The sequence below is a fragment of the Halobacillus sp. KGW1 genome, assembly GCF_001592845.1.
GTDB lineage: Bacteria > Bacillota > Bacilli > Bacillales > Halobacillaceae > Halobacillus.
Map to the genome: position 1 here is coordinate 1 of NZ_LSOC01000005.1, position 55545 is coordinate 55545.

63 protein-coding genes and 12 tRNA genes (1 of these 75 only partly in view) are annotated in these 55545 nt (G+C 47.9%); 19 read left to right on the forward strand and 56 right to left on the reverse strand.

Annotation, left to right across the window (positions count from 1 at the left end; genetic code table 11):
* Nucleotides 1-90: 90 nt before the first annotated feature.
* From AXG56_RS17400 to AXG56_RS17460, 13 genes are all read right to left on the reverse strand, one after another.
* Nucleotides 91-167: transfer RNA gene (locus AXG56_RS17400), tRNA-Ile, on the reverse strand.
* An 18-nt stretch (nt 168-185) separates the two neighbouring features.
* A tRNA-Gly gene (locus AXG56_RS17405) sits at nt 186-259 on the reverse strand.
* A gap of 23 nt (nt 260-282) precedes the next feature.
* Nucleotides 283-359 (reverse strand) — tRNA-Pro (locus tag AXG56_RS17410).
* A gap of 6 nt (nt 360-365) precedes the next feature.
* Nucleotides 366-442, reverse strand: a tRNA-Arg gene (locus AXG56_RS17415).
* A gap of 78 nt (nt 443-520) precedes the next feature.
* Nucleotides 521-605, reverse strand: a tRNA-Leu gene (locus tag AXG56_RS17420).
* A gap of 43 nt (nt 606-648) precedes the next feature.
* Nucleotides 649-730, reverse strand: a tRNA-Leu gene (locus tag AXG56_RS17425).
* Nucleotides 731-736: 6 nt separating this feature from the next.
* Nucleotides 737-812, reverse strand: a tRNA-Lys gene (locus tag AXG56_RS17430).
* A 115-nt stretch (nt 813-927) separates the two neighbouring features.
* Nucleotides 928-1002 (reverse strand) — tRNA-Gln (locus tag AXG56_RS17435).
* A gap of 7 nt (nt 1003-1009) precedes the next feature.
* Nucleotides 1010-1086 (reverse strand) — tRNA-Asp (locus tag AXG56_RS17440).
* A 17-nt stretch (nt 1087-1103) separates the two neighbouring features.
* Nucleotides 1104-1175, reverse strand: a tRNA-Glu gene (locus tag AXG56_RS17445).
* 11 nt (nt 1176-1186) lie between these two features.
* Nucleotides 1187-1277: transfer RNA gene (locus AXG56_RS17450), tRNA-Ser, on the reverse strand.
* A 4-nt stretch (nt 1278-1281) separates the two neighbouring features.
* Nucleotides 1282-1356 (reverse strand) — tRNA-Asn (locus AXG56_RS17455).
* A 177-nt stretch (nt 1357-1533) separates the two neighbouring features.
* Entirely contained in the window at nt 1534-1977 is a 444-nt protein-coding gene (locus AXG56_RS17460) for a SprT family protein (protein WP_082794509.1), read from the reverse strand.
* A 77-nt stretch (nt 1978-2054) separates the two neighbouring features.
* Here AXG56_RS17460 and cmpA point away from each other — a divergent pair, with 77 nt between their 5' ends.
* Entirely contained in the window at nt 2055-2165 is a 111-nt protein-coding gene (cmpA, locus tag AXG56_RS19235) for a cortex morphogenetic protein CmpA (RefSeq protein ID WP_008640235.1), read from the forward strand.
* Nucleotides 2166-2212: 47 nt separating this feature from the next.
* Here cmpA and AXG56_RS17465 read toward each other — a convergent pair whose 3' ends face one another.
* From AXG56_RS17465 to acpS, 15 genes are all read right to left on the reverse strand, one after another.
* The gene (locus AXG56_RS17465; RefSeq protein WP_035387936.1) at nt 2213-4372 is read right to left on the reverse strand and encodes a Tex family protein; all 2160 of its coding nucleotides are present in this window, start codon (nt 4370-4372) and stop codon (nt 2213-2215) included.
* Nucleotides 4373-4512: 140 nt separating this feature from the next.
* A complete protein-coding gene (locus tag AXG56_RS17470; protein ID WP_026576973.1) occupies nt 4513-5088 on the reverse strand; it encodes a SpoIIE family protein phosphatase in 576 nt (191 codons plus the stop codon).
* 20 nt (nt 5089-5108) lie between these two features.
* Nucleotides 5109-5888 carry an RNA polymerase sigma factor SigB gene (gene sigB / locus AXG56_RS17475; RefSeq protein ID WP_026576974.1) on the reverse strand — a complete coding sequence of 260 codons (780 nt, stop codon included), beginning with the start codon at nt 5886-5888 and terminating at the stop codon, nt 5109-5111.
* The gene (gene rsbW, locus AXG56_RS17480; RefSeq protein WP_008632948.1) at nt 5860-6336 is read right to left on the reverse strand and encodes an anti-sigma B factor RsbW; all 477 of its coding nucleotides are present in this window, start codon (nt 6334-6336) and stop codon (nt 5860-5862) included. The genes sigB and rsbW overlap by 29 nt, the downstream gene beginning before the upstream one ends.
* Before the next feature lie 2 nt (nt 6337-6338).
* Entirely contained in the window at nt 6339-6668 is a 330-nt protein-coding gene (locus tag AXG56_RS17485; protein ID WP_008632949.1) for an STAS domain-containing protein, read from the reverse strand.
* Nucleotides 6669-6733: 65 nt separating this feature from the next.
* Nucleotides 6734-7744 carry a PP2C family protein-serine/threonine phosphatase gene (locus AXG56_RS17490; RefSeq protein ID WP_026576975.1) on the reverse strand — a complete coding sequence of 337 codons (1011 nt, stop codon included), beginning with the start codon at nt 7742-7744 and terminating at the stop codon, nt 6734-6736.
* 14 nt (nt 7745-7758) lie between these two features.
* The gene (locus AXG56_RS17495; protein WP_008632951.1) at nt 7759-8160 is read right to left on the reverse strand and encodes an anti-sigma regulatory factor; all 402 of its coding nucleotides are present in this window, start codon (nt 8158-8160) and stop codon (nt 7759-7761) included.
* A gap of 2 nt (nt 8161-8162) precedes the next feature.
* Entirely contained in the window at nt 8163-8519 is a 357-nt protein-coding gene (locus AXG56_RS17500) for an STAS domain-containing protein (protein WP_008632953.1), read from the reverse strand.
* Nucleotides 8520-8524: 5 nt separating this feature from the next.
* A complete protein-coding gene (locus tag AXG56_RS17505; RefSeq protein WP_008632960.1) occupies nt 8525-9394 on the reverse strand; it encodes an RsbT co-antagonist protein RsbRA in 870 nt (289 codons plus the stop codon).
* Between the two features lie 215 nt (nt 9395-9609).
* A complete protein-coding gene (locus AXG56_RS17510) occupies nt 9610-9960 on the reverse strand; it encodes a type II toxin-antitoxin system PemK/MazF family toxin (RefSeq protein WP_008632962.1) in 351 nt (116 codons plus the stop codon).
* Nucleotides 9961-9965: 5 nt separating this feature from the next.
* A complete protein-coding gene (locus AXG56_RS17515) occupies nt 9966-10247 on the reverse strand; it encodes a CopG family ribbon-helix-helix protein (protein ID WP_026576976.1) in 282 nt (93 codons plus the stop codon).
* Nucleotides 10248-10397: 150 nt separating this feature from the next.
* Nucleotides 10398-11546: an alanine racemase gene (gene alr / locus AXG56_RS17520; RefSeq protein ID WP_062515714.1), complete on the reverse strand. Its 1149-nt coding sequence runs from the start codon at nt 11544-11546 to the stop codon at nt 10398-10400.
* Between the two features lie 144 nt (nt 11547-11690).
* Nucleotides 11691-12713, reverse strand: a complete 1023-nt coding sequence (locus AXG56_RS17525; RefSeq protein ID WP_062515715.1) for an outer membrane lipoprotein carrier protein LolA — start codon at nt 12711-12713, stop codon at nt 11691-11693.
* A 45-nt stretch (nt 12714-12758) separates the two neighbouring features.
* The gene (locus AXG56_RS17530) at nt 12759-14243 is read right to left on the reverse strand and encodes an NAD(P)H-hydrate dehydratase (protein ID WP_369815277.1); all 1485 of its coding nucleotides are present in this window, start codon (nt 14241-14243) and stop codon (nt 12759-12761) included.
* Between the two features lie 77 nt (nt 14244-14320).
* Nucleotides 14321-14680: a holo-ACP synthase gene (gene acpS / locus AXG56_RS17535; protein WP_026576978.1), complete on the reverse strand. Its 360-nt coding sequence runs from the start codon at nt 14678-14680 to the stop codon at nt 14321-14323.
* A gap of 128 nt (nt 14681-14808) precedes the next feature.
* Between acpS and AXG56_RS17540 the strand changes: the two genes are divergently transcribed.
* A complete protein-coding gene (locus AXG56_RS17540) occupies nt 14809-15570 on the forward strand; it encodes a rhomboid family intramembrane serine protease (protein ID WP_062515717.1) in 762 nt (253 codons plus the stop codon).
* A 45-nt stretch (nt 15571-15615) separates the two neighbouring features.
* On the opposite strand, the gene AXG56_RS17545 is transcribed toward AXG56_RS17540, so the two are convergent.
* On the reverse strand, nt 15616-17085 hold the full coding sequence (locus tag AXG56_RS17545; protein WP_026576979.1) for a DEAD/DEAH box helicase: 1470 nt from the start codon (nt 17083-17085) through the stop codon (nt 15616-15618).
* Between the two features lie 219 nt (nt 17086-17304).
* On the opposite strand from AXG56_RS17545, the gene AXG56_RS17550 reads away from it, so the two are divergent.
* On the forward strand, nt 17305-18219 hold the full coding sequence (locus tag AXG56_RS17550) for a DMT family transporter (protein WP_026576980.1): 915 nt from the start codon (nt 17305-17307) through the stop codon (nt 18217-18219).
* Nucleotides 18220-18283: 64 nt separating this feature from the next.
* On the forward strand, nt 18284-19141 hold the full coding sequence (locus AXG56_RS17555; protein WP_008632978.1) for a DegV family protein: 858 nt from the start codon (nt 18284-18286) through the stop codon (nt 19139-19141).
* A 141-nt stretch (nt 19142-19282) separates the two neighbouring features.
* Here the strand turns inward: AXG56_RS17555 and AXG56_RS17560 are convergent, their stop codons facing one another.
* From AXG56_RS17560 to AXG56_RS17590, 7 genes are all read right to left on the reverse strand, one after another.
* On the reverse strand, nt 19283-19990 hold the full coding sequence (locus tag AXG56_RS17560) for a carboxylesterase (RefSeq protein ID WP_062515718.1): 708 nt from the start codon (nt 19988-19990) through the stop codon (nt 19283-19285).
* Between the two features lie 63 nt (nt 19991-20053).
* Nucleotides 20054-20443, reverse strand: coding sequence for a YppG family protein (locus AXG56_RS17565; RefSeq protein WP_062515719.1), 390 nt, complete (start codon nt 20441-20443; stop codon nt 20054-20056).
* A 94-nt stretch (nt 20444-20537) separates the two neighbouring features.
* Nucleotides 20538-20822, reverse strand: coding sequence for a glutaredoxin family protein (locus tag AXG56_RS17570; protein ID WP_008632984.1), 285 nt, complete (start codon nt 20820-20822; stop codon nt 20538-20540).
* Between the two features lie 123 nt (nt 20823-20945).
* Nucleotides 20946-22751 carry a ribosomal protection-like ABC-F family protein gene (abc-f, locus tag AXG56_RS17575; RefSeq protein WP_235601526.1) on the reverse strand — a complete coding sequence of 602 codons (1806 nt, stop codon included), beginning with the start codon at nt 22749-22751 and terminating at the stop codon, nt 20946-20948.
* Between the two features lie 273 nt (nt 22752-23024).
* Nucleotides 23025-23489: a MarR family winged helix-turn-helix transcriptional regulator gene (locus AXG56_RS17580; protein ID WP_026576983.1), complete on the reverse strand. Its 465-nt coding sequence runs from the start codon at nt 23487-23489 to the stop codon at nt 23025-23027.
* Between the two features lie 154 nt (nt 23490-23643).
* Complete coding sequence (locus AXG56_RS17585) at nt 23644-24567, reverse strand: YegS/Rv2252/BmrU family lipid kinase (protein ID WP_008632998.1); 924 nt, start codon at nt 24565-24567, stop codon at nt 23644-23646.
* A 32-nt stretch (nt 24568-24599) separates the two neighbouring features.
* Nucleotides 24600-25694, reverse strand: coding sequence for a hypothetical protein (locus AXG56_RS17590; RefSeq protein WP_062515720.1), 1095 nt, complete (start codon nt 25692-25694; stop codon nt 24600-24602).
* A gap of 155 nt (nt 25695-25849) precedes the next feature.
* Here AXG56_RS17590 and AXG56_RS17595 point away from each other — a divergent pair, with 155 nt between their 5' ends.
* The 7 genes from AXG56_RS17595 to AXG56_RS17625 all read left to right on the forward strand — a co-directional run bounded on the left by AXG56_RS17595 (nt 25850) and on the right by AXG56_RS17625 (nt 33883).
* Nucleotides 25850-26308 carry a MarR family winged helix-turn-helix transcriptional regulator gene (locus tag AXG56_RS17595; RefSeq protein ID WP_008633000.1) on the forward strand — a complete coding sequence of 153 codons (459 nt, stop codon included), beginning with the start codon at nt 25850-25852 and terminating at the stop codon, nt 26306-26308.
* Nucleotides 26305-27681, forward strand: a complete 1377-nt coding sequence (locus tag AXG56_RS17600; protein WP_062515721.1) for an MATE family efflux transporter — start codon at nt 26305-26307, stop codon at nt 27679-27681. Before AXG56_RS17595 ends, AXG56_RS17600 begins: the two co-directional genes overlap by 4 nt.
* A gap of 266 nt (nt 27682-27947) precedes the next feature.
* Complete coding sequence (locus tag AXG56_RS17605; protein ID WP_026576986.1) at nt 27948-28619, forward strand: hypothetical protein; 672 nt, start codon at nt 27948-27950, stop codon at nt 28617-28619.
* A 22-nt stretch (nt 28620-28641) separates the two neighbouring features.
* Complete coding sequence (locus AXG56_RS17610; protein WP_026576987.1) at nt 28642-29937, forward strand: efflux RND transporter periplasmic adaptor subunit; 1296 nt, start codon at nt 28642-28644, stop codon at nt 29935-29937.
* A 198-nt stretch (nt 29938-30135) separates the two neighbouring features.
* Nucleotides 30136-31146: an LLM class flavin-dependent oxidoreductase gene (locus tag AXG56_RS17615; protein WP_008633004.1), complete on the forward strand. Its 1011-nt coding sequence runs from the start codon at nt 30136-30138 to the stop codon at nt 31144-31146.
* 109 nt (nt 31147-31255) lie between these two features.
* Entirely contained in the window at nt 31256-32200 is a 945-nt protein-coding gene (locus AXG56_RS17620) for a BMP family protein (RefSeq protein WP_008633005.1), read from the forward strand.
* A gap of 15 nt (nt 32201-32215) precedes the next feature.
* Nucleotides 32216-33883, forward strand: coding sequence for a methyl-accepting chemotaxis protein (locus AXG56_RS17625; protein WP_026576989.1), 1668 nt, complete (start codon nt 32216-32218; stop codon nt 33881-33883).
* Nucleotides 33884-33918: 35 nt separating this feature from the next.
* Here AXG56_RS17625 and AXG56_RS17630 read toward each other — a convergent pair whose 3' ends face one another.
* On the reverse strand, nt 33919-34173 hold the full coding sequence (locus AXG56_RS17630; RefSeq protein WP_008633007.1) for a DUF2164 domain-containing protein: 255 nt from the start codon (nt 34171-34173) through the stop codon (nt 33919-33921).
* A 33-nt stretch (nt 34174-34206) separates the two neighbouring features.
* Nucleotides 34207-34818: a trans-aconitate 2-methyltransferase gene (locus AXG56_RS17635; RefSeq protein WP_235601527.1), complete on the reverse strand. Its 612-nt coding sequence runs from the start codon at nt 34816-34818 to the stop codon at nt 34207-34209.
* Nucleotides 34819-34937: 119 nt separating this feature from the next.
* Here AXG56_RS17635 and AXG56_RS17640 point away from each other — a divergent pair, with 119 nt between their 5' ends.
* The 5 genes from AXG56_RS17640 to AXG56_RS17660 are packed head-to-tail and all read left to right on the forward strand — an operon-like array spanning nt 34938 to nt 39414.
* Nucleotides 34938-36167, forward strand: coding sequence for an ABC transporter substrate-binding protein (locus AXG56_RS17640; RefSeq protein WP_062515723.1), 1230 nt, complete (start codon nt 34938-34940; stop codon nt 36165-36167).
* On the forward strand, nt 36148-37008 hold the full coding sequence (locus AXG56_RS17645; RefSeq protein WP_062515724.1) for an ABC transporter permease: 861 nt from the start codon (nt 36148-36150) through the stop codon (nt 37006-37008). The genes AXG56_RS17640 and AXG56_RS17645 overlap by 20 nt, the downstream gene beginning before the upstream one ends.
* Nucleotides 37005-37805: an ABC transporter permease gene (locus AXG56_RS17650; protein WP_062515725.1), complete on the forward strand. Its 801-nt coding sequence runs from the start codon at nt 37005-37007 to the stop codon at nt 37803-37805. Before AXG56_RS17645 ends, AXG56_RS17650 begins: the two co-directional genes overlap by 4 nt.
* Complete coding sequence (locus AXG56_RS17655) at nt 37802-38770, forward strand: ABC transporter ATP-binding protein (protein WP_062515726.1); 969 nt, start codon at nt 37802-37804, stop codon at nt 38768-38770. The genes AXG56_RS17650 and AXG56_RS17655 overlap by 4 nt, the downstream gene beginning before the upstream one ends.
* On the forward strand, nt 38767-39414 hold the full coding sequence (locus AXG56_RS17660) for a TVP38/TMEM64 family protein (protein ID WP_062515727.1): 648 nt from the start codon (nt 38767-38769) through the stop codon (nt 39412-39414). Before AXG56_RS17655 ends, AXG56_RS17660 begins: the two co-directional genes overlap by 4 nt.
* Before the next feature lie 51 nt (nt 39415-39465).
* On the opposite strand, the gene AXG56_RS17665 is transcribed toward AXG56_RS17660, so the two are convergent.
* From AXG56_RS17665 to AXG56_RS17685, 5 genes are all read right to left on the reverse strand, one after another.
* Nucleotides 39466-40548 (reverse strand): FAD-dependent oxidoreductase, encoded by a 1083-nt coding sequence (locus AXG56_RS17665; RefSeq protein ID WP_008633018.1) that lies wholly within the window; start codon nt 40546-40548, stop codon nt 39466-39468.
* A 55-nt stretch (nt 40549-40603) separates the two neighbouring features.
* Complete coding sequence (locus AXG56_RS17670) at nt 40604-40921, reverse strand: thioredoxin family protein (RefSeq protein ID WP_008633019.1); 318 nt, start codon at nt 40919-40921, stop codon at nt 40604-40606.
* Nucleotides 40922-40995: 74 nt separating this feature from the next.
* Nucleotides 40996-41811, reverse strand: a complete 816-nt coding sequence (locus tag AXG56_RS17675; protein ID WP_062515728.1) for a DUF368 domain-containing protein — start codon at nt 41809-41811, stop codon at nt 40996-40998.
* 140 nt (nt 41812-41951) lie between these two features.
* Complete coding sequence (locus tag AXG56_RS17680; protein WP_008633021.1) at nt 41952-43469, reverse strand: BCCT family transporter; 1518 nt, start codon at nt 43467-43469, stop codon at nt 41952-41954.
* Between the two features lie 198 nt (nt 43470-43667).
* On the reverse strand, nt 43668-44177 hold the full coding sequence (locus tag AXG56_RS17685; RefSeq protein ID WP_062515729.1) for a nucleotidyltransferase domain-containing protein: 510 nt from the start codon (nt 44175-44177) through the stop codon (nt 43668-43670).
* Nucleotides 44178-44449: 272 nt separating this feature from the next.
* Here AXG56_RS17685 and AXG56_RS17690 point away from each other — a divergent pair, with 272 nt between their 5' ends.
* Nucleotides 44450-45958: a BCCT family transporter gene (locus tag AXG56_RS17690; protein ID WP_026576997.1), complete on the forward strand. Its 1509-nt coding sequence runs from the start codon at nt 44450-44452 to the stop codon at nt 45956-45958.
* Between the two features lie 60 nt (nt 45959-46018).
* Here AXG56_RS17690 and AXG56_RS19575 read toward each other — a convergent pair whose 3' ends face one another.
* The 6 genes from AXG56_RS19575 to AXG56_RS17715 all read right to left on the reverse strand — a co-directional run bounded on the left by AXG56_RS19575 (nt 46019) and on the right by AXG56_RS17715 (nt 49241).
* Complete coding sequence (locus tag AXG56_RS19575; RefSeq protein ID WP_161484934.1) at nt 46019-46174, reverse strand: hypothetical protein; 156 nt, start codon at nt 46172-46174, stop codon at nt 46019-46021.
* A gap of 17 nt (nt 46175-46191) precedes the next feature.
* Nucleotides 46192-47214 carry an AimR family lysis-lysogeny pheromone receptor gene (locus tag AXG56_RS17695; RefSeq protein ID WP_062515730.1) on the reverse strand — a complete coding sequence of 341 codons (1023 nt, stop codon included), beginning with the start codon at nt 47212-47214 and terminating at the stop codon, nt 46192-46194.
* Between the two features lie 187 nt (nt 47215-47401).
* On the reverse strand, nt 47402-48013 hold the full coding sequence (locus tag AXG56_RS17700) for a metal-dependent hydrolase (protein ID WP_008633029.1): 612 nt from the start codon (nt 48011-48013) through the stop codon (nt 47402-47404).
* A gap of 60 nt (nt 48014-48073) precedes the next feature.
* Nucleotides 48074-48358 (reverse strand): hypothetical protein, encoded by a 285-nt coding sequence (locus AXG56_RS17705; protein WP_026576999.1) that lies wholly within the window; start codon nt 48356-48358, stop codon nt 48074-48076.
* Between the two features lie 107 nt (nt 48359-48465).
* Nucleotides 48466-48882, reverse strand: coding sequence for an organic hydroperoxide resistance protein (locus AXG56_RS17710; protein ID WP_008633032.1), 417 nt, complete (start codon nt 48880-48882; stop codon nt 48466-48468).
* Nucleotides 48883-48968: 86 nt separating this feature from the next.
* Nucleotides 48969-49241: a YkvA family protein gene (locus AXG56_RS17715; protein WP_008633033.1), complete on the reverse strand. Its 273-nt coding sequence runs from the start codon at nt 49239-49241 to the stop codon at nt 48969-48971.
* 245 nt (nt 49242-49486) lie between these two features.
* Here AXG56_RS17715 and AXG56_RS17720 point away from each other — a divergent pair, with 245 nt between their 5' ends.
* Nucleotides 49487-50038 (forward strand): NADPH-dependent FMN reductase, encoded by a 552-nt coding sequence (locus tag AXG56_RS17720; RefSeq protein ID WP_026577000.1) that lies wholly within the window; start codon nt 49487-49489, stop codon nt 50036-50038.
* 40 nt (nt 50039-50078) lie between these two features.
* Here the strand turns inward: AXG56_RS17720 and AXG56_RS17725 are convergent, their stop codons facing one another.
* A complete protein-coding gene (locus tag AXG56_RS17725) occupies nt 50079-50732 on the reverse strand; it encodes a lytic transglycosylase domain-containing protein (RefSeq protein WP_062515731.1) in 654 nt (217 codons plus the stop codon).
* A gap of 556 nt (nt 50733-51288) precedes the next feature.
* Here AXG56_RS17725 and AXG56_RS17735 point away from each other — a divergent pair.
* Complete coding sequence (locus tag AXG56_RS17735; protein ID WP_008633040.1) at nt 51289-51489, forward strand: hypothetical protein; 201 nt, start codon at nt 51289-51291, stop codon at nt 51487-51489.
* A gap of 203 nt (nt 51490-51692) precedes the next feature.
* On the opposite strand, the gene AXG56_RS17740 is transcribed toward AXG56_RS17735, so the two are convergent.
* The 6 genes from AXG56_RS17740 to AXG56_RS17765 all read right to left on the reverse strand — a co-directional run.
* Nucleotides 51693-52346, reverse strand: a complete 654-nt coding sequence (locus AXG56_RS17740; RefSeq protein ID WP_062515732.1) for a peroxiredoxin-like family protein — start codon at nt 52344-52346, stop codon at nt 51693-51695.
* 248 nt (nt 52347-52594) lie between these two features.
* Nucleotides 52595-53041 carry a YueI family protein gene (locus tag AXG56_RS17745; RefSeq protein ID WP_008633043.1) on the reverse strand — a complete coding sequence of 149 codons (447 nt, stop codon included), beginning with the start codon at nt 53039-53041 and terminating at the stop codon, nt 52595-52597.
* Nucleotides 53042-53086: 45 nt separating this feature from the next.
* Nucleotides 53087-53968 (reverse strand): diacylglycerol kinase family protein, encoded by an 882-nt coding sequence (locus AXG56_RS17750; RefSeq protein WP_008633046.1) that lies wholly within the window; start codon nt 53966-53968, stop codon nt 53087-53089.
* Between the two features lie 67 nt (nt 53969-54035).
* On the reverse strand, nt 54036-54497 hold the full coding sequence (locus AXG56_RS17755) for a GNAT family N-acetyltransferase (protein ID WP_026577002.1): 462 nt from the start codon (nt 54495-54497) through the stop codon (nt 54036-54038).
* A 15-nt stretch (nt 54498-54512) separates the two neighbouring features.
* The gene (locus AXG56_RS17760) at nt 54513-54788 is read right to left on the reverse strand and encodes a GNAT family N-acetyltransferase (RefSeq protein ID WP_062515733.1); all 276 of its coding nucleotides are present in this window, start codon (nt 54786-54788) and stop codon (nt 54513-54515) included.
* Nucleotides 54789-54871: 83 nt separating this feature from the next.
* On the reverse strand, nt 54872-55545 hold the 3' end of the coding sequence (locus AXG56_RS17765; protein ID WP_062515734.1) for a carbon starvation protein A. It continues 769 nt past the right edge of the window; the window shows 674 of its 1443 coding nt (coding positions 770-1443); its start codon lies off the right edge, out of view — the gene reads right to left on this strand; its stop codon occupies nt 54872-54874.

Here is a 55545-nt window from a genome sequence, read left to right on the forward strand (position 1 = left end):
GTGCTTGTTTGAATTCTCTCTATATAATAGAAAGAATGTTTGACGTACTGGTTGGTTCGTTCAGTTTTCAAAGATCGATTATACATTCAATGGTGGGCCTGAGTGGACTTGAACCACCGACCTCACGCTTATCAGGCGTGCGCTCTAACCAGCTGAGCTACAGGCCCCAATGGTAGTAAAATTAATGGAGCGGGTGAAGGGAATCGAACCCTCATCATCAGCTTGGAAGGCTGAGGTTTTACCACTAAACTACACCCGCATATTACATTTTCAAACTTTCGATGGTCGGGAAGACAGGATTCGAACCTGCGACCCCTTGGTCCCAAACCAAGTGCTCTACCAAGCTGAGCTACTTCCCGTTAAAATGGCGCGCCCGAGAGGAGTCGAACCCCTAACCTTCTGATCCGTAGTCAGACGCTCTATCCAATTGAGCTACGGGCGCATGTATTAAAATGAAGCGACAAGGAACATTGTATCACAACTTGTTTTCGAACGCAAGAACTTTTTTTGAAAAAGTTAGTGCGGCCGAGAGGACTTGAACCTCCACGGGATTAACTCCCACTAGGCCCTCAACCTAGCGCGTCTGCCGATTCCGCCACGACCGCAAGTTGTTATTCACAATTCAATGCTGATCATGTAAATGGAAAGTGCGGGTGGAGGGACTTGAACCCCCACGCCGTGAAGCACTAGATCCTAAATCTAGCGTGTCTGCCAATTCCACCACACCCGCATAAAATGGTGAGCCATGAAGGGCTCGAACCTTCGACCCTCTGATTAAAAGTCAGATGCTCTACCAACTGAGCTAATGGCTCGCGTAAAAGGAATCTATTACACTTTGAAAATTATTTTTGCGCTTTCTGTTTTTCAAGCACAAGAACAATCATATAACTTATTCGTTTGTTTGTCAACCCTTTTTTCAAAGAAAAATGGCTGGGCCAGCTGGATTCGAACCAGCGCATGACGGTACCAAAAACCGTTGCCTTACCGCTTGGCTATGGCCCAACGACAATGGCGGTCCGGACGGGACTCGAACCCGCGACCTCCTGCGTGACAGGCAGGCATTCTAACCAACTGAACTACCGGACCTATGTAAAGATTGAAAGTGACCCGTACGGGATTCGAACCCGTGTTACCGCCGTGAAAGGGCGGTGTCTTAACCGCTTGACCAACGGGCCATTAAGATGAATGGCGGAGAAGGAGGGATTTGAACCCTCGCGCCGCTTACGCGACCTACACCCTTAGCAGGGGCGCCTCTTCAGCCACTTGAGTACTTCTCCGTAATGGCTCCAACGGTAGGATTCGAACCTACGACCGATCGGTTAACAGCCGATTGCTCTACCACTGAGCTACGTTGGAATAGTTATTATGTTTCGTTGTCGTCGTTTATCGGCGACGTTATATATATTATAACAATTCCCTTTGCTTGTCAAACCTTTTTCAAAGAAAAAATTGTTGTTTTTCAATGAATGTTGGTTCGTTTTTCTAGGGCTTATTTAATTTAACATGGACATGTTCTGTTCGTCAATGTATTTTTTACTTCTTTTTTAATTTCCCTTTACATTTGCCGCAACGGTACTTTCGGACGTCCATCCGTCTTTGGCGGTAGTATGATTGTCCGCATTGTGTGCAAACATATTGATGAGAGGTTTTTCGCTGGGAAGGCAGCGGTGCGCAGTGTCTTGGTGAGCCTGTTTCCTTCAGCAGTGCTTTAAAGGCTGGATCGCGGTGGGTGTATCCTTTTCCTTCTATATGAAGGTGATAATGACAAAGCTCATGTTTGATGATGCCTTCTAATTCTTTCCCATCCAGTTCCTTTACATACTTCGGATTGATTTCGATAGTTCTTCGGGATGGAATGTACCGCCCCCCTGTAGTACGGAGTCTTGAATTAAAGTAAACCTTGTCTGGATAGGGTTTGTGGAAATACGTCTCGGAAAGCTGCTTCGTCCATTGCTGCAATTCTTGATCGGTCATCATCAGCGGTCACACCTCCTCTGTCTTCTGCATACTTTATCATATCCATGAAAAAATCGAAACGGAAAGGAGCGACTTCCATGCCGTCCTGGTTGAAGAAACAAATGGCAGATGCTTTCTATAATAAGGATAAATATCAAATTAAAGTGCTGAATCAATGTTGGTACTACTACCAGCATCTATATAAATAAAAACAACTACCCGGCGAGCGCTCCCTCCCAGGTAGTTGTTCGTTTTCTTATTTTTGGACCATCGTCAAAGCGATTCTCTGCTTCTTCGCATCCACTTGTTCCACCCACACCGTCACGACATCCCCGACAGACACGACGTTCATCGGATGCTTGACGTAGGAGTTGGATAACTTGGAGATATGGACAAGCCCGTCCTGTTTCACTCCGATGTCTACGAAGGCACCGAAATCGACCACGTTACGGACGGTCCCTTCCAGTTCCATTCCCTGCTGCAAATCTTCCATAGAAAGAACATTCTTCTTAAGGATCGGTTTCTGTAAATCATCTCGCGGATCTCGCCCCGGTTGGACGAGAGACTTCAAAATGTCTTCCAATGTAAGTTTACCGATGCCGGATTCTAGAGAGAGCTCTCCTGTATCCAAACCTTTGACTGCTTCGGACAACTGCTCCGTCCCAATATCCTCTGTTCTGTATCCGATTCCGGCAATCAGCTGCCTTGTGGCCTTATAGCTCTCCGGGTGAATAGACGTTCTATCGAGAGGATCCTCTCCGTCCAGTATGCGGAGGAAGCCGATACTCTGCTCGAACGTCTTCGCTCCCAGCCTCGGAATATCCTTAAGCTCGGAACGCTTCGTGAACTTCCCAAGCTCCTCCCGCTTCTTCACGATGTTATTCGCTACGGTCTTACTCAGTCCGGATACATACTGCAGAAGGGAACCGGAGGCGGTGTTTACGTTTACCCCTACTTGGTTCACCGCCGTCTCTACGACGAAACCAAGGGAATCATTCAATTTCTTCTGACTCACATCATGCTGGTATTGACCGACACCTATCGACTTAGGATCGATTTTGACAAGCTCCGCCAACGGATCTTGGACGCGTCGTGCGATCGATACAGCACTTCTCTCTTCGACTTGAAAATCAGGAAACTCTTCCCTTGCCAGTTTAGAAGCGGAATAAACACTTGCGCCCGCTTCGTTGACGATCATATAAGCAGCATCAAGGTCATGCTTCTGGATCAGATCTGCTATGAACTGCTCCGTCTCCCTGGAAGCCGTCCCGTTTCCTATTGCCATCAACTCGACCCCGTATTGCTTAAGGAACTGAAGAACCTTCTTCTCTGCTCCTGCTGTATCGTTCCTCGGTGCCGTCGGATAGATCACCCCGATATCGAGCACTTTCCCCGTTTCATCCACAACAGCAAGCTTACACCCGGTCCGGAAGGCCGGATCGATGCCCAGCACTACTTTCCCTTTTAACGGAGGTTGCAGCAGGAGGCTGCGCAGGTTGCTTGAGAACACTTCAATGGCCTGCTCCTCCGCCTGTTCCGACAGGGCATTACGGATTTCCCGCTCCACGGAAGGCTGGATCAGGCGTTTGTAACTGTCCTGAATGGCCGCAGCCAACAGCTCCCGCATCTTCCCTACCGTATTCCGGTGTATGACATTCCTCTCCAAGTACTGAAGGATCGCTTCTTCAGGAGGATGGATCGATACTTTCAATACCTCTTCTTTCTCGCCGCGGTTAAGCGCAAGAATTCGGTGGGAGACAATAGACCGTACAGGTTCCTGGTATTCATAGTACATCTCGAAGATACCCTTCTCGTCTTCTTCTGTCTTCTTGCCGGATGATTCGATCGTTCCCTTATCACGTGTCTGCTTGCGGACGCGCTCCCGGTAACCCGGATCTTCAGAAATCCATTCCGCGAGAATATCGTTCACTCCGGCTTCCACATCCTCCAGAGTAACAAGTTCCTTCTCCTCTGAAAGGAAGGCTTCCCCTTCCTTCTCAAAGTCCATGCGCTGCTTCTGCTCCCAAACCATCAAGGCGAGCGGTTCCAGCCCTTTCTCTTTAGCGACCGTGGCTCTCGTTCTTCTTTTCTGTTTATACGGCCTGTACAGATCTTCCACCCTCTGAAGCTGGGACGCCGACTCAATGTCCCGCTTCAATTCATCGGTTAACTTTCCCTGCTCTTCAATCAATCGGATGACTTCTTCTTTTCGCTGCATCAAATTCGTTACATAATTCCACTGATCCTCAACAGCTTTGATCTGTACTTCATCCAACCCGCCTGTCATTTCTTTTCGGTAACGGGCGATGAACGGAACCGTGTTTCCTTCATCTAATAATGCGATTACCTGCTTAATCGTTTTCTCATTCATTTTGGTTTGTTCGGCAACCAGTTTCGTTACTTCCGGCTGCACCATTACATCACTCAAAAAAAGACCTCCTTCAATGGCGTCTTCTTCATTGTATCAAATTACGCCGCTCCACACGCCACCGCCGCCGGAAAATATAGACAGGTACACAAAAACCCCTAGTCCCGCCACCATGGGATTCCAGGGGTTTAATCATATTCCATGACAATCAGTGTCGTATCGTCTTCCCGAAACTGTCCATACAGCTCTTGATAACGATGGGTAATCTGTTCCACACTTCTTGTTCTTGTCAATTCACTCGACAGCCGACGATCGTTGACGCCGTCTGAAAACATCAGGAAGAACATACCTTTCTCTGCTTTCCCGCGGGCTACCCGCAGTGTTCGGGGATATCCTGCCAAATAGCCGGCAAGCGGAATATTCCTGCTTCTCTTTCCATCCGCATCAATCGTAATGACACCGATGTTGCCGATCGAAGAATAAGAGTAGGTTCCTGTATGAAAGTCGATCCGGAGAATTCCAAGAACGACTCCGCGTTTGCCGACGAGTGCTTGATTACACTTTTTCACAAGCGCTTCAATTCCTAGATCAGGATTCCATTGAATAACCTTCATAACAGCATCCGCTGATTCCTTTGCCAACTCGCCGCTTCCTAATCCATCTGCGAGGGCGCAAAGGAAACCATCTTCCGTCTCTATATAGAAATAACTGTCTCCGCAGTGGTAATTGCCTTTTTTCGCTTTTTGAAAAACAGATAAATTCACGCGCTTACTCTCCTTTTCCACTAGAATACCTCTATGGATTCAGATTGCAAGGCTTCCCTCAACTTACGGAGTGCTCTTCTTTGCAGTCGGGAAACATGCATTTGTGATATTCCCAGTCGCTCTCCGGTGTCTTTCTGGCTCATGTTCTCAAAATACGTACACTGCAGTATTTCCTGCTCTCGTTCGCTCAGGATCGGGAGTATCTTCTCAAGCAGCATCTTTTGGTCGATGTTCGAATATCCATCATCCTGATTCCCGATTAAATCGAGAATGGTAACGGTACTCCCGTCGGAATCGGCTTCGATCTTCCTGTCGACGGACAAGGCTTTGTAGCTTTTGCCCATTTCCATCGTTTCCAGAACATCTTCCTCCGAAACTTCCAGATAATCAGCGATTTCCAACACAGAAGGAGAACGCTGCAGCATATTCGTCAATTCTTCGGCCGCTTTCTTAATCTTCGGGCCGAGTTCCTTAATCCGCCTCGGTACATGGACACTCCATGTCTTATCGCGGATAAACCGTTTGATTTCACCGATGATGGTCGGAATCGCAAAGGATTCAAAAGACTTTCCGAATTCCGGGTCGTACCTGCGGATGGCAGCTAGCAGACCCAGCATGCCCACCTGCACCAAATCTTCGTGGATCGTACTGTTCTTGGAATACTTCCGAGCGATGGATTCGACCAGGTCTTTATAAACAAGAACGATCTTCTCCTGTATTACCTCATCACGCGGGTGTTCTTGTAAATGTGCTATCCATTCATATACTTCTTCATTGTGGTGTTGTGATTTGGTCGCCATCTTGACCCACCCCAGTTTCATGGAGGTATTTCGTCATTAAGACGATGACTCCATATTTACTGTTGATTTCAACTTTGTCCATCAATGCATCGATGAGGAACAGGCCGAAACCACCTTCGCGGAGCTCTTCAATATCATCATCCTGCTTGTACGGGCCGATGTCTTCTTTCACCTCGCCCAAATCAAAGCTTCCACCGTGATCTGCCACCATGACTTCCAAGCGGTCCTGATATACTCCAAAGCCGATCGTAATTTCGCCTTCGCCCGTTTCTTTATACGCATGCTTGACGGCATTCGTAATGGCTTCTGATATCGCCACCTTCAAATCCTCGATATCTTCGTAGGAAAAACCCATACGGTTGGCGATCCCTGACGTACTCAGACGAACAACCCCGATGTATTCTGCTTTGGCTGGTACTTTCACTTCGACAAAATCAAATGGTTCCATTATTACATTCCACCTTGCACTGTAGAATCAATCGTCATGATTTCGGTTAAGCCGGTGATTTTAAACAGACGATATACCCGGTCCTGCATATGGATAAGTCTCATTTCCGTTCCATGTTCCTTCGTGGACTTCAGAGCACTGATGAACACACCGAGACCTGTAGAATCCATATAGCTGACACTTCCAAAATCCACTTCGAGTACCTGACCTTGTTCTTTCGTCAAAGGAAGCAGCGTCTCCTTCAATTTAGGAGCGGTGAATGCATCTACCTCTCCGGATAAAACAACGGTCGTAACACTTTCTTTATTCGTAACATCTATAGTTAAGTTCATACCATTTACCCTCCTAAGATCCTAAAAAAGTCAATCACATCGATAGTACCCGTCCCAACAGGCCGTTAAACATTACGGCGCAGGATAATCAACGTGAAATCATCGCGAAGCTGGAAGTCCTGCAAACGCTCGAAATGCTTGTACACATGGTCTACAATCCCTTGAGCAGGCAGGTGTGCGTACTGTTTGATGACGTGGAGAACTTCTTCCTGTTCGATGAACCGCTCCCCCTGACGGCATTCGGTCACACCATCTGTCAGAAGAATGATCATGTCTCCCTTTTCCACTTTCTTTTCATATTGCGTGTAAGTGACATCCGGCGAAACGCCGAGCACCAGGCCGGGAACGTCAATTTCCTCAAATTCGTCCCTGTCACTATGGTAATAGAAACCCGGTTCGTGACCGGCCGAGGAATAAGAGAAAGTGTGATCGTTGGTATCGTATAATCCGTAGAACATCGTAATGAACATGCTCGCATCGACGTTGCGTTCCACGACGCGGTTCAGGCTCCCAAGAATGACGCTCGGGTCCGTCCGCATTTCAGGAAAGCTGTCCATCGAATATTTGATCATCGACATACACAAGGCCGCCGGAACCCCTTTACCGATGACATCAGCAATAGCAATTCCGAGACTCCCTTTTTCGTCATCCACGAAGTGATGATAATCTCCGTTCATCTGCTTGGCCGGAACGCTCAGGGCTCCGACCTCTACTTCAGCAAGCTCCGGCTTAACTGTCGAAAGCAGCGTCTTCTGCATATTGGCAGCTACCGATATCTCTGATTTCAGCTCCAGCTGCTTTTCCCTGAGAGACTGATACTCCTGATAGGCAAGACCGTAGGAGATCATCGTTTCCAAAAGGAAGTTCATCGAAGATTGAATATACTCGGGCATATCCGGGTATATTTCTTGTAACGACTGAATGTGGACATTGATGATTTCTTCCGGTGAAATATTCTGCTGCATCGAATGCTTACTGAACTGCTCTGCCTGATACAGAGCCTGCTCATCTTTCGTCTTAATATACTCCTGCAAAAGTTCCTTATAATTCTCCAAATCGAGCTTCAATGTACTCATCAGTTATACCTCCTCTAACGGAGCCATTTAACAACTCTTATTTCCGTACCTTCCCCTTCTTCCGAAACGATATCGAAATCGTCCATCAATCGTTTCACTCCGGGCAATCCGGCACCAAGCCCTCCGGAAGTCGTAAAGCCGTCTTCCATCACCTGGCTGATATCTTTAATTCCGGGACCGCTGTCCATCGCAACAATCCTGATTCCTTTTTTGTTCATATCTTCCATCACTTCAAAACATACTTTCCCCGTTCCAGCATATAAGTATATGTTCCTTGCCAGTTCAGATATGGCAGTGGCAATCCGCGCTTGATCAACGGTGCCGAAACCGATTTTCCTGGAAATGTCCCGGCCCAGTTGTCGTGCCCCGACGATGTCCCACTCCTTTTTTATATTGACACAGGATTGGAAGTCCATACTCACTCCTCCAATTCCTGGCGAAGTTTAATCAGACCTTGTTCTAAGTCTAATGCTGTAGGAACGTCTTGGAGATGGATACCCAAGTCTATCAGAGTCATGGCAACAGCCGGTTGGATACCTGTCAGTACGACCTTGGCACCCATCAAGTCGGACATGGTCACCACATCGCCGAGTACTTTGGCAATAAAGGAATCAATGATGTCCACAGACGTCAAATCGATGACGACCCCTGTCGCACCACTTTCATGGATCTTACTGAGCAAGTCTTCTTGAAACTGGATAGCTGTCTGATCATCCAAATCGATCTGGATAGAGATCAACAGATAATTATGAAGCTTCAGAATCGGTATTCTCACTGTTCTCACTCCTTATCTAGCGAATCAATCAATTTCTCAATATCCTCGTAGGTGTTTTGTGTATCTTCGATCCGGCGATTCGTTAATTCGAGCGCTGTTTGAAAACCTTTTCTCAAGGAGCTCTTCGTAGGGAACTTCCCTAAATCGATACCAAGATTGACGATGGTCTGGGCAATTTCCGGACGTATCCCTACCAATATGCAGCGGGAACCGATAAGACGGACCGCTTCTGCCGCCTGGATGATGTGGTGGGCAACCATTGTATCGACGACCGGAACTCCGGTAATGTCGATCAGCACGACTTCCGCATTGTGCTTGATGACCCCGTCCAGCAGGTTCTCCATAATGAGCTTGGCACGTTCTGTGTCGATCGTTCCGATAAGCGGCATGATCGTAATGTTTTCCATGACAGGAATGAGCGGAGCTGAAAGTTCCTGAAGAGCGACACGTTGAAGGGAAACGATGTGTTCCCAGCTCCCGGAATACTCATTAACAAGGCGGTTGATGATCGGATCCACCCAACCGTCCACTTCCTTCAGTACCCTGGAGAAATAATCCGAGTCTATTTGATCCGACTGGTTCAGGATGAAGCCGGTCACCACGCGGCGGAATACCTGCATCCCATCTGTCAGATAGCTCAGCGGCCAGCCTAAGTTAATCAGCCGCTCCGAGAAATCGTCCAAATCGGAGGACAACCCCTGTTTTTCAATGCTGGAGAAAATGACATTGACGAATTCCCTGTTTGTACTTTCGAACATTTCGTCGGAAATCGTCGACGTATAGTCGTTCTGCTTATGTGCATTCACTTCTTCCAACCACATTTTTACTATGTCATCACTATACTCGATTACTACGTTCTTCAATCGTTCGTCCATTTTTTCAAACCTCCGCCTGTATTACCCTTCTATAATTCCGTTCTAATAATATTTGAATATAATATTAACAAAAATAAGCGAATTATCATACCTTCACGCATTAAAAAATCACGCCATCATCATTACCCTTATAAATCTTATTATAAACTATAAACGTAAAAAAAAATAAAGTTACCTTTATCCAGGCAACTTTATTATGGAATAGCTTAGACGGATCAGAAATCGATCAAACCGAGACTGATCTGCAAGGATTTGTTCACTTGCTGCATCATCGGTTCATCCAGTTGAGTAATCTTGTCGGTCAAACGCTGTTTATCAATCGTTCTGATTTGTTCCAATAGGATCACAGAGTTTCGTTCGAACCCGTATTTTTCTGCGTTAATTTCTACGTGTGTAGGGAGTTTGGCTTTTTGTATTTGCGCAGTAATCGCGGCGACGATTACCGTAGGGCTAAAACGATTACCAATATCATTTTGGAGGATGAGTACAGGACGAACCCCGCCTTGTTCGGATCCCACGACCGGGGACAAATCAGCGAAATAAACGTCTCCTCGTTTGACTATCACCGGCTTCACACCCCGCTCACTAATTGCTCCAGGGTGTGGTCTGCCTCCTCTTCAGCTTGGAACGCTTCTGAAGCGATGTTGAGATTGATTTTCGCCATTTCCATGTAGCCTCTACGCATGGATTCTCTTATATGACGCTGTTTCTTTTCACGCAAATACATTTTCGTTGCTTGACACATGAAATCGCTCCGATCACTGTTTTCGAGTTGAATGAAGCCATCCACTTCATTGAGTAGGTTATCCGGAATCCGGATGACAATCTCCTGCATGCTATCGGACAAAACCATACACCTCCACCATCTTCTCTCAAAAGAAACCAGTCAATTAGTCCACTCTAATCTTATCAAACGGGAGTGTCCATTGCAAAGGAGTGTTGGAATTTTTTCGTGAATCATGGAACCTGTTATCCTTACATAGGGAGAATTGTCCAATCCGCGTCAGAGAGCGTTTTTGACATCTACGATCCTGCCATCTTTCACGTACACACGCGGTACCCGGCTGCCGATCATACAAGGCACCTCGTAATTGATGGTATCCAACCTGGCGGCTATGTCATCTGCGGAGATCTCCTGATCCTCCTGTTTACCAATTAAGGTAACCTTTGTCCCTATAGGATATTCCTGATCCAGCCGAATCATGAGTTGATCCATGCAAATTCTTCCGACAATCGGATGGCGCTTTCCGTCAACCAGCACGTCCATCCCCTGCAATTTCCTCGTCCAGCCGTCCGCGTAACCGATCGGTACGGTGCCGATCCACTCGGTTTCCTGCGCCTTATACGTGGCACCATAACTGACTGCTTCACCGGCTTCCAATTGTTTCACGTGAATCAATTGACTATGCAGCGACATCGCGGGCTGCAAATCAATCGGACGTTCCCGCTTCACATCCTGCGACGGATATAAACCGTACATGCTGATACCAAAACGGACAAAATGGGCCGTTTTTTCCGGAAAGCGCATGCTCGCTGCGCTGTTACTCGTATGAATTTCGACATTTTCCTGCCATTTTCCTTCAAAATGAGCGAACAATTCATCAAAGCGGCGCTGCTGCTCCTCCAAGTATGTCGTATCTGCTTCATCAGCTGTCGCAAAATGGGTGAAAAGCGCTTCTAATTGGAAGTTCGGCTGCTCATCGATATAAGGAAGGATTTCATCCAGCTCGGCTTCGGATCGTACTCCGATGCGCCCCATCCCTGTGTCCAACTTCAAATGTATACGGAGCGGCCGTTCCAATGCCTGCTCTCCAGCCTGAGCCAGCCACTCCCGCTGAAATACGGTGACGGCGATATCATGGACGGCTGCCAGTGCCGCATCTTCCGGACGAATCCAGCCCATGACGAGCAGCGGGGCTGTCACACCCGCTTCTCTTAGTTTCAACGCTTCATCCAGGATCGCGACGGCAAGTCCTTCCGCTCCTGCTTCCAAGGCAGCCTCTGCCACCTGGATATCTCCGTGTCCGTAGGCGTCCGCCTTGACAACCGCATAGATTTTCTTTGAAGAGCCGAGACGCTCCTTCAATTGATGGATATTCTGTGCAATATGGTTCAGATTCACTTCTACGTAAGTATCTCGATAGTAACTCATTGGCAAAACGTCCGCTCCTCTGCAACTAATGTATCTTCCTATTATTGAATGATTGCCGGGGACTGTCAAATCGCATAAGGGGGAATCTTTGGAGGTACGGAAAATAAAAATAAAGCAGACCGTTAAGCCTGCTCCAACCAGCGACTATTTCACCATGTCTCCATTATAGATGGAGCTTGCTACCGAAATCATTTCATCCTTCGTCAATTCATCGCTGGCAAGCTGATACGTGGTTCCGTCCTGCGTCCATTCCAGACGGTTATTCTCCATCGCACCGATCACGCCGCCTTCAAGCTGAACCGGGTCACCGTTCACCTGTACGGAGAATAATGCGCTTGCGGCTTCCACCTCTGCTTTCTCCTGGACAAGCGTGAAATTCTTCTCGCCGGCATAGCTCATAATGATCCGCTTGCCGTCATCTGTTTTGACTTCCTGCTCTTCTGCAAGTTCTGCACCGAATGTCTCTTCCGGATACAGCACTTCTTCAAGCTCTTGTCCTTCCATGTTCGCAACAGGTGCTTCCGTCGGTGCCATCGCCATATTCTTATCTACATCAAAGTCCTCTTTCTTCAAGGAATCATCTTTGGCGAAATTGGCGAATTGGACTTCCACCAGTGCGTTCATATCCTGATCAAATACTTGAACCATGACGGGCTGGTAAGACTTTTTGTCGAAGAAGATCTTCTGATAAGGGAGAGTCTTATTGTTTTGGTAGTTGGTCTTCGTCTTGAATTCATAATATTTATCCGACGTCGTGAATTCGGCATCATCATCTGCCTTGATGTCATTCAACAAAGACGCATATAAATAAGGCTGGCTCGTGTTCTGCGGCCATTCACTCTGGAACTTGAAGCTCTTGTTCAAGGCAGGTGTCAACACATAAACGCCGCTGTCATTCTTCAGGATGATCTGGCTTCCCTTCTCATCCTTGTCGCTGTTCAATTTCACCCGATAGAAATCATCTTTCTTATGCCACACTTGAATATGGTATTTCTGCTCTGCCTTGCCGGTTTTCATCTTCATGTTTGCTTCGGTCTTATAGCCTGCCATTTCCTCCGACTGCTTCTCCAGCTTCTTGACAACATCCTCTTTAGACTGGGTGCCGCAAGCTGCCAGTGTACCTAAGACGAACAAACTGAATAGTAGAATCAGAAAACGTCTTTGCATAAGACACAACTCCTTTGTCTCTACTTAAGGACAAAGGGAACGAAATCATGAGAATGTACGAAACGTTCGGGACAATCCTTCAATGACATCCGTCGCAAGCAAATCGACATTCGATCGATCTGATTCCACAAGAAGGTCTGCTGTCCGGCCGTGAACAAAACAGCCGTCACAGACGGCATCCAGCACATCCGCCCCCTGCATGATCATAGCAAGCAGGATTCCGGACAAGACATCACCACTGCCGCCTTTAGCAAGACCCACATTACCGGAAGTATCGACACGCTGCCGCCCGTCCGGTGACGTAATGATAGTAGAAGGGCCTTTCAGAACAAGATAGACGCCGTATTTTTCTGCGAATGCACGTGTAAGAGAAAAGGGAGATTGCAGCACTTCTTTTACAGACAGACCAAGTAAATGCGCAAATTCTCCTGGATGTGGAGTCAGTATCGTCGGGTACTGCCGGCTTCCTACCGCTTCAAGAAAAGCTTTGGCATGGTACAAACCGTCCGCATCCAGAAGCAGAGGAGCTTCCGCATGCCGGATGATTTCACCTACAAGAGATTCTTTGGAATCCTCCCTGCCAAGCCCCATGCCGACAGCAATGCCATCATATCCTTCCAGATTATCTTGGACTTGTCCACGGAACAAGTCTACGAATGTCGCCTCTTGGACGAAAGAGGCAATGGCTGGAACGGCTTCTTTTTCGGTACCGACAGCTACCAACCCCGCTCCGCTGCGCAGAGCAGCTCTTGCCGACATGGCTATTGAACCCGGCATGAGCGCAGATCCTCCGATGACCAACCCTTTTCCATGTGTTCCCTTATGTGCATGAGCATCCCGTTTCGGCAGCGTCTCTTGAACTTCCTGCTCCCTCCACCATCTACGCCGGACATCCGGAAGCAGCGGTTTTGGAAGACCGATTTCGACGACAGACCATTCGCCATAGAACGGCTGGGTCTGCTGCAGGAACGCACTAAGCTTCGGCGCTTCGATGATGGACGTATAGTGAGCCCGGTACCCGTCGAATTCCTCGTCCGTTTCACCTGCGGGGACTCCAGTAGGAATATCCACTGCCAATCGCAGGACGTCTGCTTCGTTACAGAGGTGGATGATCGAGGCGATCGGCTCTTTCAACCGCCCTTTGACCCCTATACCGAGAATCGCATCCATGCAGATATCCGATTCCTCCAGCAGAGCTGCAATCGCAGCCGTTTCCGGACAGACCGTACACCTGTATCCGGACGCCTCGAACAACCGTTTATGTTCCAAAGCGTCGCCACGGATCTTATCATCCGGCACCACCTGCACGACCTCCGTCTGACAGCCCAGGTTCATCAACGTCCGGGCAATGACGAAACCGTCTCCCCCGTTGTTTCCACCTCCGATTAAGACGACAACCTTCTGTTGAGGTTCGATCCGTTTCAGAAAGTCATAAGCGACGGCACGTCCTGCATTCTCCATCAACAGTCTGCCGTCTATTCCCGCTTCCATCGCCAACCGATCCCGTTCGTACATTTCATGTGCGGTCACAATATCCAATTCGTTCCCTCCTACCCGCATTACAATGTTATGAGACAACCTATGTAATTATGTCTTATGCCTATACCTCACGTGTTCCTTTCCAAAACCACCTGAGCAATGGCGTGCTGACTGCTGTGGCTGATCGACACCCAGATTTTCAAGTGCTCCATTCCCCGAACCGATGCTTGAGGAGCCCCCGTCTCAGCCGAAGAAATTTCTATATCTTGAAAGCCTGTTTTTCCGATTCCCGTTCCCAGTGCCTTCGCACAGGCCTCCTTGGCAGCAAAGCGGCCGGCAAGAAATTCGACGCGTCTTCCTTCATTCAGCATTTCGTATCGCTGATATTCGTTTTCCGTCAATATTCTTTGAACAAAACGGGGATTTCGCTTTATACTTTGATTAATACGATCCAACTCAATGATGTCTATTCCAATTCCTTCTATCATGCCTGCATCTTCCTTTATCTTCATTCTAAACACAGTATACCCGATGATGAGGGAGATAAAAAAAGAATACGAAGTACCCTATATGACTACATTGACAATAAGAAGGTCTTTAAAAGGAGACGAATCGAATGTTTGTACGTACAGAAAGCTTTAAGGAATTTCTGAAATTCTACCCTGTCATATCATTTCTAGTCGGACTCCATCTCGTCCTATGGTTACTGATGGACTTCCTGCAGCTGGGATTCGCTCAAGAGTGGAAAGCCTGGGGGATGGGAGTGAACGTCTTCGTTCTTAACGGAGAATACTGGCGGCTGGTGACACCGATCTTTCTTCACGCCGGCTTCGCTCACGCATTGTTCAATTCCTTTTCTCTCGTCCTCTTCGGCCCTGCGCTGGAGCAGATGCTCGGGAAGGTGAAATTTATCGCTCTCTACCTTTTCGCGGGTATCGCCGGGAATGTCGGAACGTTCATCGTTGATCCTTCCGCCTACTACGCCCACCTTGGTGCGTCAGGAGCGATTTTCGGGATATTCGGGGTCTATATCTTCATGGTCTGGAACCGAAAACACTTGATCGATCAAGCCAACTCTCAAATTATCGGTGTCATTGTGGCATTAGGTTTGTTTATGACCTTCGTCCGACCGAACATTAACATTCTCGGCCACCTCTTCGGATTGATCGGCGGATTCGCCATCGCTCCTGTCGTTCTCCGGAATGCCCGCCCCTTCTCCATCTGGCAGGTAAGGCGCAGCACGAACCGGAACGACGGCGACATTCATTTCGATCCGGACCGCTGGCGCAAAAAGAAATTCAGCAGCAGGCAGACAGGGAAATATATCGTGGGGGGAATCATCCTGTTCCTCGTCCTCATAGCCCTGCTGAACAGATAAAAAAAACGATCAGCACCTCTCTCAAGAGGGCTGATCGTTTTTTTATCAGCTGCGGCCTTTACTTTGGAAGCTGCGCTGTTTTCCGCCTTTACCGTTGAAGTTACGGTTGCGGGATTTATTCTTACTGTTGAAGTTACGGTTACCGCCACCACGGTAGCCGCCCTTCTTCTTGCTCTTATCACGCTGGGCGTTCTTCACGCTGATCGGTTGAACATGAGATAGACGAACCGGAACTTCACTGCGTTCTTTCGTCATCATCTTCAGTGCTGCAGCGATCAGGTCTGTGGAATCATGCTGTTGAAGCAGCTCATCCGCCGCCTGCTTGTAATTCTTCAGATCATTCTTCTCGATCATTTCCAGAAGCTTCTCGACCGCAACTTTCTGCTGCCCACGCGCTGCTTCTTCAGAAGAAGGAACTTTCAAACGTTCTACTTTCTTCTTCGTGATCTTTTCGATCAAGTGCAGCTGGTCTTTCTCTCTCGGTGTGACGAAAGAAATAGATTTACCTTTACGACCAGCACGTCCTGTACGGCCGATACGGTGAACATAGCTTTCCGGATCTTGCGGAATATCGAAGTTGTACACGTGAGTTACATCGGAAATATCCAGACCACGTGCTGCTACGTCTGTCGCCACAAGGATTTCAATACGTCCGCGCTTGAATTTGTTCAATGTGGACATACGCTTTCCTTGAGTCAAATCTCCGTGGATTCCTTCTGCACTGAAGCCGCGTGCCTGAAGACCGTCAGCAACTTCGTCAACACGGCGTTTCGTACGGCCGAAGACGATTGCCAAAGAAGGATCATGGATATCAAGAAGACGAGTCAAAGTATCGAACTTATGCTTCTCCGGAATTTCTACGAAGAACTGCTCGATGTTTTCCACAGTCATTTCTTTTGCTTTAACTTTTACTTCTTCCGGGCTGTTCATCAGCGTTGTCGCGATATCACGAATCTCTTTCGGCATAGTTGCGGAGAACAGAAGCGTTTGGCGTTCTTCCGGAAGGGCCTTAAGAATGTCACGGATATCATCGATGAAGCCCATGTTCAGCATTTCGTCCGCTTCATCAAGAACCGCTGTGTGAACACTTTCCAATTTAATCGTTTTACGACGGATGTGGTCAAGTAGACGACCAGGTGTCGCAACGACGATGTGGTTGTTCTTCAGGGCGCGGATTTGGCGTTCCATGTTGGACCCACCGTAAATCGGAAGGACACGGACACCTTTTCCTTTACCTAGTCGGTTCAATTCCTCTGCTACCTGAATAGCCAGTTCCCTTGTCGGGGCGATGACAAGACCTTGAACGGCTTTCACCTGTTTGTTGATTTTCTCCAGCATCGGAATACCGAATGCCGCCGTCTTCCCCGTACCTGTCTGCGCTTGGCCAATAACGTCTTTCCCTTCAAGTCCTAGAGGGATGGTCTGTTCTTGGATTGGTGTGGTTTCTTCAAATCCCATCACATCTAATGATTTTAGAATGGGGTTTGATAATCCTAGTGATTGAAATGTTGTCACAGTAATTTCATACTCCTTTGTTTTTAAATCTTCTACCTATATACATGTAAAAAAAGCCTTCTGCCACAGGAAACGGGAGAGGCTTCTCTGGTATCTGCCTGATAGATTCATTCATCATAACATATATAACATCATTAATTCTACACATTTCCGCTGTGCTTTTCAAACCCAATAATGATAAAATTAGTAAAAATCGATGTGTTATGAAGGAGGATTCGCTTGAATAAACCTCCGTTTCATCCTTATTTAATTGTATTCATCGGTGTTATTTCCATTTCCACTTCCGCCATATTCGTAAAGGCGGCGGGTGATGCCCCCGCATCGATCATCGCTTTTTACCGACTGCTGATGGCCGTATCCATCATGGCCCCTTATGTAGTATGGAAACATATAGATGAAATCAAACACCTTCACGTGAAAGAATGGCTTTTGACGACTATTTCCGGTATTTTCCTTGCCTTCCACTTCATTTTCTGGTTCGAATCACTGAACTATACCAGTGTGGCAAGCTCCGTCGTCCTCGTATCCCTGCAGCCTGTCTTCGCCTTTCTTGGTACCTTCCTTTTCTTCAAAGAGAGGTTTACGACCGGAGCGGTGATGAGCTTGATCATCACCATCACAGGAAGCGCTATCATCGGGTGGGGGGACTGGCAGCTGAGTGGACAGGCCCTGTACGGCGATTCGCTGGCACTCCTCGGAGCGGTGATGGTGACTGGGTACTTTCTGCTCGGCCAGAAATTGAGACAGAGGCTTTCTTTAATGGCCTATACCTTCATCGTGTACGGAACGGCTGCCGCTACATTATTCCTTTATAATACGGCCTTCTCTTTTCCCTTCACCGGGTACGACGGTCGGCAGTGGACGGTTTTCTTATGTCTCGCCATCATCCCAACGTTCTTCGGGCATACATTGTTCAATTGGACAATCCGCTGGCTCAGCGCCGCAACCATATCCATGGCTGTCTTATTAGAGCCGGTCGGCGCGGCGGTTCTTGCTTATTTCTTCCTTGGAGAACTTATAACTTGGTCTCAGTTCCTTGGAGGCAGCATCGTCCTCTTCGGGTTAATGTTGTTCCTACTCAGCACGACCATTACGTATTCCAAGCGCATCAAACATAAGACTGGAAAAAGCTGACCTTTGCAGGATGGCGCTTTCATGTCAGAATAGAAAGACGATAAATTCGAGAGCAGGTGACTATATGACGATTCAATTGATCATTGACGGCGGCGGAGATGTTCCGCAGGAAATGATGGATCGATACGAAATCAAATCCGTTCCTTTGAACATTCATTTTGGAGAAGAAAGTTATAAATCAGGGGTGTCCATCGACCTCCCTACCTTTTACGAGAAGATGAAACAATCGGACGAGCTCCCCCGTTCTTCCTCCCCGAGCCCGAATGACTTCTATGAAACGTACAAAGAAATCGACGCGCATCGGCCGATTCTCGTCCTCTCGATGACCAGGGGACTCAGCAGCACCTACGACAGCGCTGTAATGGGGAAAGACATGCTGCTTGAAGAGCAGCCGGACAGGGAAATCAAGGTTTTGAACACGAAAACCGCTTCCTGCGGCATCGCCCTGCTCGTTCATGAAGCACAGCGGAAGATTGAGGAAGGACTTTCTTTCGAAGCAGTCGTATCTCATATGGAAGAACGAATTGAGAAGACGACGACCTTGTTCCTTTTGAAGACACTCGAAAATGTCATCAAAGGCGGACGATTGGATAAAATGAAAGGCGCAATCGCTAAGACGTTAAACATCAAACTCTTAATGAGAGCCAGCGAAGACGAGGGATCGGTGGAAGTCACAGAGAAAGTCCGCGGCGATAAGAAAGCCCTTCGTCGGTTCATCGAGCAGATTGGAGAATATGCCCATAACGTCGAAGACCGCATCATCGCTCTTTCCCATTCCAATGATGAAGAGCGTGGACGGAAAGTATTAGGCGCCATCCAGGACCGCTATCCGTTCAAGAACAGTTTGTTCATGGACGTCGGACCTTTGATTTCCACCTATGCAGGAGAAGGCGGTCTCGTTATCGCATTCTTCCGCGACTAACTATCGTTGACCGGGAAAAACCGGGCGCGGAAAGCGTCCGGTTTTTTTTCATGCTTTCAAGAAGCTTATCCCTTTCAGGAAAAACCGATAAATCCACTCCATCAATATGAGAATCTACAGGTGAAAGACCGGTGCGGCCGGTCACGAAGGTACAGTGCTTCTAGGATGGACAAAATCGAGCACTTCATCGAAAAGTTCCTCCTGATCATCGCCATGACAGATCAAATGCTTCGATTTCTTTAAGAATACCAATTCCTTCTCCACCGACGGTATTTCTTTCTCTAAGTAAAGCGCCGCCTTCTTCGGCACCATGCCGTCCAGCTCTCCCTGAATGATCAATACCGGACACCGGACATGACGAAGGTACGGCCTTGTAAACTGGACACACTTCATAAACTCGAAGGTGGAAAATAAATAAGTATCCTTCAACTTCTTCTTATATTGAAGGAACAGCTCATTAGAGGAAAGGACTCCTTTCCACGCATCGAACACCATTTCTGCCACATCCTTATACATCTGCGGCAGGCTGACATACTTCCCCGCTGCCGACAGCAGCACAAGCCTGTCAAGACGGTATTTAGCCGTCAAGTATGCCGCAATCATTCCTCCCATCGAAAAGCCGATAATATAAACTTTATCATTGCGTGTCATCATATCAAGCAGGGTGAGTTCCGCCGTCGCAATCCACTCCTGATAATAATGCCCCTCCAAATCCAAGTCTTCTCCGTGCCCGGGGAGTGTCGGATTGGCTATTTCCCAGTCCGTGCGCTTCTTCAGGAAGTCAACGAGAGGTTGTACCTCCTCCGGGCTTCCCGTATATCCGTGGATACACAAACATCCGATAGTCATCATCTTCTCCTCCAGATTGTCATCATATTGTATAGAAAAAGACGCGCACTGCAGCAGCGCGCGTTACTTGAAGCCTTTAACGAATGAGCCGAGACCTTTGACTATCGGACTCACCTGCTGCATCGTTTTCACGACCTGCCCGGTCGTCGACATCATCTTATCGAAATCAAGCTGCCCTTCTTCATTCTGAAAATACCCCATGACTCCTTTAGGAATCGAGGAGGCGTCAAAAGAGGCGGTTTGTTCTCCGGTCTCAGTATAACCCGGATAATTGTAACTATTCATGAAGGGCTGTTGCTGCTGGTACGGCATATAGGAAGCATCTGTGTACATCGGATAACCCCAGTTACCTCCCTGGTTTGAATACATCGGATAATTATTCTGACGATAGGCGGTTTCAGTCGGATAATAGTACCAACCATTGGAATAGGTTTGGTAAGGATCTTGGTACATGTCAGGTCCCACCTTTACATTATTTACTTCAGCCTATGTCAGAAGACGAAAAAAGTGTAAAAAAAACAAGTGATTTCCCATCACTTGCACCACTTCAAGAAAAATTCATGGAATCTGTGTCCACGAAGAAAGTCTCGTCTGATCTTATTTTCAATGCTTGCTTCAGCTTACGTTCCTGAAAACCGAGGATCTTCTCACCATCTATGAAAGTGGCAGGCGTGCCATAAATCTTCTTGCTCTGTAATTCTTTGAAGTACTCTCTGTTCTCAGAAATGTTCTTCTCTTCATATTCGACATTCCAATCCGAGAGCTTCTCCAGCACACGCGCACAATGGGTACAATCATTACTGGTATACACGATGACGTTCCGCTTACCCAAGCTTCTCCCTCCTTACATCTTTCCTTACGCCTATTAATTCATACCCGTTCCGTTTAGCTTTAAACATGAAATCCCTTCCTGAATTCCCATAGAAAAAGACAGAGGGTAATCCCCCCTGTCTCCCTATCCAAGCCATCTTTCATAAAGATGATCGATTTCCGTCTGCAGCTTTGCTGTTCCGGTATCCTCTCCGCCCTTTCGCTTTCGCTCTTCCAGCTGCTGCTCCAACTGCTGAATCTGCTCTTCCAGAGGGAGTTCCACCTTCTCCGGCTGCGATGGTTGTGTCGGGTCTTTCTTTTGTTTCTCATCCAGACTTTCCAGCCATTCGTTACGTGTTTCCTCATACGTGCCGATCCGGCGCTTTAACTGTCCATTCATCATGTACGCTGTTTCTGTAAAGCAGCGGTTTAAGAACCAACGATCATGAGAAACACCAATGACCGTCCCGTCGAATTGATTCAACGCCTCCTCCAAAACCTCCTGCGATTCCACATCCAAATGATTGGTAGGTTCATCGAGGATCAAGAGTTGGATATCCAGATGCATGAATACAGCAAGCTTCAGACGCATCTGTTCTCCCCCGCTTAAATGACGGAGCTTCCGAAATACGTCGTACCCATAAAACAGAAATCCAGCAAGATGATGACGGGCCTCTCCTTCTGTCACACGAATCTGCTCCCTGTAGAAATCAATAAGACGCCGGTCACCGTCCACCCCTTTTAACGGTTGCTGCGGCAGATAGCCGATTCGAAGGTCCGGCGCCCGCTTGATCTCTCCATGATCCGGCTTCTCTTCTCCTAACAGCATTCTAAGCAGTGTCGATTTCCCGCTTCCATTCGCCCCGACAATCGCCAGTCGGTCCTGATAACGGACATGCAGATGAAGGTCCTCCAGGATGGTATCATTCTGATATGCTTTATACAGGCTGCGGACGACGAATACATCTTTCCCTGATCGGTCTCCTGCATCAAGGCGGAGCTTCATCTTCTTCGGATCGAGAATCGGTTTATCGAGTTTTTCCATCCGTTCCAGCGCCTTCTCCATACTTTTGGCTTTCTTGAACAATTTCTCATTCGGAGGATTGGCTTCATTCGCCCATTGTCTGAGTCTGCGGATGGCTTCTTTCATTTTCTTTATTTTCTTCTGCTGCTCTTCATATTGATGGAATTCGGCAAGCAGCTTCTCTTCCTTCTGCTTTTCGAAAGCAGAGTAATTTCCCTTATATACATCCACCGCTCCAGCTTCCAGATCCATGATATCCGTGGCGACCCGGTCGAGGAAAGAGCGGTCGTGGGAAATCGCACAGACCGTTCCGCTGTACTGGAGCAAATAGGACTCGAGCCATTCGATAGCAGGGAGATCGAGGTGGTTCGTCGGCTCATCCAATAATAGAACGTCCGGCTCTTCGAGAAGCAGTTTAGCGAGACCGAGCTTCGTCTTTTCTCCTCCGCTTAAATCATTGACGCTCCTATTAAGAAGAACCGTGATTCCAAGGCCGCCTGCGACCTGTCGAATGGAGGAATCTATACCATATCCTCCAAGCCTCGTGTACTCCTCCTGCAAATCCCCATATTCCTCTATGGCCCGTTCCAGCTTCATCGGGTCCGTCATCTCTTTTTCCAGCAGCTTCATTTTCTCTTCCATTCGGATCAAGGATTGGAAGGCTTGGCGCAGGTAAGATTCCGCTGTATCTTCCCAAGCGGATGGAATCTGTTCCAGATAACCGATTTTCAACCCTTTTTGGATGAAGATATCTCCGCCGTCTATATCCTCCTGTTTCAGCACGATCCGGAACAGAGTGGATTTCCCACTCCCGTTCCTGCCTACGAGTCCGATCCGCTGCTGCGCCTTCCATTCCATATTCAAACCTTCAAACAATACTTCGCCACCGACGATCTTATTTATATCTTTTAATGTAATTATCATCATTACGTTCCTCCTAAAGACAAATGAAAAAAGCACAAAAAAAGCCAGAGGTCCCGTTACCTCTGACTTTGGCTTTCTTATATGATCAGATATGAGACGTTACATTCCTTCCTATTCAGCTGTTTTTGGACATACGTGTCCCTGTGGCAGCTGAATCATGAATAATTGCACGACGCAGATAATTCAATTGGTAATCAAGCGTGTGCATCTGTAACATCTTCATACCTCCTTTGTCTTTAGTCTACTTGCCATTTTACAAAAGAATCAGATAATTGTCTACTCCTGTTGTGCGTCGGCGTATTTACCGAGCTTCTTCAGAAGGTCGATCGCCTGGCGTTTCTCCTCATCGGTCAAGCCTCCGAGAATCGACTCGATCCGCTTCCAATGGTCAGGAAAGATACTGTGCAGGAGCTCTCGGCCCTTGTCCGTAATGGAAGCGAAGGTGATCCTTCTGTCGTTAGGACACGGCACCCGCTCCAAGTATTTCTTCTTCTCCAGCTTGTCCACCACATAAGTGATACTGCCACTCGCGAGCAATATCTTCTCTCCGATTTTCTGGAGCGGCTGCGGTCCTTGATGATAAAGCAGTTCCAGTACCCCGAATTCCGTCGGGTTCAATTCGTAGCGTTGTATATCATCCTTCACCAGATCGGATATCGTCCGCTGTGCTTTTGACATAACGACAAACAGCTTCAGCGAAGGGTCTTGTTTCTTTTCTTTATATAACTCTTGTTCGTTCATGACGTCCGCCCATCCTTTTCCATGATCAGGCTTTCCGGTTCCCGCTCCTCATCGTCTGCGGGGACTGAGAACACGATGCCTGCAATAGTAGATAGTATAAGTTTAACAAATTTGCTCTGTCAAACCATCCCACCTTGGGAAATAAATATTCCGGTCAATTTCCCGGGCCGATGTGCAGCGCCTCCGGTCCCCCACCGAGAAAAGTGAAATGGGCAGGCAGGACCTCTATGCTCGTCGGTGTTTTTCCCTGAATTTCCCCGTCCATATCCACCGCTTCCTCTGCTTCCGTTTCTATCTTGATTTCCCTGCCTTGTCGATGGAAAAGCTCCTGGAATTCCCGATCTTCGGCCGAAGGTTTACCCGCGTTCAACAATTCCCGGAAAAACGTCAGATTCGAGTTCTTCACGATTAACACATCCAGTTTGCCGTCCTGAAGATGGATCGTAGGAAGCGGCACCCGTCTTGTTCCGATGAACTGCCCATTCATGACCAGCACCATTACTGCTTCGCCATCGATCTCTTCCCCATCCACCGTCACCTTGAAGCGGAATGGGTCGGCTTCATTCATCGTCTTGAAGGCACTGATGAAATAGCTGAGTACACCCAATCGGTTCTTCTGGTTCGGATCAATGTTCGTTGATGTCTGTGCAACAAGACCGATCCCCCAGAAATTGATGAAATACCTGTCGTCCGTCTTCCCGGCATCCACCGACAATTCCTCACCTGTTATGATCGCTTTCGCTGCCTGCTGCAGCCTCTGCGGAGTATCCAATACGCGGCTGAAATCGTTGCAGGTGCCTCCCGGCAGCACACCGATGACCGGGCGCTTTTCCAGTTCCGCCAGGTGATTGATACATTCGTGAACTGTCCCATCCCCACCAAAGATGAGAAAGACATCCACTTCCTCTCCGAAGCGGCGGCATACTTCCCCGACTTCTTCCACCTCGAACGTCTGAATGACACGAAGCTCTGCAATTTCCCTGCTTAAGGAAGGAAGCGTCTGCTGCAAAGCCGTATCCAGTTCCGCTTCCTCTTTATTTCCATTATATAAGAAAATACCACGCTGATATCGAGGCATGACTATCCCATCCTTCCTCCTATCATAATTGACTATTTTCCATCCTTTGAAACCACTCCCTCTCTTTTTATCGCTTCCCAGAACCGCTCCGGCTCATCCAGGGTCAGGTAGATGCGATCCACCCGCTTCTTGAGACCGAAGAAAAGGTGTATGTCCACAGCGTCTGCAAGCTCCAGCACAAGCTGCGGAGGCACCGGTTCGAATCCTGCCAGCCCGAGATGAACAGCGCGCTTATCCTTTCGCCAGTGTTCATCACCCGCTTCATATACAGCCAGTTCCTTTATATCAACCGTATCGATCACTGTATGGAAACGAAGTCCTTTTTGAATGTGGAGACGGTCATCCTCAAGGATAACCGGAGACTTCCGGATTGCCTGGTAGTCTCCGATCAGGAAAAGCAGGGCATACATATCAAGCACCGTCGCTATCCATGCGGCCGTGTGGCTGTACTGCATCAGCATGACGTGCACGGCAATAATTTCAATCAGCATTGCGTGGACGAGCATGAGAAACACCCCGAAGTACTCACTTCGCTGGTGATAGCTGAAGCTGTTCGGCGCAGGAGGAACGCGATCGAATCGAGGAAACAAAGCGTAACGAACAGCAGAGACGTCTGTTGCAAGAAATCCGCTTAACCGGGAGAAGGTACGGCCTCTCCCTTCCAGATCGAAGGTCCGCTTATTCGCGGCGAAGATGCGTGGAAGGAGATGAGGATATTCCTGGGATGCTCCTTGAAAGTGACGCTTCCATTCCGGGTATTTCTTTACGAACAAGACGATCATCCCTATTTCAAAGAGGACGACAGCCGCCTCCAGAATCAAGACTGATACATTCAACAGGAATAACTCTTCCTTTGCGTAATCAGGAACAATCCAATGGATGAAAAGAAGACCGAGTAAAATCATCGGCGCAAATACAGACAGCGTCGGTTTCCTTCTCAATAGAAAGGTGAAGACGACAACAGGCAGAACCACCATGATGTCAAGCACCGTCCCCCATACGAGCAGGGGATCCACCCGCCCCGTCCATTCCCATTTTTGAATAGCTATATTGGATCCAAGCAGCAGGAAAATAAATACCAAAGCGATATAGAAGGACTTCGATTTACGCTCTATTAATCCACCCATCTTCTGCCTCACTCCTTTTCCTTCATTTTACAATAAATCCATCAGGAAATATGTGTACAAATACCTTCTATTCGTTAAGCACAAAGAATCAGGCGGGAGGATTGCCTTCTCTCCTGTTCTGATTTATACTTCTATTTGTTTAGGGGGCTAAATAAATGGAAAAGAAAAAACAAATTGATCATTCTCTGGGATATAACATCCACATGGTATCCCATTTTCTAAAAAACATATATAACGAAAGACTCGGCGAATACGGATTGACACACGCCCAGGCGAAAGTCATCTACTTCCTTGCGACATCCGGGGAACAGTCCCAGACAGAAATGCAGAAGAGACTCCATATCCAGGCCTCTTCTATGAACGGACTCATTGAATCGTTATTAAAGCATGAGCGTATTTTGAAACGCCCAAGCGAAACGGACAAACGGACAAAGCTTATTTCGCTTACCGATCAGGGCTTGGATCTCTACGACACGATCCTCCAGATCATCGACGAAATAGAAACAGAAGCTACAGAAGGATTGTCCTGGGAAGAAGAACAGGTGATGAACGCCTGGCTGAAAAAGATGCAGAACAACTTGAACCGCGACCTTACAAGGAGGGACGGCAAATGAAAGAACAGAGTCAGCGTTTAGGTACACAGCCGATTCCGAAGCTGCTGGCCAATTTATCGATTCCCGCTATGGTAGGAATGTTCGTCATGGCCTTATACAACGTCGTCGACACGCTATTCATCGCCCGCGGCGTCGGCATTCTCGGCGTTTCCGGGGTGAGTATCGGATTTCCTGTCATGATGATCATCATGGCCATATCCGCTGCTGTCGGTATCGGGGGTGCTTCCGTCATCTCAAGACGTCTCGGGGAGAACAAGCCGGAAGAAGCGAACCACGTCTTCGGCAACGTCCTGTTCACCATCGTGCTCGTCAGCGGCATCGGTCTGATCGGTGCCTTCACCTTTCTAGAACCACTGTTAAGACTGTTCGGTACGACCGACAACATCATGCCTTACGCGCGTGATTATTTGTTCCCAATCATGGTCGGATCGTTCTTCTTCTCGTTTGCGTTTACAACGAACAGCATCATCCGTTCGGAGGGGAATTCGAAGTTCGCCATGATGACCATGATCATCCCTGCTGTCATCAACATCATTTTAGATCCAATCTTCATCTTCGGTCTTGATATGGGCGTGCAGGGGGCGGCGGTTGCAACCGTGATTTCCCAGGCGACCGTCACCGTCGTCATTTTAAATTACTTCCTTAAGGGAAAATCCTCCCTTGCCATAAAAACGGCGTACCTGCTCCCTGTATACAAAGTGCTGAAAGAAGTCGTGACCATCGGCTTACCTGCCTTCATTCGGCAGGTGGCAGGGAGTGCGATGATGATTGCGATCAACTTGATGCTTATTAAATTCGGCAGCGAGTTCGAAGTCGGTGTCTTCGGTATCGTCCAGAAGCTGACGATGTTCACGATCATGCCGATGATCGGAGTCCTTCAGGGCATGCAGCCGATCATCGGGTACAATTACGGCGCGAACAATGATGAAAGGCTGAAGGACACCATCAAACTCGGAATGAAGGTTGTCACGATAATTTCCGCCCTCATCTTCATTATTATGATGGTCTTCCCGGAAGGCTTGATGAAGATTTTCACCGGAGACCAGGCGACGATCGATTCCGGTGCTCATGCCATGCGGATCATGTTCTCTCTTGCTATATTAATTGGTGCTCAGGTCGTAAGCGGCGGTTTGTATCAGGCTTTGGGCATGGCAAAGCCTGCGCTGATACTTTCCATGGCACGCCAGGTTTTATTCCTGATTCCGCTCGTACTGATCCTGCCGAACTTCTTCGGCGTGACCGGCGTATGGCTTGCCTTCCCGTTATCTGACCTGTTTGCGTTCACCCTGTCTATGTTCTTCCTGTACAAAGACAGGAAGCTCTTCTTCCATACGAAGAAGAAACCAGGAAACTATGATACAGCAGCCACTTAACGTATTTCCGGGCGCTGGAAAACGAGAAGGCTTCACACCTGCCCTCCCGTCCCCTTACGGGCCTGAAAATCAATACTGAAACAAACAAAGGTGCTTCTTTGGAAGCACCTTTGTTATATCCTTGAAAGCTGCCTCTTCTTTCCGATGGAGTCCACCATTTTCAGGATTTCTCATTTTTCCAAAGATTACAATCCTTTATAGCAACTGGTGACAATTTCCGTTAAAATAAGACATAGCTTTAATTTTGCTGCCAAAGGATGGAGGACATGACTTATTCAGTAAATCTCATTAAGTTGTTCACCCGCCGGGACGATCATTTATTTCGTTTGAATGAAGCCGAGCGGCTGAGGAACGTTTGGAATCTATTATTCTTCACTTTAGTATTAACAGTCCTTACATACACATGGACGGCTTGGCTCGGACTCGGCACGGATGCGATCTCTGCCAATATGGACGGGTTGACCCGTACAGAATACGAACAGAGGAAAGCCTGGTTTCTGATCGGCCGGACAGCGTTCGCCCTGGGAATCTTCCTATTCGTCCTGTTCATCTCTTCCTTTTTCTTCTGGTTATTTAATAATGTATCTTATAAGAAACTGTTCATCATCCAGATGAACGTATTGTTGATCATGCTTTTGGAACGGATCACATGGATTCCGCTCATGGTCTACGCAGGTATCGACTGGTATGTATCCCCTCTTTCCTTCGGAGTGATCGCTTCCTACATCACTTCCATCGAGTGGATCATTTATTTCTTCGGAGCGATATCCATTTTTCAATTGTTCATCATCTGGTATCAAGTCAAATGTCTCACTTGGTTGTCTACTACGAGAAAAGGGTGGATATGGACTGGAGTCATCGTTTGGCACATCCTCTTATGGGCCGGTACCTCCGCCCTTGCCCACTATGATTTGTTCCTACTTTATCTAATCAGGTAAGAAAGCAGCAGGTGGAAATACTATGGCAAAAGTTAATGTGAAAGGGCGCATCCTGGGATTATTAATCGTCGCATTTATTGTGGCAAACGCTCTCCTCATTTATTTCGATGAGGAAGAGAAGGTCGAGCGAAAATCCTACGTCCACGACTGGTCACAGACAGTAACAGAAGATTTGGCGGAAACGCTGGAGACAAAAGGAGTTTTCACTTCGGAAACGACTACCCCTGTATACTTGGATGAGGAGCTTGGCAGCTTCCAAGAGTTTCTCGTTGAAGAAGGAGATACCGTCGCAGACGGCGATGACCTGTACACTTATGCTGTATCAGATTATTACGCCCAGGAAGCACAGCTTCAGGGAGACATCGACCGCATCGAGCAGGAAATCTCCGCGACAGAAGCTTACATAGAAGAATTGGAAGACTATGAAATTCCGGAGCCGTCCGAGTCGACGTCCGGAATGAGCGCTCCCAGCTTTTTCGGGGGAGGAAATCCGGATGAGACGGAAGAAATGACGGATCGTTCACCTCTGCAGCAGGAGGACACTTCCTCCAATGCGGAAGCAGAATACTTGAAGCAGGAGAAGCTTGCCGAACAGGCGTCGGAACTTATGAAACAGGAAGCGATGCTCGAAATGAAGGAAGACCAACTCGACCAGCTGCAGCAGGATGGCGATCAGATTACCGTTACAAGCACCTTCGCTGGAACCGTCACGGAAATCTCGGAAGAGCTGGATGCTCCGCTGCTTACGATCGCTTCCACCGATCTGATTCTCTCCGGCACATTAGATGAGTCGGCGCGTACGACTGTGGATGAAACAATGCAGGCAGACATTAGAGTACCGGAGCTGGATATGGAAAGCACCGGTTCGATCAGCTCCATCGATACCCATCCGGATCGTACGTCTGTAAAAGGAACGAGCCGGTATCCTTTCACCATTGCCATGGATGACTTGAACGAAGACGTTCTACCAGGGTATCACGCTGAAATAAGCATCATTACAAACGAATCTCCAGGCGCTGTCACCGCCGCCGATGAAGCGCTCAGCACAGAGGAGAATCTCTTTGCCTGGGTGATGAATGAAGACGGTGAAATGGAGAAGCGGGAGATTGAGAAAGGCATAACCGAAGACGGCCTCGTCGAAATCGTTCAGGGCTTAGAGGAGAACGAATGGCTGGCCGTTCAGCCGGAAGATGAGTTCCGTAACGGAACGGTCTTCTTCACACCGATCCATATCGATGATGTCCATGCTAAGAAATTATTCAAGCTGGATAAGCAGACGAAGTTGACCTACGGTATGCTCGGGTTTCTGGCCAGATAAAGCACGTATGAAAACGCAGGCCCTACGCCTGCGTTTTTCTTTCTTCTGCTTACCCCCTCCAAGCTTTTCCCACAGGAAATAGAGGCCTCCTCCCTTCTCATAAAACCCTCTGCGCAAAAGGCATATCCTTTGCATCTCCCCTCCACTCGTGGGACGATAGTCATAGACATAACCACCAACAATGAAGGGGGCAGGCAGATGAAATTAAGCATACTGGATCAATCCCCTATCCTATCCGGGGGAAGCCCGCAGGAAGCACTAGCACAAACATCTGAGCTTGCAAAATGGACAGACGAACTTGGCTACCATCGCTTCTGGGTGTCGGAACATCACAGTACGGACAGCCTTGCAGGGTCCGCACCCGAAGTATTAGCCGCCCATCTCGCTTCACAAACCAAGAAGATCCGCATTGGTACTGGCGGGGTTCTTCTCCCGCACTACAGCTCTTACAAAGTAGCGGAAGCCTTCCGCATTCTGGAGACACTTCACCCGAATCGTGTGGATGTAGGTATCGGCCGGGCACCAGGAGGAAAACCGAACGTGAACCTTGCCCTGAACCGCGGAAAGCTTCCTAATACAGAAGGCTATCCACAGCAAGTGGAAGAATTAATGGCGTATCTTCACGGATATGACCCGCACGGTATGGATATATATGCGTCACCGAAAGGACAATCAGCGCCTCCTGTATGGATGCTCGGTTCCAGCGGGACAAGTGCTCGGGTCGCAGCTGATTTAGGCACCTCTTACTCGTTCGCCCACTTTATTAACGGCCGGGGCGGGACAAGAGCAGTCGATCGATACAAAGACTATTTCACTCCATCTATGCAGCAGGATAAACCTGCTGTGAATGTATCTGTTTTCGTCATCTGTTCAGAATCGGATGAGAAAGCCGAGTATTTGGCAACAGGACTTGATTTAGCCCTTCTACAAATTGAGCGCGGAACCGATATGAACCATTTTCCGACACCGGAAGAGGCACTCTCCTATTCTTATTCCCTCTATGAAGAAGAGAAAATCCGCGAGAACCGGCACCGTATGATCGTTGGATGCAAGGAGAGAGTAAAAGAAGAAATGGTCCAACTCGCCGACGACTACGGGGTCGATGAGTTGATCGTCAATACCATTGTTTCTCCATTCGAGGAACGCATGCGGTCGTATGAACTACTGGCGGACGCCTTCTCTTTGAATAAGGAATACTCCCGACACTAGGAACTCTGTTCCTGGTGTTTTTTGTATGAATTTTTATATCCTGCTCAACAAATAGATCGGCTTACCGATTTAATAGATGTCAGACATCATACAAAAGGAGTGGCTAACGTTGAAAGTTCGATTGCTCGTGTACATGTTTCTTGCTCTATGGATCCTTACCGGATGCAGTGAAAACTTAGAAAAGGCAACGGCACAGACCTTTTCTGCCGGACTGCTCGTTACAGAAAGCGGTCTTGGAGATAACGCCTACAGTGACTCGGCATTTCAAGGATTGGAACAGGCCAGGGATGAGCTTGGCATTACATTCGATTACAGAGAACCATTCGATAGAGACTATGAGGCAAAGGCGGAAGAAATGATTGAACAGGGTCACGACGTGATCATTGGACTCGGATACAATTCCCAACCTGCCATTGAAGCCTTGGCGGATAAATACCCGGAGCAGAAATTCGTGTTGATCGATGCTGTATCTGAAAAAGAGAACGTCCGATCCATCCTGTTCAAAGATGAAGAAGGCAGCAGATTGATAGGCATGATTGCCGGTTCCAAAACAAAATCCGATGTGGTCGGATTCATCGGAGGAGAAGAAATGCCTGTTATTCAAAACTTCGAAAAGGGATTTCGGGAAGGAGTAGCGGCCGTGAACCCGGATGCAAAGGTTCTGACAGGCTATACCGGCTCGTTCGATGACGATGAAGAAGGGGCCCGATTAGCTGCTGATATGGCGGATAAGAACGCGGATTTCCTTTTCCCTGCTGCAGGATTTGCCGGAATTGGAGTGTTGAAAGAAGCACAAAATCAGGGGATCTATGCCTTCGGTGTCGATACGGACCAATTCTTCGTAGCGGAAGATGCCGTTGTGTCTTCCATGTTGAAAAACGTCAACGTGGCGTTATACAGAGTCATGAAAGAACTGCAGGAAACCGGTGAAATCACTACAGGACCGGAGACGCTCGGGATCAAAGAGAACGGAATCGGCCTTGCACCTGTCCGGATCATCGAATGGACAGAAGCAGACGAACAGATGATCGACGAGGCGGACGGGAAGGAATAAAGGAGGAGAACGATCATGACCATTGCGAAACGATTATACATAATGACGCTGATCCCCCTGTTCATATGCCTTATTCTGATCGGCTTCATCGTTTTCCAAATGATGAAGTTGCAGCAATCATCGAATCAGGACGTGCAGATTCTATTAGAAACGAAAGAACTGCACGGAGGACTTGTCACAGTGGAACAAGCGTTAACTACCTATGGATATAACCCATCCGCTGCTTTCCAGGAAGATGCGGAAACGCAGATCGCCCAGATGGAAGAGTCATTCAAAGAAGTAGCTCCCCTCGTCACAACAGCTGCTCAAAAACGCTGGTACGAGCAGGCAGAAGCGAAATTTGCTGATTGGAAGACCCGGGCACAAGAGGCACTGGCGGACAGCGATGTCAATGAGGTACAGCGGCAGGCTTCCAGAACGGCCGGAATAACGAATGACGTGTACATGCTGGAGCAGGAAGGGCAATCCTGGTATCAGAACCAAATAGACAGGCAGAAGGATGCTATCCGTCAGTTGATTACATTTACCATCATTGCTGCCACGGTCCTTCTCGTCCTGACCATCCTGTCTACGACCAGACTGACGAAACACATCGCCAAACCGCTTCGCGCGCTTGCCGATAAAGCAGCAAGCATTGCGGACGGTGATTTGACGACGGAGCTCGTGGTCATGGACAAAGAGAAAGATGAAATCGGGCAATTGAAACGATCGTTTCAAACGATGGTCGATCAACTCCGGGGAACCGTGTCTTCCGTTCACCAAATCAGCCGCCAAGTCGGTACATTCAGCGGGAGATTGAACGAAGAAATGCATGCCCTTACGGAAGTCTCCGACCAAGTTACTCAGTCTACGGACGAGTTGGCCGCGGGAAGCCAGTCCATATCCAATGACATGCAGGATGTCGCCTCCTTAATGGAGGAACTGCACCACAGCTTCTTGAAAAACACAGAGCTGGGATCGGCTTCGAGACAAGCAGGGAAACAGGCGCGGGCGTTTGTCGAAGAAGGAAGAGAAAGTGTCACGAGTCAACGTTCGTTAATGGAGGAAAGCAGCGCTTCCCTCTCTCGTGTCGAGAAATCGGTCACGGACTTCATCCAATACACCGACCGTATCGATACGACGATCAAAGTCGTCAATGATGTAGCCGAACAAACGAACCTTCTTGCTTTGAATGCTGCCATCGAAGCGGCCCGCGCCGGGGAACACGGGAAAGGCTTCGCTGTCGTTGCAGAAGAAGTAAGAAAACTTGCTGATCAATCGACCAATGCTACGGCAGATATATCCGACATGGTCAGCCAAATACGAAACGGTGTCCGGAGCATTGAAAAGGAGATGACCGCTGCTCTCTCCCTGGCAAAGGAACAAACCGGTGCTTCCGTCAAATCAGAGACCGCATTTGAAAGGATTACTGATCAAGTAAAAACAATAGATACCCGATTGGAAGAGCTTGTCGATGAACTCTCTCACTCTAAAGACCGCAGCGAGAACGTCCACGCTTCCATGGAGAACGTCAGCAGCGTCATCGAACAAACAGCGGCAGGTACAGAAGAAATTTCTGCATCAACCGTGGAACAGCAGTCCGCCTTTGAACACTTACGCAAGGAGGCGGCCCATTTGACCACCATGGTGACAGAGCTGAACGAACAAATCGATCACTTCCGCTGGGATAAAGAACAAGCATAAAAACAAACCGCTCCTCAATGAGGAAGCGGTTTTCTTTATCTTCTCTTCGGTCTGCCTGCCGGTCTTTCCAACGAAAGCAGGTCCTCATCGATGTTCATTACCTTCTGTTCTACCATCCGTCTGGCATCCGTGATACCTTTATTGTAAAAGATCGGACCTGCTTCCTCTGCCATCCACTGGACGAAGTGATCGGCCGCAAGCTCTCCGAGCACCTCGTTCCGCTCCATTTCAAAATGCTGCTGCACCTGATCGATCAAATATTCCCGTTCTTCTTTCGTCAACGATTTCATGCTTCATCCCTCCTCCCCCATCGTAGCATACTCTCACGCCATTCCTGTCACGCAGACGGCATCGTTCGGTTTTGCGTCACGGAGATGGATGCGAACCTGTTGAAACCCAGCCTTGACCAGCAAGGCCTGCAGCTGGCCGCCTAACAACTCTGCTGTATCATCCCCCGCTCCGTCCTCGTGCGGGCGAATGGTTAACGCGATTTTCCCGTTTCTCCGCATCAGCCCCCGCAAATAGAGGAGCGTCTCCAGCGGCTTTTCCCAATACGTACTGTTATTGACGGCGTAGACTTTATCCAGCGGCTGAGTGAAAGTGGTCACCTGAGATGCTTCTCCGTGATAGAGGCAGACATCTGCAGTACTCTCCCGTTTATGTAGATGGCGCAGTGCCGTGTATACCATCGCTTCCGATGGATCGATTCCGAACAAATGGATTCCCGGTACTTCCAATGCCTTTTTCAATGCCCCTCCCGAACCGAAGCCGATCTCCAACACCCGGTCCCCCTCTTCCAAGGTAAGAAAATGGATGGTCCATTCATTCAACGCTTCATTCTCCCGTTCCATATACTTTCCAGCGAGCTTACCAATCCATCCTTCCGGTTTTGCGAACTGTTCATACAGCATGTCGACACCTCCTAGTCCTTTCATACCCCGGGAAGCCCCTCCGCATGCAGGAAGCAGGAATAGTTTCCTTCCTGTCTTTTTGTTTGTATGATAGAAAAGAGTCCAATGGATGATAAAGATGGAATAGATAGAGGAGGAATTTCATGAACAAGTTTTTCAGTCTCATGCTTTTTCTGGCTGCCCTGGTCTTCTTATCTGCGTGCAGCCAGGAACCGAACAGCACGGATTGGTCGGACCAATCCTGGCAGGCCATCGAATCAGCTTCTGAGAATACTACCGTCCGTTTACATATGTGGGGTGGGGATGAAAGCATTAACCAATATATCGACGAATGGGCAGCTCCCCGCATGAAAGAACAGTTTGGTGTAACGTTGGAGCGCGTGCCGATGGACACACCGGAAATTCTGCAGAAGCTCCAAACCGAAAAACAAGCCGGCAAACAGGATGGATCGATCGATCTTATCTGGCTGAACGGCGAAAATTTCAAAAATGCTAAAGAAAACAAATTATTGAGCGGAACGATCACCGACGGTCTGCCCAATTTCCAGAAATATTATGATACGGACTCACCAGCCTTTCAAAAAGATTTCGGCACAGAGGTGGATGGAATGGAGGCCCCATGGGGAAAAGTTCAATTCGTCTTTTTCTATGATTCCGCCAAAATTGAAAACCCGCCGGAAACTTTTGAGGAACTGCAAACGTGGATCCACGAAAACCCAGGTAAATTTACGTACCCGCGCGCAGAAGATTTCTCCGGCAATGCCTTCCTGCGGCATATTTTGTACGCAAAGGCAGACAAGCCTTCAGACATCTATGATCAGCCTCTCGATGAAGAGAGCATCAAGCCGACAGCAGATCAGACATGGGATTATTTAAAGGATATAGAAGAAGATCTTTGGCGGTCCGGCGAACATTATCCGAATGACCTGACTGAATTGGACCGTCTATACAGCGAAGGCGAGGTATGGATGACGATGGGGTACAACGAAGCACGCGCAGAATCATTAATCGAAGACGGCGTATTTCCTGAAACAACGAAATCCTTCGTCATGGAGCCGGGGTCCATCGGAAATACCCACTTCCTGTCTGTACCGTTCAATAGTCCGAACAAACCAGGCGCTTTGACGACCATCAATTTCCTGTTGTCTCCGGAGGCACAACTGGCCAAGCTTCAGCCCGATTCCTGGGGTGACAACACACCGATCAGCCTCGACCTGCTGCCGGAAGAGCAGAAGCAACAGTTTGAAGCGGTTGATCGGGGCGATAGTGTCCTTCCTGTAGAAAAATTGGAAGAAAGCTTTCTGCCCGAATCAGCAGCTTCTTATGTCGAATGGATGACGGAAGAATGGTTTAATGAAATCGTTCAGGACTAAGAGCCTGTGGTTGCTGCTTCCATCCCTTCTTTTTCTGGTCATGCCGTTTTATGGATTGGCAAACGGCATGATCCAAAGCCTGATGGATGACGGAAGTGTGCGGCTTACGCACTATAAAGAGCTTGCAGACAACGGGAGATTCATAAGCTCCATCAGCTTCAGTGTCCAAACGGCTTTCCTTGCCACGTCCCTTTCCATGGTCATCGGGCTCGTGATGACCAAGTATTTCTATACCTATCTCAAGAAAACATCGTCACGGCTCCTCGTCTGGATACCAATGCTCTTCCCTCATTTTGTATGGGGGTATGTCGTTCTCCTGCTCTTATCGGAATCGGGTGTGGCGGCTCAAGCATTGACTTCTTTTGGCCTGTTGGCCGGCACGGAAGCTTTCCCGATTTGGACACGGGACCCGAACGGGATCGGCATCATCATTACTTATGTATGGAAAGAACTCCCGCTTGTCATTCTGCTGCTCTTCCCTGTGTATGCAGGAATAAACAGGGAGTATTATGACCTTGTCGAAACGATGGGCGGCAGCGGCTGGCAGAAGTTCAAAACAGTGGACATACCAAGCCTCACCCCCGTCTTGATCGAGACGTTCCTCATCGTCTTTGCCTTTACCTTGTCTGCATATGAAGTGCCGGCATTGCTTGGAACGACTTATCCAGAAATGGCAGCGGTATTAAGCTATGACTGGTTTTATGGAAGCTCTTGGGATGATCGTCCGCTTGCGTTTGCTGCAATGATTTCTATAAGCCTTCTCTTGCTGGCTCTGGCTGTCGTCGGTTATGCCTTTGTAAACAGAAGGAGATGGAGAAGAGCGAAAGGAGAATCTTTATGACCTTGAAGAAAACATTGTTTTACCTGGTCACAGGGGGAGTATTCGTATTTCCTCTGTTCCTTTTGCTTTTACAGAGCATCAGCGCTCCATTCCGGTTCCACACAGGAAATGGGATCACGCTTCAATGGGCGAGCTATCAGCGGCTTTGGAATGACCCTTATTTGATCGAAGCGACAGGGACATCCGTTCTAATAGCTTTCAGTGTGCTTGTCCTCAACTTCCTGATCGCCCTCCCCGCCGGAAAAGCTCTTGCGACGACAACTTTCCGCGGCAAGGCGATTCTGGAAGCATTCCTGCTTGCCCCCCTGCTTATTCCCGTTCTTGCCATTACCATGGGCCTTCACCTTTGGATGATCCGAATCGGGTTGGCAGACACAGCAGCAGGCGTCATACTTATTCACCTGATCCCGACGGTTCCCTACAGCATCAAGATTTTCCATAACACCTATAAGCAGATCGGATCTTCCATGCTGCAGCAGCCCGAAGTATTGGGAGCAGGAAAGCTCCAGCAGCTGTTTACCATTGAACTGCCCCTGATGAAGCCGGCGATCCGGAGCACGACATTCCTGACGATCGTCATCAGTCTCAGTCAGTATGCGATAACTTCGATCATTGGGGGAGGACAGGTACGGACCCTTCCGATGGTTTTCTTTCCGTTCATGGAGAATGCCGATCCGTCCCTGATGTCCGCCTTCTCCATTTGGTTCGCACTCGTACCACTAGCTATGTATGCCATAGTGGAAGGAATGATTTCCTTCCTCCCATATACTCATACACGATGGAGGAATCAACGATGACAAGCCCAGCTCTGGAAATTCAACGGATCACTAAACAGTTTAAAGGACCGGTCGTATTGAGTGAACTTTCCTTTACCATGGAAAAAGGTCAGATACTCAGTGTGGTCGGACCATCAGGAAGTGGGAAAACCACCCTCCTGCGTGTCCTTGCCGGCCTGGAAAAACCGACAAGCGGAACAATCCTGATGAACGGACAGGATATTACGAGGCAGAAAGCCAATCAACGGGATATCAGCCTCGTCTTTCAACAACCGCTCCTGTTCCCCCATATGACTGTGGAAGAAAACATTACGTACGGAGCGAAAGTATCCAAAAAATACACGCCCGAAAAGATAAAGCAGCTGCTTGCTGCCATCGGAATGACAGATTACCGAAGCCACTTCCCATCACAAATATCCGGCGGCCAGCAGCAGCGGACCGCGCTCGCCAGGGCTATGGCGACAGAACCGGAAGTTATATTGTTCGATGAACCATTCAGCAGCCTCGACCCTCATCTACGCCAGGATCTGCGCTATTGGGTGCGTGACTTTTTAGTGAAACGGAACACGACCGCTTTGTTCGTTACGCATGACCTGGAGGAAGCTATGATCATGGGGGATCGGATCGCCCTCTTTCAGGATGGAGCCTTTCAGCAGATCGGGGATGCGGATACGCTCCATGACTATCCTGCCAACATCCACGTCGCATCCTTCATGGGTGGCCACTTTATCATTGATGACCGGACCTACGTGCCTTTAAAGCATGTAAGATTTCACTCGTCGGAAAAAGAAGAGGATAGCTTGACTTTTCAGGGAAGGGTGGAACACATTACGTACAACCACGGCCATCCCATCGCTCATATCGAGCTTCCTGAGCTGGAGAAGAAGCTTGCCATCCCTCTCCAGGACCGCTCGCTTATAGAAACGGACGTACTTCTATATGTAAACAAGGCGGACGTGCGTACCTTTCAGGCGGGGATACAGTGAGCAGGAAAAGCATCGGCCGGGCTCTCGTCGTTTTAACTGTGTTCCTCTTCGCAGTCTTTATCGTGAGGAGCCAACTGAACGTATCCCCGGATCATATCCGCTCCTACATCCTATCCTTCGGTGCGTGGGGGCCGGCCCTCTTCATTTTGCTGTATGCCGCCGGTCCGATCATTGTTTTTCCGACTTCGATCCTTTCGCTCGCCGCAGCCTTCGCTTACGGATTGTGGCCCGGAATCCTTTATATCATCATCGGAGCGACAGCAGCATCGATCACCGGCTATGCGATGGGGCGTTTCTTCGGAGATTCCGTCCTGAAATTCGAAGAATCCAAATGGGCGGCAGCGGTCTATCCGAGGATGAAGCGTCAAGGTTTTCTGTATGTATTCATTCTGCGCCTTATCCCACTAGTCGGTTTCGATATTTTAAGCTACCTTGCCGGAATGACAAGAGTCCGCCTCTCTGCTTTCCTGCTCGCTACCGTCATAGGGATGCTTCCCGGTTCTTTTGCCTACAGTTTAGTAGGTACAAGTCTGGCCAGCGGGAACCGCAGCTTGATCATTGCAGCTTTCAGCGTCGTCGCCTTCGTCCTCGTTCTTACTTTCTTATTCCGCAATAAAGTGAAAGAATGGTTAAAAATACGCTAAAAAAAAGTCTTTGACGAGTCCTGTGCTGAAGGACAGACGTCAAAGACTTTTTTATTGATATTTGGCCATGAATTCTTTGTCTATTTTATGCTTCATCTTCCAAGCCTGCCGGTTATGGGCACTGAGCGGTCCATAGATAAGGAATCCCCGCTTTCCGCCTGTCGACAGAATATACATGGCATTTTTCTGAGGAGAGAAATGCTGCAGTTCTTTCCCATCCAGATAACTTCTTAGATTGTTAAACAACACCGGCCCCTGCTTTACCGCATAGACACCACTTTTCGGCAGATCGGGATGATCCATCATGGTGACACAATCGCCCGCACCGAACATGTAATCGAACCCTTCGAATTGTAAGGTCGAACGAACGTAAGCAAAACTCCGTTCATCCACTTCCACACCCGAGCGTTCAAAGACGGTATCACCGAAAGCTCCGCCCAGCCAGAGCACACCTGTGTGGCGAACCTGATTGCCGGTAGCTGTATGGACATGGGAGTCTGAAACCTCCTGTACACGTTCCTGCTCCCAGACTCGCACACCCTTTTCCCTCAACAATCCTTCCAGCTTCGTAGAGACCCACTTTGGCGCATCCGACAAAATGCGACCGGATGTAATGATACGTACCTGGCCGGGAATCCCCTGCATCTCTTTATAGGCCTGCATCGACAGAGCCAGCTCCGTCCCGGCCGCTCCCCCACCGATAATGAGCGGCATCGGTGTTTCCCGCAATTCCTTCATTTGTTCAATGAATTCGTCATTCGGCTTGACCGAGCGCGCAGGCGACTCTGCAAAATCAGGGGGGAGACTCCCAGAACCGATATCAAAGCTGACGACATCGAACGGATAAGCGGATCCATCTTCGCAAATGATTTTCTTATGACGAACGTCGATCCTCGCTGCTTTCTTTTGAATCCGGTGAACACAGGCATCTATAGTCAGCCTCCTGAGATCTACACGTGTCTCTTCCTCTTCATAGATACCCTCTGTAAAACCGGAGAACATTCCTGAGTAATATTGGTAACGGTTTGGCGAGATCAAACATACTTGTACGTTCGGAAGCGGATTCTCCTTCCACTGGCGCAACACTTCTAAATGGGCATGACCCGCACCAACCAATAACAACCGTTTGTACAAATGGCAGAACCTCCTTATAGAAAACGTCCACATGGGGACCATGTGGACGTACCGATTAAAGACTTGCTTTCAAAAACTCCAGCACTTCTTCGGGAGTCTTCGCGTTCGCACTGTGAAGATGTGCCTGTTTATTACCGTTCTTGAAAATCAAGAGACTCGGAATGCCCATGACTTCATATTTCTCCGCCATTTCCGGAAGTTCATCACGATTAACATCGTACCATTGATATCCGTTGTACTCCTCGAGAATATCTCCGATAAACATGTCCATACGGCGGCAATCCGGGCACCAGTCCGCTTGGAACTTCACAATAACCGGCTGCTCGCTTTCAATGATTTCGTTGAATGTATCAACAGTATGAATAGATTCCATATCTTCCATTCTCCTTTGTGCTTCAATCTATCTTCCATCTTAATAGAATCTGGAACTTTTGTCTTACGTTCTGCTTATTTATATTCGACTCTTCCGAGCAGCCACGCCGCTGCCAGACCTGCAAGGAACGTAACGATGCTGACGATCCACATGACACCGTTCTCCGGAACTCCCGGGAAGATGACGAAGACGGACCCGATCACCAATCCGATGATGACGGCAAACGTCCCAGCCGTATAATTCTCCAGGAAAAACTTGACGATTTTACTCATCGTTATCAGTCCGATCAGAATTCCAATACCGACCACGGCAATGATGTCGATCCGGAAATCAGAGATACCGCTGACAACCGTCGAATAGATACCGATGATCAGCAAAATGAACGATCCGCTGATGCCCGGCAGAATCATAGCACTGCTGGCAATCCAACCCGAGAAGAAGAGCAGCAGATACGTTGAAGCTGTCATGTTTTGCAGCGGCTCGGATTCTCCTGTCTGGAAAAACACCATAGAAGCGACCGCGGCTGCACCGATCAGAAGCAGCAGGTAATGCTGAGCTTTAAAGGTATGCTTCATATCCGCTTTATGCGCTAAATAAGGCAGGACTCCGATGATCAGACCAAGGAAGAAAAACTGGGTCGGACCAGGATAATGCTCAAACAACCATTCAATTACATTAGCAAGCAGGACGATCGATATACCAATACCGATTCCAAGCGGGATGAGAAAACGAAGATGCCGTTTCCATTCCCTGCTGAATATTCCATTGATCGCTTCAATCAGACGATCATAAATACCTAAAACGACCGCGATGGTTCCTCCACTGACTCCCGGAACGACATCACTCGCTCCCATCAGCAGTCCGCGGTATATGTTCTTCCATTCCCACATCATCCATAACTCCTTTGCGACATGCATAGTCACTCTCTATTCTATCAGAATTCGAATCTCCTTAATGATACAATTTCATGAAAATAATTAAAAAACAGTGAAAAAGCGGTTACGGATGAGTGGAAGACAAAAGCTGCCGGTTAAGCGGAATCCTTTTCCATTTGTTCATTATCCCTTTCTATCGCCTTCTTATCGGCACGCAGCGCCTTGTACAAGGATACGACCATGAGAATCATGACGAAGGAAAAGGGGAAAGCGGCTGAAATCAAAGCATTCTGCAGTGCCTGCAGTCCACCTGAATAAAGCAGTACCGCAGCCATGGATGATTGGATCAGTCCCCAGACGAACTTGACCATCGTTGGCGGTGTCAGTGAACCGTTCGTCGTCTGCATTCCGAGCACGAACGTAGCGGAATCTGCTGATGTAATAAAGAATGTACCGATCAGACACATCGCGATAATCGACATAATCAAACCGAGTGGATAATTGTCGAAGGAGCCGAATAATACCTGCTCTGTCGCTAATTGGGTCAGGTCTGCATCTCCACTTCTCTGCACTTGAATGGCAGAGGAACCGAATGTGGAAAACCAAAGGAATCCGATGGCTGACGGGACGAGCAGGACACCGGAAAGGAATTCCCGAATCGTCCGCCCTTTAGAAACACGGGCGATGAAGATTCCTACAAATGGAGACCAGGCAATCCACCAGGCCCAGTAGAAAACCGTCCAGTCATTGATCCAGGTTCTGCTTTCTTCACTGTTCGGCGCAAGACGGAAACTCATCCCTGGAAGGTTCTGTAAGTATGCACCGATTGTATCTGTGAACATATTCAAAATGAATAAAGTCGGTCCGACAATCAGCATCACAAGCAGGAGCAGACCTGCCAAAATCATATTCGTATTACTTAAGTACTTGATCCCTTTACTTAGCCCTGTATAAGCAGACATCATGAACAGCACCGTAACAATCAGGATAATGGTCAATTGGATTCCAAAAGAATCCTCAATGGAAGTCAGATACGTAAGGCCGCCGTTGATCTGCGCTGCCCCGAACCCAAGTGTCGTTGCCACACCTACAATCGTTGCGAATACAGCGATGACGTCCACCAGTTTCCCCCACGGCCCCTTCATTTTCTCTCCAAAAAGCGGTTCCAGGGTCGAACTGATCAAAGCGGGTGCTCCCCGGCGGAACTTAAAGTAAGCGAGCACAAGCGCGACGATGGCATAAATTCCCCAAGCATGCACACCCCAGTGAAAATAAACGAACCGCATCGCTTCGTTAAGAGCGGCATCAGAACCCGTTTCCGACAAAGGTGCGTCGGAGGCAAAAAAAGTTGTCGGCTCGGCCGCTCCCCAAAAGACGAGTCCGATCCCCATCCCTGCGCTGAAAAGCATTGCAAACCATGTGGGATAACTGTAATCCGGTTTATCTGATGGTTTTCCCAATTTGATTTTCCCGTATGGGCTGATGATCATGTACAGACAGAATAGTACGAAACCTGTGACAATCAATAAATAATACCAGCCGAAATGGACAGAAATGTAGGTTTGAATACTACCTGTGATCTCCCCTAAGTTGCCGGGTGCCACCGCCCCCCAAACGACCGACAATAGTGCGATGGCTAATGTGATCCAAAATACGGATGTAACCTTATTCATCATTCGTCTCCTTTCCGACCTGGTGAGATTCCCGGGTAAGAGGCATCCTCCGGTCATGGAAGTTCTTATAGACGAATACCCATACTTAGAAAATATAAACAGAAAAGCGGACTTTCTTCCTGAGCATAATGACCGTAACGCCCGTCACATTAAAGTTAAAGCCTTTAATAATTTTATCCCGCAGCTATATAACAAACATCAATACAGCAGCCGGATTAACCAATGATGCTGCGGGCGATGATGCATTAATCCTTGTTTCAGCCATTCTTTTTGATGCTCATTCAAGTGAGGATACAGCAACTTGAAATCTGCTTCGTTCTTTTCCGTATCAGAAAATGCTTTATACAAAAGGACAATTTCCGGATTTAAGTAAGGCAGCCCGTTCTCCGAGCGCAGATGCATGGAAGATAGATCATAATGAACAGCTGCGGAGAAACGAAACCTCTCCTTTTCCTGTTCCTGCAGCCACACATCTACTTCCTCCCCTGTAGGAGCAAGTACACGGAGACTTCCACTGGGAGATGTCCCAAGCGGGGACCAATCGCGGAAGAAGCTGCTGTCCTCAGGCTCTATTAAAGCAATATCCACATCATGATGATGACGGGTCTCTTCTCCTATATGAAGATCCACTGCCCAGCCTCCCGCCACCCACCATCTACCAGGAAAGTCCCTCATCCAGTCTCCAATATTTCTACACGGCTCAAACATGCTTTTCCCCCTCCTCTCTCTCTATGTTTACCTATCCCGGCCCATCCTAGCCCACCCTTACAAACCTATCCTTGTTTGGTAGAATGAAGAACCATAGAACGGAGGTGGAACGAAATGCTTACAGGAAAATCCTTAGAATTACGACCTGTTTCAGGGGAAGACTGCTTCGGGAGGAATAAGAAGCATCGTATGAAGAATGCTGATGTTTCCTGCAGGAAAATGTAGGGAAGGCTATATTGAATGACCTATTATCTGATTCATGAAAGGGGAGTATGATGAAAGAACAGTTAAAAAATCCAGTTTTTCTTATTTCAGCAACCGTCGTAGCCATTTTAGTCGTGATCGGGGCCGTCAATCCGACAGGGTTCGGGAACGTCGCCGGCACATTATTCGATTTCACAACCTTGAATTTCGGTTGGTTTTACCTGATTTCCGTATTCGGATTCGTCCTATTTCTTATTATTTTGAGCATAAGCAAGTACGGCAAAATCAAAATCGGTCCTCAAGACTCCAAACCGGAATTCCCATTCTTCACATGGATCGGGATGCTGTTCTCCGCAGGATTCGGGGTAGGAATCGTCTTCTACGGAGTAGCAGAACCGATGAGCCATTTCTTTGAGACCCCTTTCTCTGACCTCGAACCACAAACAGAAGAAGCAGCCAGAGTCGCTATGGGATATTCCTTCTTCCATTGGGGTGTCAGCCAATGGTCGGTGTTCGCCATCGTCGGTCTGATCATCGCCTTCCTTCAGTTCCGGAAGGATAAGAACGGCCTGATTTCTACGGCTCTCGAACCTGTACTCGGCAAATCCAAAGTGGTCAAAAACACGACAGACTCCCTGGCCGTCATCGCTACGGTAATGGGAATTGCCACCTCTCTCGGACTCGGCATCCTGCAGATGAACGGCGGGTTGAATGCCGTATTTGATGTTCCGAACAACACCACAAGCCAATTACTTATCACCGCCGTTCTGCTCATTCTATACTTAACCTCTTCAAGCACAGGATTGAATAAAGGCATCAAATGGTTGAGCAACCTGAACCTCGGTCTGTGTCTTCTTCTCCTGCTGTTTGTCTTTATTGCAGGCCCTACTGTTTTCATCCTGAACAGTTTCACATTGGGACTGGGAGACTATCTGAACAACTTTGTCAGCTACAGCTTGAGGCTTACGCCTTATCAGGGAAACAATGGATGGCTGCAGGACTGGACGATCTTTTACTGGGCTTGGGCCATTGCCTGGTCTCCATTCGTCGGAGCATTCGTTGCGAGGGTTTCCAGGGGACGAACAATCCGGGAATTCGTTTTCGGTGTGCTTGTCGTGCCGCCATTAATCGCCTGCCTATGGATCGCCACTTTCGGTGGTACGGCATTGAACAGTGACCTTAACAGTGGAACATCGATTGCATCTGCTGTTAGTAACGACATCACCGTCGCTTTATTTGAAACATATGAATACCTTCCGTTGACAGGAATCATGTCGATGCTGTCTATCTTATTAATTGCAACATTTCTTATTACATCGGCAGACTCCGCCACTTATATCCTTGCAAGTATGACGACGAACGGAAGCCTGACACCTTCTCTCCCGATTAAAATCGTCTGGGGTGTACTAATGGCGGCTATTGCGGCTGTTCTACTCGTCGCAGGAGGACTGAATGCGCTGCAGACGGCCTCTCTTGTTTCCGCCCTGCCGTTTACCATCATTCTGATCATTTTCGTTTACGCCTTTACGAAAATGATCCGTAGAGAACCTCTACCAGAAAGAAAACGGAAAAAATAAACAAGAAGACGCCTCCTTGTTAAAGGAGGCGTCTTCTTGTTAAAGGAGGCGTCTTCTTGTTTAACCCATGCCGGGATCGCCCGGATCTTTGTCAGGATGAACGGAGCCCATACCAGGGTCGCCCGGATCTTTCGCATACGTATGACCATCTGAAAACGAAGCACCTGCGGCCGAAAGCAATACAAAAAGGAACAGCAACGTCAGCATTTTTCTCATGAAAAATCTGCCTCCAATTATGATTGTATTCGTTTCAAGAATTCCAAAGGTACACGTGCAAAGAAATGGTCCCCACGTTCGGTAATAAATCGTTTATGTGCAAGATTCAACCGATCTTCATCCCGCTCGGCAAGCCCCATGTAACTCTCTTGAAAAGGAGTCAGCACAGGAAGCGTCCGCAGGAAATCCTTCGCCCGCTTCACATCCCCTTTCACAATACAAAGATGTGCATTCTCCACAGGGTCCGGTGTAGTGACTCCCTCCGTCTTATGATGGAAAGCCGAGATGAACGGAAGCGATCGGTGAAGAACGGAGTCAATGAGAGGTCTTTCGTTGATTCTCTCTGCGATTTCCAGAGCTTTACTGAGCGGCTCGATGGCAGAATTATATCCGTCAAAGAGTAGACATAAGGCCAGGTGATGATACATACGATACTTCCGCTTCGGTGAAAGTTCTGTATTGATCATCTTATAAGCGTACCGGCTGGCGAGAATAGAGTTGTCTGTCTTCCAATAATGCTGGAAAAGGAGCTCCTGGTACCTCTGATTCAAATAATAATACATGAGGGGTTCATCCACGGCTCGAAGCGCAAGCTCACAGTCATCTAAATATTTATCCAAGGCTGTGTACATCTTCAAATCATAGTAGGAATAAACGAGGGTGAAGAGGTGAAGACAATGCATGGAAGGGTTCGTAAACCGGATAGCCTTCAGTTGATGAACGCGGTCCATCGTTGATTTTCTTTGGCGGCGATCCATCAAGATACTGTAAAGAAAAGACACATCTTTCCTGATGCCCGGCTGATTCATCCAACATGTTAGATCATCGAACAAATCATTCATGTAGAGAAATTCCATCGAGGCGATCTGTTCGGATAACTGATCAGGAGTATGGGCGAAGATGAAATCCCGTGTCTGATTAAGTGCTTCTATTCTGGAATAACGTTTCAAGTTATTTAAATAGATGGTATATAACGAAGAGCTTCGGTTCATTTGCAGACTTGTAAGCGGACTCGGCTCAATCAACTTATAATTCACCATAAGCACCAAGACTCCTCTCTTATGCTTATTTACATTTTATTGAATAAAATTCCACCTGTCCAGTACAAACCAATTGGTATGCCGCTATATTACCTAAAATACACCTAAAGATAACCGCCCCTGAGAAGGTTGCTGCTTCTCGAGAGGCGGACGATCAAGTATTACTGTATCAGTTTGTGCTGCACAATTAAAAAATGATGGAGGTCAGAAACCATACATTCCAGAGTACCAGTCCATATATCAGTACCTTCTCCGTACTGGAACCCGTCTTAAATGTAAATAAAAACTGTACGTACTTTTTAGATATAGGATACCCAAGAGGGATACCCTGTTTTGTTATGTAGTCCCCGAAAAGGTGGGATACAACACCGATCATCAAACCTCCCAGGTAAAACCATGGGATATTCAACGTTTGTTCCAATATGTAACCATATAATGCCAGCAGACTCACGAACAGGATCGAGTGGGTCATTTTCCTATGACCGCGGATCATAATTAGAATGGGCAGCAGAAGCATGACGAAGATCTTCAGCTCATCCCTGTATGTATCCAAGTACTGAGGTGCAAATAAGTAGCAGAGGAAAGCGAGGGTAAACACCGTCATCAATCCTCTCCAGAACTTACTGCCAAGCGTGGATGTCGGTGTATCGATATCTGGTAATAAGGAACCGAATAAAACAAAGACAAAATATAAGATCGTTTGAAATGGTCGCTCGGAAACCAATTCAAAGGAAGGAAGCAGCGTCAAGGCACCCACCCCGAAAGTGAATCCGACGACCTGGTGTCCACGTGCCATCATGATGTTTCGAACCTCTCTCTGTTTAAAAAATAAACCCACATCCAGCTGGATAGTGGGAAGTCAACACTCTTTTTCCGGTAGACCGCTTAATTGAAACTTCGGTCCTTCCATCGTCTGTTTGCCTTCAATCGTTAACGTTTCCGTCAGATGCATGATCCGCCCGTCGATTGCAACGGGGATATCGTTGATCTGATGCAGTTCGTCATCTGCCTGAGGTTCCCCGATCGTCATTCCGATATCAGGTTCCCCGCAGCCGTACCCGGCAAAAAACAGGCGGAGACAACCGGCTTCTTCGTCTTCTAAGATCTGATGCAGTAAGTCTCTTGCTTGATCGGTTATCTTCATGACCTTCATCCCTCCGCCTCTAAAATACCACACTTTTCCGAATCGATAAAATAACAGGATTGCAAACAAAGAAGCACCCGGAAAACGGGTGCTTCTAAAGGTATGACTTATACAGCTCTTGGCTTAAGTTCTACTTCGATGTTACCACGAGTCGCTTTGGAGTATGGGCAGAATTCGTGGGCAGCTTTCGCAAGCTCCTCAGCTTCTTCCTGCGTCACTCCCTTAATATCAACATTAAGTACAACGCCGATTTTGAAGCCGTTGTCCGACTCATCTTTCAACAGACTTACGTCAGCAGTGACCTCTGAATCGATGTCTTTCTTCTGCTTGCTTGCCATTAGGTTCAATGCACCGTCATAGCATGCAGAATATCCGGCAGCAAACAGCTGCTCAGGGTTGGAACCTTTTTCATTTCCTTCACCCGGCTGGACCAGGTTCAAATCGATCAAACCATCATCAGAAATGACATGGCCGTTACGTCCACCTTTAGCTGTTGCGTGTGCTGTAAACATTGCTTTACTCAAAATCACCACTCCTCGACTGATTATTTAAAATCATTCACAATAAACTCATACCTCATAATTCCCTACATTAAACCTTCCTAATCCTCCTATACCTCATATTCTTCCTTCAGCGAATCCGGAGCCATCCTCACCATAAGCTGTAGAACGAACGTCAGGACAGCGAGATCATCGATAAAACCGATGACCAAAAGGAAATCAGGTATTAAATCCCACGGAAAAGCGACATAGCCGAGCAAAAACAGCAAAGAAAGCCATTTTTTCCAGGGGGTCACTTCTGCCGATCGAAAGAAACGGATGAGGAAAGGTATCGATTTTCTTATATGTAGAAGGAACTTGATCCGTCTGAGCATTTTGATCATGATCTTCACTCCTCTACCTCATTATAACGGCACCTAAGCCGCTGTACCAGCGTCCGCTTACGATTGCTTTAACTTACGTGATACTTTACCATGAAATGGACGGGACCGGCACTTCTCTTATTCGATATAGTCGGTCCATCGACCGTTTCTACACAGGCATACATATCAGCACTTGTTATAAAGCCCACTTCATTCATTTTTGCATACGCTATGTTAGGTTCTAGAAAATAAAGGAGAGAACGTTGATGAGGATCTTATTGTTGAATGGAACAATCGTCGGTAAGAAAACGAGAACATTGTTAAATGAAATAGAAGGATATATACAAAACCTTCCGGACACCCACGACACCCAGATCGTCGATTTGGAGAATTATGACCTGCAATTCGTCGATGGGAGGCCTGCGGACGAATATAATGAAGATATGCAGGCGCTTATTCAGGCCGTAGAAAGTGCAGATGCCTATGTAATCGCCACACCCATCTTCCAAGGATCCATTCCTGGAACGTTAAAGAATGTTTTCGATGCAGTATCCCCGCTGGCCATGCGTTATAAGCCCGTTTCGATCGTAGCAAACGGCGGTACACTGCAGCACCATCTCGTCATCGAGAATCAATTGAAACCGATCTTGAATTACTTCCGCTGTATGGTGACACCGAACTATGTCTACACCCACACGAACCACTTCTCCACCCAGGGAGAACTGATCGATGAGGATGTGCGCAACCGTTTAAAGGAAATGACCGTCGTATTTAATAAATACATGCAGATGAGCCGGCATTTAGAGCCGGATAAATAAAAAACCTGACCGTCCCACATAGGGATCCGGTCAGGTTTTTTCATGTTTTGGCGAGGACTTTGCCGACATAATTCTGTGTCTCCCGGAAAGGTGGAATACCGTTGTACTTGTCCACGTTTCCCGGACCCGCATTGTAAGCTGCCAGCGCAAGCTTCTTATTTCCATCATAGCGGTCCAGCATCTGCTTTAAATATTTCGTTCCACCCATTAAATTATCCTCTGCGTCGAATGGATTCTTGACTCCCAGTGCTCTAGCTGTCGCAGGCATGAGCTGCATGAGTCCCTGCGCACCAGCGTGGCTTGTTGCATCTGCTTTAAAGTTCGACTCTGTATGGACCACCGCACGGACAAGGCGTTCATCTACACCAAATCGTTCGGCAGCTTTCGTAATCAACTGATCGATGGAACTCGGTGCCGTGCTTTCCTGCACTGCCTCTTTCTCTACCGGTTCCGGCTGTGGAGAAGGAAGAGAAGAGAAGGACAGCGGGACAGTGTTGTACGCATTGGAACCAACGGATAACATCGGAGCCTCTCCGCCTTCATCATCCTGACTGCCGAACGGAGAAGACATAGCCGCTTGGAGCAGGCTTTGGAACGTCGGCCCCTGCATCAAGCCGGACGTTTGATTTATACCGCCGCTCATCATTGACATTGCCTGCAGCTGAATCAAGTACTGATAATTACGGATATCCACCTTTTCATTCCTCCAACCTTTTATTATCTATTATTTTACATCAATCCCAATGAGTCGACAATCTGCCATTTGATTGTAGTGAAAAAAGTCGAAAAAACACACACTTTTCCAGAACAAGTAAAAACTTGTGAAAATACTTCGACAAAAGCCCAAACCATTAGCACCTTCCATCTTTACTTTTCCCAAAGCGGATGACAGTCGGAAAATGTTACAATATAGTTAACAAAAGAGATCCTCGTTATTCACCGTGCCGGGCGTGTTCTGGTTGTCCACGTTCTGCACATTTGTCTGATGAAGGACCGAATCCTTCATCATCGGTATAGGTACTCTCTTTTGTCTCTTACGTCGAATCACCCTACTATTTTTCCCCGCCAGGAAAAATAGCCTGTAGATTTCATGGTCTGCTTCCCTCAATGAAAAGTACGTGCCATCCCCCTTTCCACTATGGAAAGGGGTTTTTCTTTATGCCGGTGGACAAGCTGTCGAATTTTATGGAGAAAAGATAAATAATGGTTCTCCCTCCTGCATATATTGGTGAGGAGAGGAGGTGAAAGACATGGTGGATTTGAAAGCTGATGGTCGTGTATTCCTTTATTTATCTGTACTGATCGCCGGGTATGCTTTGTTCAGCATCGGTGACACAGCCGGTAATTTCTTCGATCAATTCCTTTACTATGCCGGGTACATTGCAATGATTCTATTTTCTTTCGCACTTATTATCCTTGGCTTATCAAGACTGTTCCGACAGTTTAGGTAATTGACAGAAGAAGCATCCGTTCTCGTCCTCCTGTGAAGTCAATGTCCGCTTCCATTCAAAAAGACTGCCGAGCACTTCCTCGACAGTCTTTTTTTTAGTCTATGGTCTGAAATTAACCCTGTCCTTTTTATTCCGAAGGTGGATTTTTAAAGAAAGGTATAAAAAAATAAAAGACGTCCTCCACGTGGGGGACGTCTTTTTATTTACGCTTTTACCTTTTTCAGCTTTTGCAGCACTTCTGAAGGCTCTGCACGGTCCTTATAGTCAGATTTAGTATATTCATAAACGATCGAACCATCTGTATCAATGATGTAAGTCGCGGAAACTGGAAGCGTCCAGGAATCGTCTCCGTTATGTTTGTCCACGTTCAACCCTTTGTCCTTATATACTTCAACGAGATAGTCCGGAAGCTTGTAAACGAGGTTGAACTGCCGGGCTGATTTGTTTCCAACATCACTCAATACATGGTACTGCAGGTCATTTTTCTCCTGGGTCGTCATGGACTGGTCCGGAGTCTGCGGGCTGATGGCAATTAGTTGAGCCCCTTCCTTATGGATGTCATCCAGGATCTCCTGATACGCACGCAACTCCATGTTGCAGTAAGGACACCACCCGCCACGATAGAAGGTCACGATGACAGGACCAAACTTAAGCTGTTCGGAAAGCTGAACCTGACCGCCTTTAGCATCTGGAAGGGTGAAGTCCGGTGCTTTTTCTCCTTTGGAAAGACCGTTGCCTTCTTCAGAGGCTTCCAATTCATCGATGGCGTTACTCATCTTGTCCTGAATTTCCTTAGAAGTATTTTGTTTAAAATTCTTGATATATTGCTCAAACTGGCTGCGCATATCAGTTGTCATTCGAAAAACTCCTTTTGGATCATTTTCGATTTTCATTTTACTTGGAATCTTTCTCAACATAAAATGATACGTCTTCATACAATCAGCAAAAAAGGCCATATCCTATCCACATCCATAGCAGCAGTCATCGATGTGCCTGGGATGGCTTCTCTCCTAACAAGAGGATGCGGGCAGGCTTCAACAAACCGAACGAGACGTATACGCACGGTCTCCCGAGCCTCCGCCCGGCAGTCGTTTTCTTCCTTACTTTATTCCTTCGGCTTAAAAAGGGAACGCATCCACCCTTTCCAACCTCGCTGGACACTTTTTTCTTCCACGCCAGTTACGGAAGGATTAACCGTTACATCCTCCAATTCCACAGGATAATCAACGGTCAGGACAAGTCCTGTATCCGTATCCGCTTCCTGGTTGGAAACCATGGTATGATGGATGCTCTCCTCTTCAGCAATATCCATGTATGGACTGAGAAAGCGATAACTCACTTCCCCGTTCAACAACAGAGTCGCATCCTTATATTGCTTCATCCGGGATGAAAGCTCCTTCTTTGCCGTTCCCTGCATAACCTGTCCTTTCGTAAGAACAAGAATCACTCGTTCACGGATGGTTCCTAAGTACTGCTTCCGTTCGGAAGGTTTGGTTTCCGGCGTCCCGTATATCCCTTCCTGCAAATAATCATCGACGTTACGTTTCTTCATACGTGCACCTCATTCTCCTGCTGTATCTGTCGCCGTCCTGTTCCATCAAGGAACAAGGACGTCAATGTGGGAAGGAAGAATCGCCAGTTCCACCGGCAGACCCGCCCCCTCTTCTCCGTCTACGTTTGTGACAAGCTCCGCCTCGGAAGTCAGCCTTACTTTTTCTGCTGTAAAGTAATGGACACCTTCCACACTCTTCAAGTTGCCCCTCATGATTGCCGTTAGTATCGAACCTAGACGAATCATGCTCACTTTCGGAACGACATAACAATGAATGACACCGTCATTCACTTCCGCCTCCGGTGCCATCTTCTCGAATCCGCCTGTCGAGTTGGTCAATGCAGCGAGAAAAAGAAGTGCCTCCCCTTCCCAGGCCTTATTGTCGTAATCGATTCTGAGCGGGTAGCTTGAGTTGGCGGTGAGGGTTTTCACACCCTCGACAATATAGGCGAAAGGACCGAATTTTGTCTTCAAATCAGGGGAGACGTCATAGACGGCTTCTGCAATGGCTCCCGCCGCGACAATGTTGACGAAGTAGTCCTCATTGAACTTCCCGATATCGACCTGTTTGGTTCGATCAGAACGGAGCACTTCAATCGCTTCCTCGATATGAAGAGGTATATCAAGCGCTCTGGCGAAATCATTCACCGTCCCGAGTGGTATGATGCCAAGCAAAGGCCGATGATCTTGGTCAACCATTCCATTGATGGTTTCATGCAGGGTACCATCTCCTCCCATCGAAACGACCAGACGGAATTCGTCTTTACAAGCGTCCTGACAATACTTGGTGGCATCCAATTCTTTCTCTGTCTGCACAACCTTCGTTTGATATCCTTTCTCTTCCAAAATCTCCTCGATCCGTTTCACATGATCCAACGCTTCTTCTTTCCCAGATGAAGGGTTCACTATAATCATCGCTTTATCCATACCTGTCTTCCTCCTCCGCTTGCCTCTGCTCTCTTCTTTCCTTTTCACAGAGGAGAAGAAACGCATTCTAACGTGAATTTTTCTGGAACGAATAAGTTGTCTGCACCGGGCAAAAACCGACGGCCCTTAGAAACCCGTCCAGGCTGCGTTGCAGATCGAATGGTGGCGACACCCGCACATCGCTGACATTTTGCTCGTCCATCCAAGCCAATACTGCCCGGCAGAGGTGGGAACCGATCCCTTCCCGCCGATAAAATTCGTCCACATATATTTCTTGAATTGTACCTTGATTATTGTCATCCATTCTTCCAAGCGCATACCCTGTCATCCGTCCCTGAACTTCAGCGACGTACAGTTTCTGTTTCGGATCTTCAGAGAGGAAAACGTCGGCAGCCCAGAATTTCCTTTCTCTAAGCTGCTCCGCTCTCGCTTCCTTGGTTGTCTCCCTCTCTTTCATCACATGAAGAAAATCGATGCTGTATCTTGTAAAATGCATCAAGTCGCGCTCCAAAGGCTCACGGACTTCCATGTATTGCTTCCTCCTTCACTCTTTCCAAACTACATGATACTCTGGTGTACTTTTTATCACATCGTATGCAAACGAGCAAACAGGATCTACCTTCTTCTTCTCTTTTCTTGCATAGTTGACGACGTGATCAACCAGATCTTTTCCGAGTCCCTGCTCTCGCTGGGCTGGTGTCACTTCTGTACTTGTGATGGTGATCACATTTTCATCCTCTTCAAAAAACAACTGGGCATCAGGGCTGTCCACACCACCGATATAAAATTCTCCTTTGGATTCATGTATTATTCTGTCCATTGTTATCACTCCTTTTATAAGAGCATACCCATTTTCCACCTGCGAAAAAACACCTGCCGGAATGATCCAGCAGGTGTTTATCTTTATGCAGTCGGTTTCAGTTCTTCCTCCAGCGGAATATTACGATTCAATCCTTTCCTTGCGGCGATAAAGAATGCCGCTACAATCGCTACCGTAATGACGGCGGACAGGATATAGGAAATATTGATAGAAAGCCCGAAGCCGATCGGTGCATTAAGAATGTACGTAAAGGTAGCCATTGTCATAAATGTTGCCGGGATAGCTGCAATGAAATAGTTCTTCCTGGCAAGGAATAAATACATTGCTCCAACCCATAAGGCAATGACGGCCGTCGATTGGTTAGCCCAGGAGAAGTATCTCCAAAGCAGAGTGAAATCGACGCGGGTCAATACGAAGGAGATAACGAACAGCGGCAGGGCGATCCACAACCGGCTCATAATCTTCTTCTGGGAAATATTCAGGTAATCAGCAATGATCATTCGGGCACTTCGGAAAGCAGTATCTCCGGAAGTGATCGGGAGAATGATGACACCAAGGACGGCAAGCGTTCCGCCGACTGCTCCAAGCATAGCGATCGACACTTCGCTTACCACCGCAGCAGGTCCACCGGAAGCAAGCACTTCATTCAGACCGGTAGAGCCGTTGAACAAGCTCATGGCTGCAGCGGCCCAGATCATGGCGATAATTCCTTCTGCAATCATCATGCCGTAGAAGATGCGGCGCCCTTGCTTCTCCT

What these genes read in the sequence shown, in the direction of transcription:
- AXG56_RS17460 (WP_082794509.1), bottom strand. Translation starts at nt 1,977, where the DNA reads ATGATGACCGATCAAGAATTGCAGCAATGGACGAAGCAGCTTTCCGAG.
- cmpA (WP_008640235.1), top strand. Translation starts at nt 2,055, where the DNA reads ATGCCGTCCTGGTTGAAGAAACAAATGGCAGATGCTTTCTATAATAAG.
- AXG56_RS17465 (WP_035387936.1), bottom strand. Translation starts at nt 4,372, where the DNA reads ATGGTGCAGCCGGAAGTAACGAAACTGGTTGCCGAACAAACCAAAATG.
- sigB (WP_026576974.1), bottom strand. Translation starts at nt 5,888, where the DNA reads ATGGCGACCAAATCACAACACCACAATGAAGAAGTATATGAATGGATA.
- rsbW (WP_008632948.1), bottom strand. Translation starts at nt 6,336, where the DNA reads ATGGAACCATTTGATTTTGTCGAAGTGAAAGTACCAGCCAAAGCAGAA.
- AXG56_RS17485 (WP_008632949.1), bottom strand. Translation starts at nt 6,668, where the DNA reads ATGAACTTAACTATAGATGTTACGAATAAAGAAAGTGTTACGACCGTT.
- AXG56_RS17490 (WP_026576975.1), bottom strand. Translation starts at nt 7,744, where the DNA reads ATGAGTACATTGAAGCTCGATTTGGAGAATTATAAGGAACTTTTGCAG.
- AXG56_RS17495 (WP_008632951.1), bottom strand. Translation starts at nt 8,160, where the DNA reads ATGGACTTCCAATCCTGTGTCAATATAAAAAAGGAGTGGGACATCGTC.
- AXG56_RS17505 (WP_008632960.1), bottom strand. Translation starts at nt 9,394, where the DNA reads ATGGACGAACGATTGAAGAACGTAGTAATCGAGTATAGTGATGACATA.
- AXG56_RS17515 (WP_026576976.1), bottom strand. Translation starts at nt 10,247, where the DNA reads ATGGTTTTGTCCGATAGCATGCAGGAGATTGTCATCCGGATTCCGGAT.
- alr (WP_062515714.1), bottom strand. Translation starts at nt 11,546, where the DNA reads ATGAGTTACTATCGAGATACTTACGTAGAAGTGAATCTGAACCATATT.
- AXG56_RS17525 (WP_062515715.1), bottom strand. Translation starts at nt 12,713, where the DNA reads ATGCAAAGACGTTTTCTGATTCTACTATTCAGTTTGTTCGTCTTAGGT.
- acpS (WP_026576978.1), bottom strand. Translation starts at nt 14,680, where the DNA reads ATGATAGAAGGAATTGGAATAGACATCATTGAGTTGGATCGTATTAAT.
- AXG56_RS17540 (WP_062515717.1), top strand. Translation starts at nt 14,809, where the DNA reads ATGTTTGTACGTACAGAAAGCTTTAAGGAATTTCTGAAATTCTACCCT.
- AXG56_RS17555 (WP_008632978.1), top strand. Translation starts at nt 18,284, where the DNA reads ATGACGATTCAATTGATCATTGACGGCGGCGGAGATGTTCCGCAGGAA.
- AXG56_RS17560 (WP_062515718.1), bottom strand. Translation starts at nt 19,990, where the DNA reads ATGACTATCGGATGTTTGTGTATCCACGGATATACGGGAAGCCCGGAG.
- AXG56_RS17565 (WP_062515719.1), bottom strand. Translation starts at nt 20,443, where the DNA reads ATGTACCAAGATCCTTACCAAACCTATTCCAATGGTTGGTACTATTAT.
- abc-f (WP_235601526.1), bottom strand. Translation starts at nt 22,751, where the DNA reads ATGATGATAATTACATTAAAAGATATAAATAAGATCGTCGGTGGCGAA.
- AXG56_RS17580 (WP_026576983.1), bottom strand. Translation starts at nt 23,489, where the DNA reads ATGAACGAACAAGAGTTATATAAAGAAAAGAAACAAGACCCTTCGCTG.
- AXG56_RS17585 (WP_008632998.1), bottom strand. Translation starts at nt 24,567, where the DNA reads ATGCCTCGATATCAGCGTGGTATTTTCTTATATAATGGAAATAAAGAG.
- AXG56_RS17590 (WP_062515720.1), bottom strand. Translation starts at nt 25,694, where the DNA reads ATGGGTGGATTAATAGAGCGTAAATCGAAGTCCTTCTATATCGCTTTG.
- AXG56_RS17595 (WP_008633000.1), top strand. Translation starts at nt 25,850, where the DNA reads ATGGAAAAGAAAAAACAAATTGATCATTCTCTGGGATATAACATCCAC.
- AXG56_RS17600 (WP_062515721.1), top strand. Translation starts at nt 26,305, where the DNA reads ATGAAAGAACAGAGTCAGCGTTTAGGTACACAGCCGATTCCGAAGCTG.
- AXG56_RS17605 (WP_026576986.1), top strand. Translation starts at nt 27,948, where the DNA reads ATGACTTATTCAGTAAATCTCATTAAGTTGTTCACCCGCCGGGACGAT.
- AXG56_RS17610 (WP_026576987.1), top strand. Translation starts at nt 28,642, where the DNA reads ATGGCAAAAGTTAATGTGAAAGGGCGCATCCTGGGATTATTAATCGTC.
- AXG56_RS17615 (WP_008633004.1), top strand. Translation starts at nt 30,136, where the DNA reads ATGAAATTAAGCATACTGGATCAATCCCCTATCCTATCCGGGGGAAGC.
- AXG56_RS17625 (WP_026576989.1), top strand. Translation starts at nt 32,216, where the DNA reads ATGACCATTGCGAAACGATTATACATAATGACGCTGATCCCCCTGTTC.
- AXG56_RS17630 (WP_008633007.1), bottom strand. Translation starts at nt 34,173, where the DNA reads ATGAAATCGTTGACGAAAGAAGAACGGGAATATTTGATCGATCAGGTG.
- AXG56_RS17635 (WP_235601527.1), bottom strand. Translation starts at nt 34,818, where the DNA reads ATGAAAGGACTAGGAGGTGTCGACATGCTGTATGAACAGTTCGCAAAA.
- AXG56_RS17640 (WP_062515723.1), top strand. Translation starts at nt 34,938, where the DNA reads ATGAACAAGTTTTTCAGTCTCATGCTTTTTCTGGCTGCCCTGGTCTTC.
- AXG56_RS17645 (WP_062515724.1), top strand. Translation starts at nt 36,148, where the DNA reads ATGAAATCGTTCAGGACTAAGAGCCTGTGGTTGCTGCTTCCATCCCTT.
- AXG56_RS17650 (WP_062515725.1), top strand. Translation starts at nt 37,005, where the DNA reads ATGACCTTGAAGAAAACATTGTTTTACCTGGTCACAGGGGGAGTATTC.
- AXG56_RS17655 (WP_062515726.1), top strand. Translation starts at nt 37,802, where the DNA reads ATGACAAGCCCAGCTCTGGAAATTCAACGGATCACTAAACAGTTTAAA.
- AXG56_RS17670 (WP_008633019.1), bottom strand. Translation starts at nt 40,921, where the DNA reads ATGGAATCTATTCATACTGTTGATACATTCAACGAAATCATTGAAAGC.
- AXG56_RS17675 (WP_062515728.1), bottom strand. Translation starts at nt 41,811, where the DNA reads ATGTGGGAATGGAAGAACATATACCGCGGACTGCTGATGGGAGCGAGT.
- AXG56_RS17680 (WP_008633021.1), bottom strand. Translation starts at nt 43,469, where the DNA reads ATGAATAAGGTTACATCCGTATTTTGGATCACATTAGCCATCGCACTA.
- AXG56_RS17685 (WP_062515729.1), bottom strand. Translation starts at nt 44,177, where the DNA reads ATGTTTGAGCCGTGTAGAAATATTGGAGACTGGATGAGGGACTTTCCT.
- AXG56_RS17690 (WP_026576997.1), top strand. Translation starts at nt 44,450, where the DNA reads ATGATGAAAGAACAGTTAAAAAATCCAGTTTTTCTTATTTCAGCAACC.
- AXG56_RS19575 (WP_161484934.1), bottom strand. Translation starts at nt 46,174, where the DNA reads ATGAGAAAAATGCTGACGTTGCTGTTCCTTTTTGTATTGCTTTCGGCC.
- AXG56_RS17695 (WP_062515730.1), bottom strand. Translation starts at nt 47,214, where the DNA reads ATGGTGAATTATAAGTTGATTGAGCCGAGTCCGCTTACAAGTCTGCAA.
- AXG56_RS17700 (WP_008633029.1), bottom strand. Translation starts at nt 48,013, where the DNA reads ATGATGGCACGTGGACACCAGGTCGTCGGATTCACTTTCGGGGTGGGT.
- AXG56_RS17705 (WP_026576999.1), bottom strand. Translation starts at nt 48,358, where the DNA reads ATGAAGATAACCGATCAAGCAAGAGACTTACTGCATCAGATCTTAGAA.
- AXG56_RS17715 (WP_008633033.1), bottom strand. Translation starts at nt 49,241, where the DNA reads ATGATCAAAATGCTCAGACGGATCAAGTTCCTTCTACATATAAGAAAA.
- AXG56_RS17720 (WP_026577000.1), top strand. Translation starts at nt 49,487, where the DNA reads ATGAGGATCTTATTGTTGAATGGAACAATCGTCGGTAAGAAAACGAGA.
- AXG56_RS17735 (WP_008633040.1), top strand. Translation starts at nt 51,289, where the DNA reads ATGGTGGATTTGAAAGCTGATGGTCGTGTATTCCTTTATTTATCTGTA.
- AXG56_RS17740 (WP_062515732.1), bottom strand. Translation starts at nt 52,346, where the DNA reads ATGACAACTGATATGCGCAGCCAGTTTGAGCAATATATCAAGAATTTT.
- AXG56_RS17745 (WP_008633043.1), bottom strand. Translation starts at nt 53,041, where the DNA reads ATGAAGAAACGTAACGTCGATGATTATTTGCAGGAAGGGATATACGGG.
- AXG56_RS17750 (WP_008633046.1), bottom strand. Translation starts at nt 53,968, where the DNA reads ATGGATAAAGCGATGATTATAGTGAACCCTTCATCTGGGAAAGAAGAA.
- AXG56_RS17755 (WP_026577002.1), bottom strand. Translation starts at nt 54,497, where the DNA reads ATGGAAGTCCGTGAGCCTTTGGAGCGCGACTTGATGCATTTTACAAGA.
- AXG56_RS17760 (WP_062515733.1), bottom strand. Translation starts at nt 54,788, where the DNA reads ATGGACAGAATAATACATGAATCCAAAGGAGAATTTTATATCGGTGGT.